This window comes from Gluconacetobacter tumulicola (assembly GCF_014174215.1).
Taxonomy (GTDB): domain Bacteria; phylum Pseudomonadota; class Alphaproteobacteria; order Acetobacterales; family Acetobacteraceae; genus Gluconacetobacter; species Gluconacetobacter tumulicola.
Map to the genome: position 1 here is coordinate 1 of NZ_JABEQL010000007.1, position 57,238 is coordinate 57,238.

Genomic DNA, 57,238 nt, shown 5'->3' on the forward strand with positions numbered 1-57,238 from the left:
CGTCCCTTGATCTTCTTGCCCGCGTCATAACCGCGAGGGCCGCCGTTTTCAGCGGTTTTAACCGATTGGCTATCGATAATGCCCACCGAAGGCGTGGCGTCTCGCCCGTCCAGCTCACGCGACAGGATCACGAGAATATGGTTCATGGCTTCCCATCGTCCCTCGCGGATCCAGCGGTCGAAATAGCCCTGCACGGTCGTGAAGGCGGGAAAGTGGCTCGGCAATTGCCGCCACTGGCAGCCCGTGGTGACAATATAGAGGATCGCCTCCATGACGCGCCGTAAATCCGTACGTCGTGGTCTTCCCAGTCGTTTCCTCTCGGGCATCAGTGGCGCAATCAGCGCCCATTCCGCATCGCGCAGGTCGCTTGCATACTCCAGCTCGTCCCGGCGATACTGCGCTCGGGTGATTTCAGTCCAGGCCATTGTGATCTCATCAGGTTCTCGCAAACCCATGAATCATAACCCGCTGAAATCACTCAACTCATTTCCGGTCAGACAGTCACAGACAGTCGGCGCCGTTTGCTTTGTGGCATCGGTCTGCCAGCAGGCGCGTAGCGCCATCAGCTTCGCCCGAGGCGCTACGCCGGCGATACCAATGGCGTTGCCGGCCTTCGCCGCGATTACGCCTGCGACGCCAGTGCCATGCGCCTCGGCTGGTCCGTCGTCGGTGTCGACGAAATTCTCGCTAGAGACGAACTGGCCCGCAAGGTCAGGATGGTCAAGCTCAACGCGGCTGTCGACCACCGCGACGACCACGCCGCGTCCGGTTGCGACCCGCTGGAGGGCTGTCAAATTCCAAGCGGTGGTCACCGGCTGAAGGTCTGCCAGGGGGTCGTTAACAATGGGTGAGGGCGATGCTTCGGCCCTGTAGAGATGCATCGCCTGGGACCACAGAACGTTACTGTCGTCAGAAATGCGTTTTATCGCGGTTTCAACCGTATCGCCTGGCCCGACCTGCATGACGTAGCAGTCCACGCCCAGCAGGGGCATTTGCCATCCGTCGCCGACAAATGCCAGCCCGTAGCGATGGGCGATATCCTCCGCGCGCCGTCTTTGCGCAGCGATGGTGAACGCGTCGGCGTAATCCCCGCCGTAGGACGCGCTGGGCCGGTGATGGTCCGGTGGAATGCGAAGCATCACGAGGATCTGCCGGGCATTCGTGGCCACTTCGCGCGAGGCGGCCGGCATATTGGGCAACATTAAACCCAGAAGCAGGACAAAAATGGTCTGGACCGCGCGGCGCCAGGCCAGGGCAGCCACTTTACGCGTCACTCATTGCATATCACCGTCGATCGGTTCCGCGACGGTGACGTTGCTGTTGCTTCGGAGCCGGGACAGGGCCGCTGCACGCTGGTCATCGGCCACGTGCAGCACATAGGCGTCAGACGTGGTGGGGCCATCCACAATCCTGGCCTGGTTCTGCGTCAGCACCGTGCGCAGGATGGCTTCGGACGTGTCTGGCTTGAATTTCACAATGACATTGCCAATGCCGGGGCGAGGTGACGCACCAAGAGTTCGGTAGAGTGGTGGCGGTTTCACCAGCAAGAAAATCGCGACCGAAGCCGCCGCTGCAAAAGCCACCGCTCCGGAGACCAATCTTCGGCTGCTGCGAGCATGCTGTCTCGGCTGCGGCCGCTTCATATCTGCGTGACCGGCTTCGATACGCGCCTTCATCGCGGCCCACCCCTGATCGACGTCGCCCGGAAGCGCCCTGATCTTCCGCGCCTGGGCCTGCTCCATCCGTAAATCCTCACGGCATTCCGCACATTCAGCGAGATGCCGCTGAACGAGCGCCCTGTCGGTATCGCCGAGCGTGCCGGTCACAAACCAAGGCAACAATAACCTGGTTTGGCTGTGCGGAGAGTCGTCGAAACGGCTGATGCCCATCTTAATGGACTCGATAATGTCCACCATAATGGACTCCTAGATCCAATCCGGCAGAGTGCCGTCCAACAGGCGACGCAGCTGACGCCGCGCATGGAACATGCGGGTCTTCACGGTACCGACTGGGCATGACATGATGTCAGCGATCTCCTGATAGCCAAATTCCTGAAAATAAGTAAGTTCGAGAACCTCGCGGTGCTCGAGAGAGAGTCCTTCCATCGCTTCCAGGAGAAGCTCCCGATTGCGCCGGCGGCCGAGATTGTCTTCCGGGCTGAGTTCGGGGCTTACATGCGACTCCGCGTTCTCGTCTTCCATCGGGTCCTGGTGATTTCGGAGCGCCTTCATGGACTTGCGATAGGCGATGCCGAATATCCAGGTCGATAGCCTGCTGTCGCCCTTGAACGAATCCGTGTGGTCCCAAACCACCATCAGCGTGTCATTTACAACCTCTTCAACAAGATGGGGACGATGAACGCGTTTAAGCACAAAGCGTGCGAGACGATCATAATAGCTGCGATAGAGTTCTTCAAAGGCAACCATGTCTCGCGCCCGGATGCGCTCCACCAACAGCGCATCGTTGTTGTTTCGGGCAACTGGCTGGCGCCGCGCAGCTTCCAGGCTGCGGTCGCTCAAATCTGGCTCCCCCATGTTTATCCCTTTTGGTGCCCTGGAACGCGCCCAAGGTTCAAGATTCAATTTATTCGCGAAAATTTTCATGGGCACCACCACTAATAACGACCTCTCTCCGCGATCGAACGTTTCAGCGGCCGGATGGAACTAAGCTGTGGGGAAAGCACACAATGATGTGTGCAACGACAAGGTATCGTGAATGGACTGCGAATGGGATGTCGAGGCCGGACTCTCCGCCGAGGAGGTACGTCAGCGTTTCGCCTGGGCCCGCAGGCAGGGGCGACCGGCTTGGCTGTGGCCTGACGTGTCGGTCGAATCATGGGGTACCGCGCTCGGAACCATTCAGAAGGCGGCTGTTGCGTGTCTTGGCGGAGAGGCGGCCACGGATCTTGACGGTGGCGCGGAATCTCTGGGTCTGGCCGGCTACACGTCCGGCATGGGGCCGCTTCTCGGCTTCTGGATCGAACAGGGGCGGCTGCGGGCTGGCCCGTCCGTCGTCGTGGAGCTGGAGCGCCAACTGAGGCATAACAGGCGGCGGGCGAAGCGGATGGCGGCGGTAGCCGCCGCGCTTGTCGGCAGGCTGGTCGAGCTTGGAATCGAGGTTCTGATACTCAAGGGCGCGCACACGAGCACGGTCTATTTTCCCGAGCCCGGCGTGCGGCCGGCATCGGATATCGACCTGCTGGTGGCGCATGGGGATGGGCATCGCGCCGAGGCTGTGCTGGCGCATCTTGGGTTTTCGCTACAGAAGCGAGGCCGGTGGGAGAGTAGCTGGTCCCTGCCGGCGGCGAGCGGCGAACCGCGAACGCTTACTTATGTTCATGCCGACGATCCCTGGTCGATCGACCTTCATATTTCGCTCAATATATCGGCGGGGCGCGGCACGCCGCTGGGCTGTTTCGACCTGGCGGCTCCGTTCGCGGGCAGGGAGCGTTGGGCTGTCGATGCGCGGGCCTGCGTACTGGAGCCAGCGCCGTTGCTGCTGCATCTGGCGGCTCATGCGGGGGTCGGCTGGCAGAACCTGACCTTGCTGCGTCAGGTCGAACTGGTTCTGGTCGTACGGCGGGAGGTCGCCTCGCGCCGCCTGTGCTGGGATGAATTCCTCGCGACGGGTCGGCTCACGACGGCGCTCGGCTATGCCTATCCAGCCCTCCGGTTGGCCGAGCGGCTTCTGCCGGGCACGGTGCCGGCGAACGTTCTCGAAGAGTGTGCCGGATGGGTTCCGCGCACCGTGCGGCGCAGGCTCGCGCGCTTGAACCCGGCATCGGCCCAGCGTATCGGGCGCAACTCGCTCGCCGAGCATTTCATGTGGGCCCAGGGATGGCGCGGACGGTTGCGGATGCTCGCAGCGGACCTGCTTCCCGACGACCGCCATTGGTCGGATCGCCGCCGAATCTACGAAGCCCGCGCTTGGCGCCTCATCCGTGGCACGATCAGCCGGTAAGGACGATCCCGGGCGATCTCCGCGGCTTCGGCGCGCTTGCGGGGCGCAAATGGCCATAGGCCTGGGAATCGTCCGGTGTAATGCGGGCGAACCTGCGGATCTGCCGCAGGAGCCGCGGATCGTCGTAGATCTCCTGCCTCCAGCGCCACCACGCGGCAGCCTTGCCGAGCAACTTTCCCCATCCCCGCGTCTTCCGGTCATGAACGGAGGGGAAACGGCTTTTCAGCACCAGATCAAAATCCTGTGCGCGCGTACGCAGTTTTTGCGCGAACCAGGGCAGGCGCGGGTCTTCGTGCGTCATCCACGCCACCCATTCCGGCTCGATCCATTCCTCAAGAGTGTCGGGCGTGCCGGCATGGGCGTCTACGCCGCCATAGGTCTGGCGGCGCTGGGGCGTGGGCGTGAAGAAGTAGCTGATCAGCTCCATATCCGGATTGATCGCCTTCAGCCTGCGAATGAAGGAGAACGTGTTCTCCATCTCTTGCTCCGGCCTTTCCGGATCGCCGAAGATGAAGGAAAACTCGGGGATGATGCCGTGTTCCCGCGTCTTCGCCGCCGTCATGAGTATCTGCTCGGTCGTGATGCCCTTGTTCATCCGCTCCAGCACTTCGTCCGAACCGGATTCGGCTCCGCAGAACACCATGAAAAGGCCGGCCTCCCGCAGTGTCCGCCAGGTCGCATCGGAAAAGCGGCAGAGCGCGTCGACCCTCGCTTCACACCACCACCGCAGGCCCAGTGGCTTCATCGTGCGAGCGACCTCCTGGGCGTGCGCTTCGTTGAGGAAGAAATTATTGTCGTAGAAATGCACCGAATCCATGCCGTGATGCTGCACGAGATAGCGGAGGTGCTCGGCAGTGCGCTCGGGCTGCTGTACTTTTTCGCGGCGGCCGAAGACGCTGATCACGCCGCAGAAATTACAGCCGTACGGGCATCCGATCGAGGCCTGATAGACGCCGGACCGATGGCCCAGTATGGTCGGCCGAAGATACTGGCCGACATCGATCCTGTGATATGGCGGCGCGGGCAGCTCGCCCGGTCCCTTCCAGACGCGCTCCGGCCCGATCCAGTGCGATCCGTCGTCCTGCCGGAAGGCGATGCCGGCGACGGTTTTCGGATCGCGCCGGCCAGCGATGGCTTCGAGCAGCTCCAGAAACGTCTCCTCGCCCTGTCCCTGCACGACCCAGTCGACATAAGGCGCGTTCAGCACCGGCTGCGGATACAGGCTGCCGAAATTGCCGCCCCAGATCATCGGAATGTCCGGATAGCGCTGCTTTATCGCCTTGGCGAGGGGCACGGCGCTTACGAGTTGCGGGCCCGGCATGACGGTCATGGCGATGCTGCGCACCGGGGCGCCTTCCGCCGCTGCCTGTTCGATATGCCCGGCTATGACGGAGAACGCGTCGATGCCGGGCAGGTTCCCGTCGACGATCTTCCAGTTGACGTCGGAGGGAAGGGCGGCGCCGATGGCCATGATCGAGAGCGGGAAGCGGCGGTTTTCCGGGCGCGTGGCGCGCGGGTTCACGAGGATAATCACGGGCGCGTGGCACTCCAGAGATCGAAACGGGAGGGCGCGCGCGCACGCCGCAGTCTGGCGACGACGGGGCGGATTTCATACCAGAGCGGATAGCGCACGCGCGACCGGCGCCACGCGCAGCCTATCGGCGCCGATGCCGCCGACAGGCGTTCGCGTGTCAGGAATTCGATGAAGGGGAGGGACATCAGCGTTTCGGCATGCGCGCCGAAGCGGCATGGCGCGTCGGCCAGTTTCTCCGCCACCATGGCAAGCCCGTCGGCCTCGTGGCGGTAGAAGGGCGAATCCAGGATCACGAGCCTGCCGCCGGGTCGCACGGTGCGGGCCGCCTCTGCCAGGACGGCGCCGAGATTCGTCGCGTAATGCAGCGAGGCATTGAAGACCGCGATATCGAAGCTGGCATCCGGCATGGGGACGGCGTCGAAGGACGCATCCAGCGTCTGCATCCTGCCGCCGCTCCGCTCCAGGAACGGGGCTGCGGCGCCTAGTCCGTCGACCTTGTCGCTGCGTATGTCGAGTGCCGTCGTGTCATGCCCTTCCAGCGCGACGCGGTAGCTCAGCCAGCCATTGCCCGCGCCCAGGTCAAGCAACCGCAACCCGCGGCCGAGCGATGCGGCGAGAGGCCGGATGATCCGATCAAGCAGCGCCTCGAAGCTGCGTGCCCGCACACCCCATTGGCGCGCGAGGGGGCCATGGCGCAGATAGGGCAGGCCGAGCAGCGCGTCCTCGGCATAGAGGCGGCCTTCCGCCGCGCGGTGGGCCGCGTAATCCCGGGCGAAATCCCGCAGCGCGTCGCGGTTCATCGGGCTTCGGCCCCGTTGCGCACGAAACGGTAGAGAATATGGTCCCCCAATGACGCGAGCGGCCCGGCGAACACGCGGTCGAGCCTCTCGAACGCATCCAGGAGTCTCGGATGGCCCGATATCCAAGGCTCGGCCGCGCTGGGCGGCACGAAGACACCCACGCCCAAGCGGCCATCGGGGCGAAACCACGGCGCCATGGCGCGTTCGATGTCGCGCCGCCCGTGATAGCGGACGCTGAACGTGCGCCCGCCCAGCCGCGCGGGCCGGTCGCCCGTACCAAGTCGCCGGAAGGCTTCGGCGGGGCGGCCGCGCGCCATCTCGGTTACCCATTCGCCGGGGCAGGTACGGCCGAACACCACGAGTATCGCCGGCGCCCCCTCGCGCAGGAGCGTCGCCAGCCCGGCCGCAAAGGGACGGAGATCGCCGACGCAGTTCAATGCGGCGAAATTTGAGAAAGCGCCGTCCAGCGGGAGGCTGATCCGGGTGGCCAGTCTGGCAAGGTCCTCGGCGGCGCAAAGCGCCGTTCGCGCACAGGCGCGGCCCGCGAATTTCCTGCCGGACAGGCGCACCATCGCGGGAGAGGCGTCGGTCAGAAGCACCTCCCGCCCGCGCTCGAGAAGCCACAATGCGTCTTCGCCGGTGCCGCCGCCGATCTCGATCAGCCGGGCGCCCGGTGGAAAAGCGCGCGCCAGGACCCTCCGGACCGCGCGCCGTTGTGCGGCCACGCTGAGCCATGGCGTGAAGCGCGCGTCGAAACCTTCCGCGATCGCGTCGAAAGCCGCTGCGGCCGGCGGCAGGCCTTGCATCCCGCTCAACGTCAGGCCTCGAGCGGATGCTGGAACGGGTGAGGCGACCGATGGTGGAAGGCTTCGGCCTCCAGCCCGTTCCACGCTTCGTCGTTCCAGATACCGGTCTCGTTTTCCGCATGCAGCAGGTCGCGCACCTTGCGGTAGAATTCGGTGGAATAGGTTCCCTGGAACAGCATCGCCAGTTCGCCCGTGGTTGTCCAGTTGCGCTGCCGCCCGAGCTGGGCCTGCACGCGCGCATGAAATGCCGTGCCCGGCAGCGGATACGCGACCGACACGCCGATTTCGTCCGGGTTTTCCTCCCGGATCAGGTCGCGGGTGGCAAGGATGTCCGGCCAGCTTTCGGGCGGATAGCCGAGCTGGATGAACCAGCAGGCGCGCACGCCGTGTGCCTTGAGCACGCGTGTCGCCGTTCGCGCGGCTGCCACGCTCGCGCCCTTGTCCATGGCGTCGACGACCCTTTGTGAGCCGCTCTCGACGCCAAGCCAGACTTCTCTCGCACCCGCCCGTGCCAGCGCGTCGACCATGCTTTCGGTCATGAGGTTGACGCGCGACTGCATGGTGAACGGAATCCGGCAATTGCCGTTCGTGACCTCACGCGCGAAGCCGGTCGTCCAGTCGGTGTCGAGGCCGAAGATGTCGTCGGCAAACCAGACATGGTCCGGCGCCACTTCCGCCTTCAGGCGAATCATTTCGTTCGCGACGTGGGTTGGCGACCGAACTTCATAGCGCCGGCCGAATGTCGGTTTCGCGCACCAGTTGCACGTATAGGGACAGCCGCGCGAAGTCGCCATATTCCATGAAAATACGCCATGCGCGCCCGCCCAGGCGCGGCGGTAGGCATCGATGTCGAGCAGGTCCCACGCCGGGGACGGCAGGCGGTCGATATCACGCAGCGGGGGACGGGCGGGCGTGGAAGCCGGCTTGCCGGCCCCTGGCAGGAGCAACCCGGCGACGGAGGACGCGTTGTTATCTCCCCCGTTCCAGAGGCCGACGAGTTCGGCCAGCGCCATCTCTCCCTCGCCGAGTGCCACGGCTGCCGCGCCGGCGGCCAGATAGGCGGCGGGCATGTCGGCGGCATCGGGCCCATTCACGGCCACCCGGCAGCCGCGCGCACGCGCCGCTCCGATGATCGCCAGCGCGCTCTCGCGGCGATTGGTGGTGCACATCTTGGTCAGGAAATTGAAATTGTCTTCCATGAGAACGACAATGCGCGGTTCGTACTCATCCAGTGCCTTCTCGAAATCCTCAATCCCGTGGGCGAACGTGGCGTCAAACAGTGCCACGTCATGCCCGCCTTCGCGCAGCAGCGCGGCGAGTATCAGGGTGGACAACGGGGAATAGGGCTTCATCCTTGAAAATTGTTTTGGGTCGTGCTGCAAAAAATACGAATGGGCGAGCAGGATCAATGTCCGAGACTCCCACGATGCCGCATATTGTTCATCGGGTGCGATTCAGTATAAAATTGCCGCATGCCAAAAGAAATTTTTATCCTGCATCTGTCGGTCATGGAACGGCCAGTGAGGATATTGACGTCGGATCCGGATCTTCTGGCGACGATGGAAGAGGCATATGCAGCCTGGCGTCCGGCAACCCGCACGGACGGGGCGCCCATCACGATCGACCTGCACATCATTGATACGGACGCCGGCCTTTCCCATCGCATCGATGTCGACGGGCCCTTTCTGAGCATGAGCGGAGATGGGATCGACGGATGGGCCGATGCCGGAATTCTTTTCGCGACCTGCAAGGTTCCGAAATATCTGATCGGGCGGCCCGGGCAGCTCGCGGAGGAACTGACCGACACATTGCTGCTATTCCTGCTGACCCGCTCGGGACGGACACCGCTCCATGCGGCCGGAATCGCCCTGGGAAACAGGGCGATTCTGCTGACGGGCGCGAGCGGGAGTGGGAAGAGCACGCTCACCCTCGCTGCAATGAGGCGGGATCTTCGCATTCTTTCCGACGACACCGTGTACATCCAACTGCAGCCTCGCTTGCGGATTTGGGGCTTTCCGCGCCCGGTTCATGTGTTCCCCGACGATGCGCCAGGGTTCATCGCGGCAACCCGGTTGAGGGGAGGGAAATTGAAGGCGGCGATCCCCGCGCCGTTTCCGGCCGAGCCGCCCGTAGCGGACCACCCGGTTGTCGTGGTGCTGGAACGGGGCGAGACAATCCGGATGGACCCTATCGAACCCGCGATCGCGGCGGCCGCGCTGTCGCGGCTGGAACCCGGTTTCGATCTGCTGGCCCGTGCGTCCGCGAGCGCGGCAAGCGCGATCGTGGCCAGGGGCGCATGGCGATTGACGCTAGCCCGGGATCCGGACGCGGCGATGGACGCGCTGATCGGGCGGCTGGAACATGATGCAATGAAATAGGCCGGTCACGTCATGTGCCGGCGAGCGTAGTCCGCGGCCATGTCGTGCAATCGCTGCAGGGTCTCGGCGATGGGCGGCATCGTGTCCAAAAGCGCCCGCTCCCTCCGGCCGGATAAAGCCGCGATCTGCGGTAGCAACCCGTCCACATCCGCCAGAACCGCCTGCCGCCGTTCGATCAGGCCAGGGAAGGCGCCGGCCGCCGCCGGGTCGAGAAACAGGGCGGGAATGCCGAAGGCCGCCGCCTCCACGGCGGCGCCGGAGGCGAGCGAGACCAGCACGTTCACGCGTTCGAGCAGCGCGGTGAGGGGCAGCAGGCAGGCTTCCTCGACGATAACATTGGGTCTTCGGAGAGCCAGGAGATCGCTATATTCGGCATCCTGCGACGCGGAGGCGGACGGATGGCGGCGTATCCACCAGCGCCAGCCTGCGGGGGATGCCTCGATATGGCGCGCCAGCTTCTGCCACACCGCGCGGTATCCGCCGATCGGCTGCAATGCCACCAGGATTTCCCGATCGAAGGCCGGATGCGGACCCGGAGCGGGCACCTTCGCATGGGCGGCGTGCTGCGTATGGCCGCCATGGATCGCCCCGTGCCACGGTGCCCGCGCCCAATCCGCGATCCGCGCCACATCCTCGGCGCTCCAGCACCAGAACATCGCGGGGAGCGTAGAATAGCCCGATGCCGGAAGGCCGTGCCAGCAATAGGCGCGGTGTCCTTCCTGCGGGCAGTGCTGGAGATCGACGCACAGGATACCCTCTCGCCGGCAGGCGAGGGCGAAAGCGTGGCCGAGGCCTGCATAATACGTGACCACGAAGGCGATCCGGGGCCTGACCCTGCGAAGAATGCGCTGAAAGAGCGTGGCCGCGGCAGAGACGGTACGAAATCGCCTGTTCAGCCGCTCGGCATGGAGCGAAGGCGCACGCACGCCTTGCTGGTGCAGGAATTCGAGAACCAGAGCATGATCCGGCAGATCGAGAGACCGTGCCGGCCGGAGAGCGCTCGTGAGAGCCGCCGTGAGGGCCGCGCGGACCGCGACCGTATTGGCGGCATAGGTCGGGCGCAGCCAGGGCAGGCGGTTCAGCCCGCCCGGCTGCATGAGGAAGGTTCCAAGCCCCTGCCTATCGAGGGTTGCCATCACCGGTTCGCCGTAGCGGTCGCGCCAGGAGCCCGCGACCCTGTCCAGCGAAACACCGTCGCCGAGCAGGATCGCATCGGCCGGCACCGGTCGCGGCTGCCAGTGGCGCAGGTCCTTCCGGCTCTTCCAGACATTGGTGAGCGGGGTGGCGAGGCTCGCGGCGGCGCGGTGGAGGAAAGGCCGGGGCGGCGGCGCGGTGTTGCCGCCCGAGGCGCCGAACATGTCGAGGAACAGGTCCGTCGCGGCAAGCGGCCAGAGATCGACGTCTCCGCCCCGCCACCGGGCCACGTCGAAACGCGCCTCGATCGCCCCGACGAGGCGGCGATGGTTTTGCTGGACGGCATTCATCTGGCGTGTCACGTGCCGGTGCCCCGTTTCCGGAACCCGACAGGATAATAGCGCCCGTTTGGAACGAGCAGACCGTTCCGGTCGTAGAGCAGGTCCGTCGCCATCTGATCCGGCCGAGCTTCGAGCACGGCGTCGAACGCCGCGGCGGCCGCCGTGTCGGAAAAGCGGAAATTCGTGGTGTGGAGGAAAAGCAGGCCGCCGGGCGCGAGGCAGCGCGAGAAGCCGTCCACGGTGCGCTCGAAATCGGCGAAACGCATGAGTCTCCCGCTCCGGCGGGCGCGCCTTACGGTCAGGTCGCCATGGCACAGGACGGCGAGGCAGAAAATCGCGTCGTAATGGCCGGAAGGCTCGGTGCCGGTGTCCGGCGCGGCCTGAAAGCTCAGCCGGTCGTCGTTCAGGCCCCGCGATCGGGCGATGCAGGCGTCGATATTCGCCGGGTTGATGTCGATTCCTCTGATCGGCGCGTCCGGAAAGCGCTGGCGGAGGCTGAACACCTCATCGCCGCGCGAGCATCCGAAAGACAGCAGGCGCGGGGCCGGCTTGCCCGCGAGGGCTTCCGCCGCGAAGTCGAACAGCCAGGGATAGCGGTCTGGAAGCGTGAAGGAATAGGGCTGGAAGCGCCCGGCGACCGGCTTGCGCAGGCGGCGGCGCATGGTGGCGGCGAGAGGCTGCAGCGCGGCCGGGATGAAGGGCCTCATGTCATCGTCCGCAGACGGGTCGGGGTGACCAGTCGGACGGGCGCCCCGCCCAGATGCCGCTCCATCTTGTGCAGCACCTCGGCAAGCGCCCCGGCCCGCAGTTCCTCCGCGCTTCCCGCTATGTGCGAGGTGAGAAACACGTTCGGCAGGCGCCGGAGGGGATCGCGCGCGGGCGGAGGCTCGCGATCGAACACGTCGATGCAGGCGAAGATGTCACCGGCTTTCAGGCGGGCGAGCAGCGCGCCGGGCTCGATCAGCTCCGCGCGGGCCACGTTGATCAGGACCGCACCGGGCCTGAGCCGCGCCAGTTCCGCGCTGCCGAGGAAATGCCTGGTCGCGGGCGTGAGGCCGCGATGCAGGGAGACGATGTCCGCCGCCAGGGCTTCGCCCAGCGCGACGGGGGTGGCACCCACCGCCCGGATATCCCCGACCGGAGCGTGTTCGGAAAACACGAGGACCTTCGCGCCCGCAGCGACGAGGCGCACGGCAAGTGCCCGTGCGTTCTCGCCCCAGCCGATCAGTCCCGTGGTCGCACCATGCAACGCCCGCGTGGGCGTGGACGCGGCCGGCGCGATGCCGTGGAGTGGCCGGGCCTGCCGCCAGCCCCTGCGCAGCAGCGGCTCCAGCCCCATGCGGGCCGCGATGGGGCGAACCGCCCGTGCCGCCTTCAGGGCGCTTCCCCGCCAGCTATCTGGCTGTACCACGCTTCCCCAGCCTCCGTTGCGCATGAGTTGATGCGAGACGAAGCCGCGACGGCGGCCGAGGATCGCGAGGCCCAGGACGAATTCGGCGACGTTCTCGGCATAGGTGCGGCTGGCGTTCACGAGCGCCACGTCCCGCGCGATAAGCGCTTCGGGATTGTGCCGCGCGAAGGAGAGCCCGACGAGGCCGGCAACCCGCAGGTTGGGCATCAGATCGAGGAGCGCGTCCGTCATCACCCGCGGTCCGGTTCCGATGAGTGCCGCCACGATATCCGGACGCGGTCGGGCCGACTGCAGCACGTCCTCGATCGCCACGATCGGCCGGTCGATGGATGTCGTGACGCGGCCCAGCGAGAGACCGCGCGCATTGACGACCAGCATGGACCCAGTACCGGAAAGCCCGTCGCCGACAGGTCCGTCTTCGGGAGACCCGTCATCGGACGGGTCTTCGTCGAACCATCGGGGGACGGCAACAGGCCGGACCGGGGATGTCTCCGGCCAGTCCACCTCACCGCTGAAACCGGCCTCGATCAGTTCGGCGAGCCTGAGCGACGGGGCGAGCGCCGCGATGCCGTGCGGCGGCTCCGTGCGCTGCGCGATTGCGTCCAGAAACGCGGCATGCTCGGCCGCGAACCCGTCATCAAGGCCCGGCATGGGCGTGGTGTGCGTCTGGCCCGCCCTGGCGATGTGCAACGCCTCCTCGTCGATGCGGCAGGTCAGGCCGGCCGCATGGAAGGCATATGCCTCCCGCCGCTCGCCTGCGTTGTTGTTGCAGAGGAAGCTGCCCCGCGCGCCGTCGGGCCAGCGCAGGAGCGCAGCGTAGGAGTTGGGCCTGACGCTGGTGGCGATATGATCGGGGAGGCTGCCGTTTATGAACAGCAGGGCGTCGAGGGCATGAATGCCATTGGCGGTCAGCCAGCTGCTTGCGCCGAAGGGTGGGGCAACGCCGTGAGATGGCTTGTGGAATACGGCTTCGAGGGAGTGCCAGCCTGCCTTGCCGCCCAGGCGCCGCACTTCGCCCATGGAGCGGTAGAAGCGACGGTTGTGCCCGCCACAGGCGACCAGCCCCCGCGCTTGCGCCATTTCGGCCAACCGGCAGGCCGCGGCGTAGTTCGGGGCGATCGGCTTCTCGGCGAAGACATGTTTGCCCTGCTCCAGCGCCGCCATGCCCAGCGTGTAGTGCATCCGCGCGTCACCGAAAAGGTAGACGGCATCGACATCCGCGCGTTCAAAGCCGGACAGGGCATCGCCGCTGCATCGGGAAAAGCCGAATTTCTGCCGCGCCGCGACGGCGCGCTCTTCCATCACGTCGCAGATCTCGACGAGGGTAAGCCGCCCGGCGTCGCGCAACTGCGCGAGCCTGGGCAGGTGAAGCAGGCATGACGTTACCCCGGCGCCCACGACGAGTGCGCGGATCGGTGCCGCGTGCGTCATGCGTCGGAGGCCGGGGCCGGGAGGAGTCCGGGATTGCTTGGTGCGTCCATGATGACGTGAGTGGCTTCAGCGCGGGGGAAAGTTCAATTCGGACGACCGGCAGAGGGCTGTGCGTGCCGCGTGCAGGAATCGGACGGTTGCGATGAACGCGGGGGCGCCGGGAAGGAACTCATCCCAAGATTGAGGGAAGGCAGGCATTGAATGGACTGGATGCGTACGCCGATCGCCACTGAAACGAACCTTGGCGACGTGGACCTTCAGTGCGTTCCGGGCGGCGCGCAGCTTCACGCCGAGCTCCCGGAACCGAGGAACTTCTCGGGCGCTACGATCATGATCACCGGCGGCACAGGCTCATTCGGTTCGACGATTCTGAAGCATTTCCTTGCGTTGTCGGTGGCGGAAGTGCGGGTGGTGAGCCGGGATGAAAAGAAGCAGGATGAGCAGCGCCGGCGCTTCGCCGACGGCAGGATCAGACATTATGTCGGGGATGTTCGCGACTTCCGCGTGATGGAAGGCATCTGTCGGGATGTGGATTTCATCTACCATGCCGCGGCGCTGAAGCAGGTGCCGTCCTGCGAGTTCCACCCGATCGAGGCCGTAAACACCAACGTGACCGGGACGCAGAACGTGCTGGACGCCGCCATTCGCGCGGGCGTGCAGCGCGTCGTCTGCCTCTCGACCGACAAGGCGGTCTACCCGATCAACGCGATGGGAATGTCGAAGGCCCTTATGGAAAAGGTAATGGTCGCGAAGTCGCGCGAGGCATCGGGCAAGCGGACGGTGATAACCGGCACCCGTTACGGCAATGTGCTTGCCTCGCGTGGCTCCGTGGTGCCGCTTTTCATGGATCAGGTGCGGCGCGGCCAGCCGATCACCATCACCGATCCGAATATGACGCGCTTTGTCATGACGCTCGATGAAGCGGTGGAACTCTGCCTGGATGCCTTTCAGTTTGGCGGAAACGGCGAAATTCTGGTCCGCAAAGTTCCTGCCGTGACGATCGAGAAACTAGCCCAGGCGGTTCTGGAGGTCATGGGGCGGCCAGATCACCCGATCCGCATCATCGGTCCGCGTCATGGCGAGAAGCATTTCGAAACGCTGCTAAGCCGCGAGGAGATGGCGGTCGCGGAGGACCGGGAGACATATTTCTGTGTCCCGCCGGATAACCGCAACCTGAATTACGACGTGCATTTCAGAAGCGGCAAACCATCGGCTGCGCGCCTGGATGATTTCAACTCGCTCAATGCCCGCCTTATGGATGTTTCGGAAATGGCCGCGATGCTGAGGAACCTGCCTTACGTGCAGGCCTTTCTTGCCGGTGGTGAGCCCGATGCATTCTGAAGCGCGGGTCGTTGCGGTAACCGGCGCCGGCGGTTTCATAGGCCGCAATCTCGTCTGGCGCCTGCGGGAGGCGGGCTATGATGTGCGGATTCTCATGCGGGGCTGCACACAGGCGGAGATCGCGGCCGCGCTGGCGCACGCGGACACGGTCTTCCATCTGGCTGCCGCCATCAGGCCGCGCGAGCCCGATGAGTTCGACCGGTCCGTGCGCTTCACCCATGCCCTGGCAGCGGAAATAGCGAAGGCGGGACGGTGCCCGCTCGTGGTCTACAGTTCGTCGCGCAAGATCACCGCGCAGGGGGCTTTCGGCAGCGCGACGAAGGCTTCCGAAGAAGCCCTGTTCCAGCTCGACAGGCGCGGCGAGGCCGTGGTGGCCGCCTATCGCCTGCCGAACGTCTTCGGGAAATGGGCCAGGCCAAACTATAATTCGTGTGTGGCCACCTTCTGCCACAACCTCGCGCGCGATCTTCCGATCAGGATAGACGATCCGAACGCGCCGTTGTCGCTGCTCTATATCGACGATCTGACCGAGCACTGGTGCGGATTGCTGCGGCGGCCAATGGTCGAAAGCGGCTTTCATGAGGCGGGACCTGTCCATGAGACGACCGTGGGTGAGGTGGCTTCGATTCTGTCGGCCTTCGCCGAAGATCGACGCCTCGGCCGGATCGGCGATATGGAATCGCATCTCGAACGGTCGCTTTACGCCACGTTCGTCGCCGCATTGCCGGAATCGGCCTTTACCTATGGGCTGACCGCGCATGCCGATCCGCGCGGGAACTTCATGGAGGTCTTCCGGACACAGGCGGCCGGCCAATTCTCGGTGTTCACCTCCGGCCCCGGCGTGATCCGGGGAGGTCATTACCACCATTCGAAAGTCGAAAAATTTCTCGTCGTCCATGGGCAGGCCAGGTTCAGATTCCGCAATATTTCGAGCGACGAGCGGTTCGAGGTGAAGGTGAGCGCTGGAGAGCCCACGATCGTCGAGACGATCCCAGGATGGACGCACGACGTCACCAATGGAGGCGAGGATATGCTGGTCTGCCTGCTATGGGCCAACGAGGCCTTCGACCCGCTCCGACCCGATACGTATCCGTGTCCGGTATGAGGAAGGGCGCGTTGAAGGTCGCGACGGTGGTTGGGACGCGGCCGGAAATCATCCGTCTCTCCCGCGTGATTCCGGCCCTGGACGAGGCGACCGACCATCTGCTGATCCATACGGGCCAGAATTACGACGATGAACTCAGCGGAATATTCTTTCGCGATCTCGGCCTGCGCCCTCCCGACCATTTTCTCGGTGTCGGCGGCGGCTCTGCGGCGGAGACGATCGGCAAGGCCATCATCGCCGCCGACGCGGTGTTCGAAGCGGTAAGGCCGGACGCGATGCTGGTGCTCGGCGACACCAATTCCTGCCTGACGGTCATTCCAGCCAAGCGTCGTCACATTCCGATCTTTCATATGGAAGCGGGCAATCGCTGCTTCGACCAGCGCGTGCCTGAAGAATTGAACCGGCGCATCGTCGATCACACCGCGGATATCAATCTCCCCTATTCGGGAATCGCGCGCGACTATCTGCTGGCGGAGGGCCTGCCGCCGGACCGCGTTGTGAAGACCGGCAGCCCGATGTGGGAAGTGCTGAATCACTATCGCACGAGAATCGAGGCATCGGATGCGGTCGACCGGCTGGGGCTGCAACCGCACCGGTATTTTCTCGTCAGCGTCCATCGGGAGGAAAACGTCGCGTCCGACCTTCAGATCGCCCGATTGGTCGAAACGCTGTGCGGCGTCGCGGCCGCTTATGACGAACCGGTTCTCGTCAGCACGCATCCGCGCACCCGCAAGCGGCTGGAAGCGTCGCAGCTTGAACTCGACAGGCGCGTCAGGCTGATGAAACCCTTTGGATTCTTCGACTACAATGCCTTGCAGCTCAAGGCTCATGCGGTGCTTTCTGATAGTGGTACCATCAGCGAGGAATCGTCCATCCTCGGCTTTCCGGCGTTGAACTTGCGGGAGGCGCATGAGCGGCCGGAGGCGATGGAGGAGGCTGCGGTGATGATGACCGGCCTGCGGCTGGAAAACGTGCTGCGGGGCATCGTCGTTCTCGACCGGCAGGCGGGATGGCGGCCCTCTCTCCCTGCCGATTACGCCGTAACCGACGTTTCCAGGAAGATGGTACGAATCATTCTGAGCTACACCGATTACGTCCGCCGGAATGTCTGGAAAGAATCATGACGGTGGCCTCATGCGCTTCCTGATGGCCTGCATGAAATTTCCGACCAGGCCCGGATCTTCCTATCTGACGAACGAACTTGCTCTGGCGCTCAAGGCCGAAGGCCACGAGGTCGAGGTGTTGCTCGTCGATTGGGACGCGGCCTCGGAGGACGCGGACGGCGTGGACGAGGAATGGAAGGGGATACGGGTGGTGCGCTGCGCGCCACGCCTTCTGGAGGGGTTCGGACGGCTGCTGCGTCATGCGAGTAAGTTCGTAATGACCGGCCGGCGTGCGGGAAAGCTGGTCCGCACGCGCTTCGACCTCACCCGGTTCGATGTCTTCATTGCCTGGGCGCCGGCCTTGGCTTTTGCTCCCTTCATTGACACGATTCGCCGCGCGGGCATCGAGCGCCGGCTTCTTTTCATATGGGATTTCTTTCCCGACCATCATCGTGAAATCGGGCTCGTTCCGGGCGGGCCGCCATACTGGATCGCCCGAGCATGGGAGCAGCGCCTGATGGGAGCGTTCACCGCTCTCATTTGCACCTTGCCCCAGAACGCCCAGTACCTGCGCCGGAGATTCCGCATGCGCCCGGAGCAATCGGTCCGTGTTGCTCCGATCTGGTCGGACGCGACGCCGGTTCCCCCCGTGGACCGCGCGGCCATACGCCGCCTGCACAATCTTCCCGAGGACCGTCCGATCGCCGTCTTTGGTGGACAGCTCGTCGAAGGGCGAGGCTTTGAGCAGATGTTGGCAGCGGCGGCGCTCGGGCAGACGAGCGGCTCGCCGCTTCTGTTCCTGTTCGTGGGCGAGGGGCGCCTTGCGCCGATGCTTCGGGCCCGGGCCCACGGAAACGTGCTGTGGCGACCGCCTCTCGAGCGCGATTCCTATCTTGAGCTGCTGGGGGCTTGCGAAGTGGGGATGGTCGCGACCGTACCCGGCGTGACCTCATTCACCATTCCCAGCAAGACGACCGATTATCTGCGCGCCGGACTGCCCGTCGTCGCTGCCGTCGAGGCGGGAAGCGAATTTGCACTTCTGCTGGAACGCTACGGCGTCGGCCGTGCCGTGCCGTTCGGGGACGCGCACGGTTTTCTCCGGGCGGCCGAGGCGCTTGCGGGAGGACCGGGGGTTCGCCATGCCGCCAAGATATGTCTGGATGAAGTTTTCCATGTTCGAAGGGCGGTTGAAGCCGTAACGGCGTGAAGGAAATCGTTCATTCGTGAATCGCGGAGGGTCGTTTCTGGAATCGCTGCCGCCGCCCCGTATCGCAGTCCGATCCCGAGAAGGAGAAAAGCCACGCCACCGAGGGGCATGTTGAGAAACGCACTGCTCGACGAGAATGGCCATTCCTGGACGAAGAACGCGGCGAACAGCCCCGCCTGCCACGCACGTTCCGTAAGGTCGCTTCTCAGCATGGCGGACCGCTTCAGGGGAATGGCGAGCGCCCATAGCCATCCGGCGATCATCAGGGCGAACAGGAGCAGCCCCGGCAGGCCGCCATTGGTCGCCGCCTCAAGCCAGTGATTATGTACATGTTGCACGCAAATTTCGCTGCCGCCGCCATCGGCCGCCGATGCGAACGCGCCCGCGCGCAGGAACGCCTCGTCGCGGCAGTGATGCCGGAACGCATCGTAGCCAAGGCCCCGCCATGGATGTGCGTCGATCATCAGCAGCGCGCGATTGTAGATCAGTCCGTAATGCGAGGCAGCGAACTCGCGGAGTTGCGAAGCGGTCTTCCTGACCAAATGTTCGAACGCCTGGGGCGCGATCACGGCGGTGGCGGCTGCGATCGCAGGGGACAGAGCGAGCACCGCCAATGCCTGAAGACGCAGTTGCGGCAATATGACGGTCGCGACAGCGATGCCGAGCAGAAAGGCCGCAAACGGCATGCGCTGTCCCGCCAGGATGAGCAGCACGACGACCGGTAGCAATATCGCCGTGAACGCCACACGGCGTAGAAAGGCATTTCGCGCATGGATGAGAAGCCATGCCCCCAGCCAAAGCGCGACCGGGAGGGCCAGCCGGGAGAATGGTGCCGCAGCGCGCGGTTTGTCATAGGGGCCGGTCAAACTACCGTCTACGAAGCGCGGATTGCCGAAGAGATTATGCCCGCTGACGGCCTGTAGCAGAAGTTGCGCGCCGATATAGGCAACGGAGATGACGATGATCCGGCGCAGCCAGGATCGCGTCGACGGATTGCGCAAGGTCCAGAAGGCGAGCGCGAAGGCTGCCAGCGGAAAGCGAATTGCCACGATAGCCTGGATGAACGCGCCGATGGCCTCTGGCATCAATGCATGGATATGAGGGATCGAGCATATCACAATCCAGCCCCACCATGCGAAGGCCGGCAGGACGAAGGCGCACCGGGTCCAGGCCCATTGGCCGGTCTGGATGCTTCGAAGCAGAAAAGCCCCACCGAGGACATCCAGCAACGCTTCCGCCACGCCACGAAAATGAACCAGGAAAACCGGCAGCATAAGCGTTGCCATCCGGCCGGTCGTCTCGAGTCCTCTCGCGAACCGTGTCCGCCAGACAGCCGCTTCATCCAGAGTGTTGCTCATATCCTGCCACGGTCTCTTTCGAAATCCACGCCTGCCATGGCGGGACGCTGGATCGCTGGCTTTTGCCCATCATGCGGCGGGGGTATGCAATTCCGGCTTCGCGAAGACGTCACGCTTGCTTTCACAGCTTGAGGACGCTGTCTTGCCGGATTCTCGGGGCATACATCGTGAATATGCCGCCTGATATCCTGGTATCGCCCAGGCGGCGAAGCGCCATGCGGATGGTGGCTACTGGCGCAACCCCGGCTGCGACCACGTAGACGAGTGCGGCGGTCGCCGCACCGATCAGGGGCGCCTCGGCATGGCCGTCGAGCGCCGGGCAATCGACGATGACGTGATCGAAGCGGGTCCGCAGCTCCGCCAGAAGCTGCTCCAGCCCGTTGGCGACCAGGAAATCCGGCGCATCGCCCGCCGGGATGATGGACAGTCCTTCAATCGCGGTCATACGGAGCACGTCGTCGAGCTTCGCATCGCCCGACAGGAGGTTGGCGAGACCGGGGCCATTCTCCAGCGCGAATGGCAGGTGAAGCGAAGGGGCACGGAGATTGGCATCGACCAGGACGACTTTCCGCCTGCCGCGCGCCAGCGTCCGGGCCAGGGCGATCGCGGTCGCCGTACTGCCTTCGCGTGTCCAGGTGGAGATGACGCCGATCGAAGCCGGAACGTCCGGCGGCACGGAAGACAGGGCCAGATTCGCGACAATTTCGAGATAAGCCTCCGCCAGGGCGAACGGCATCTCCGTGGTCCCGCCGCTCGCCGCCTCCGGAACTGCCGGCTTCGGCACGACACCGAGAAGCGGCAGGACGAGCTTCTCCTCGAAATCGATCGGCTCGTTGATCCCCCTGTCGATGCGGTTCAGCAACAGTGCCGCGATCACGCTGATGAGCGTACCTGCCAAGGTGAACAGCACCAGATTCACAGCGATATTCGGCGAGGAGGGCCGGTCGGGCAGGCGGGGGGCGCCGACGAGGGTCACGTTGTTGCTTTCCAGCACGGCGGCGACGCCGATTTCCTTGGAGCGTTGCAGCAGCGCCTCGTAGAGCATTCGGTCGCTGTCGGCTTCGCGCCGGTAGATCGCATACTGGATCGAACGCTTGCGTTGCTCGGCGAGCGATTCCTTGATGGCGTTCACCTGCAGGCTCAAGGCTTGCTCACGCCCGAGCGCCCCCTGATAGGCCTGCTGGAGGGCCGTGCGCACGCGGCCGCCTTCGGTCCGTATCGACGTATCCAGGGAAACGAGCCGCGCGCGAAGCTGTTTTGCCGATGCGTCGTCGGTGCCTTGCCGTGCCGCCGCCGCCTCGTACTGGGCCGCGACATCAGCGCGTTCCTTGCGCAGGAGGCCGAGCGCCCGATAGGCAAGCGCGTCGCTGCTGGCACCTGGCTGGTCGCCCACGGCGGCGAGGCGGCTGGCGGCGTTTATGCGCTCGGTGGTGGCCGCAACGCGGGCGGAGCTCATGGTCACGAGGGCATCGCTCGCCAAGAGTCTGGCCTGGGCAGGGTCATAGCCATCCGGTCGCTGGCCGTTATTGGGCAAGGTGAGGTCCACCATGTCCTGACTCGTCGCGTATTGGAGAGCGCGTAGTTCGGCTTCATCCAGTTTCCCGCGGAGATCGGCAATCTGCTCGCCGAGGAACCGGCGTGCATAGACGGCCGCCGCTTGGCGGCGATCGAGATTGGCGGCGATAAAATCCTGGCCCCAGAGCCGCGCAATATCTTTCGAGAGCGCCGGTGAGGGTGTCGTGGCGTCGATGTCCACCAGGCTGGTGCCGTGCATCGGCACCACTGTCACATGGCTCAGCAGGATCTTGCCGGCGATCTCGCGGCGCCTGTCTCTGCCGGAAGCGCCGGCGTTTTCGTAAAATTCCCTACGCTTTCCAAAGATCACGAAAAAGTCCGGACTGTCGGGCGCGCCGATATCGCTTGCGACGCGCTCGGCCAGGGCCTGCGACCGCAGGAGGCTGTATTGGGTCTGGTAGAATTCCTGGTCGCCGATGGAGACATCGTGCGTCGTGGCACCGAGATTCACGATCTGCGCGGTCTCGCGCGCGATTTGCAGCTCGGTGGTCGCCGTGTATCGGGGGGTGGTGAGCAGAGAGACCAGCCCTCCAAGCAGAGCGCCGCCAATGACGCCCCCGGCGAGCAGCCAGCGCCAGAATATCATCAGGCGCAGAATCCGCCTCCACCGGGCCTTGTGGGGCTCCCCTGTGCTGTCGCCCTTGGGGACGGTGACGAGGCGGTCCGAGGGACTCAGAAAATGCGGGGGAATACTGTTCACCGCCGGCGCTCCGTTGACATGGGATGGCTCAAATTTTTGCCCGCAGGGAAATCTGGAACACGGCCTGGCTTTCGAAGGGCGAGGCGAGCCCGTCCAGGGCAACGCGCGTCCCGCGGCGGCTGTTGACGTTCATCGCCTCAACGAAGGCGGTGAAGTAGTGATCGATGGGCACGCGGGCAGCTACCGTGGCGGCCCAGCCATCCTCGTTATTGGACGGCGGCATTTCGCTGCCATGCTCACGGGTCTGGAATCCCTCGATCCGCCCCGTGAGGGCCAATGGCCCGAAATCATGCACGATCAGCACATAGGCCGAGCGGAAATCGGTGTGGACCCAGTTTCGCCCGTTCTCGGGAAAGCCCATGATCGTCGATCCGGTCATGCCCTGCGCCAGGAGCTTGGTCCGCCGCCCCAGGCGCACGTTGACGCTCAGGTTCCAGAACCGCGTGCGCCAGCCCCATTGATCCGCGGCTGTGAATGCCTGCGGATTTCCGCGATTGTCGTAATAAAACAGTGCCACGTCGACGGGCTGCGGCGGATGCCAGTCGAACCGCGCATACCATCCGGGCTGATGGTCGATCTCGATGGTGTTGTCCGTCTTGTGCTGCTGCAGGAGCGTGATGAAATTGTTGAGCGGCGGGAGGCGGAAGGAACCGAGAGCGGTGGATTTGATGTCATTCAGGGCCCAGCCCCTGAAGGACAGCAGGGTGCCGGACGTGTCGTCCCAGCCGAACACGCCGCCGGTGAGGCCGAAATCATGATCCCCCAGATTCGTATGCACCGATATTTCGGTACCGAGAACCTTGACTTCCTCCCCGACCCAGGAGTTGATCACCGACGGCGTAATGGTGTTGACGACGCTCCAGGCGCCGCCGGTGGAATGCTCCAGCGAGATCTCGGGCCACATCAGCCCCATTCTCCCCGAGAAGCGGAACCTGTGGGACTGGTCGGGCAGGAAATTGAGAAACGCTTCCATCAGGTCGAAACCGTCATGATGACCGCGCTGCCAGGCGCCGGAGATGTTGGCGCTGAACATTTTGCCGAACCGGGGGTTCCAGACCACATCCGCCTCGAACGGGGCAAAGATCGTGCTGAAGCCGCCATTCCCGTCACCCTGCAGACGGGTCTTGCCAAAGCCGCCATTCACGAAAGAGGTTGCGCCGTTGGCCACCGCCAGGCGCCAGTCCACCAGCACCGACACGGTGTTCTTGGAGAACAGATCGAAATCTGTGCTGGCGGTTGAAGGGGACGTCGCGGTGACGTTCGCCGGTGCCGGCTCGTCGGCAAGGGCGGGCATTCCGATCATCGTGCCGAGCAACACGGTCCAGACGCGAATATGATTCATCGTAACGGCGTCCACGCTGCCACGGGGAGGGCCGTCCAGCGGACAACTCCGCCTGCGGTTCTCTCCTCGGCGTGTTGAAAAAACGGCGCGAGAGAAGCGCCGAGCGACGGATGGGCGACGCGGGGAACGCCATCCACGAGGACCAAAAGAACATCTTCGGCGCAGGCTTCGAGAATGGGTTTGCGCAGGATGACGAGGTCCGCCATCGAACCGGTTTCCAGTGACGGTACCGGCAGCCCCAGGCGATACGCCGCCGTGGCGCCGACCGCCGCAAGCAGCCTGCCGTCGTCGAGTATTCCGAGGCGGCGCGCGCAGGCAAGTTCGTCCAGCAGGTCTCCACAACCCGTCAGACGGGAATCACTCCCCAGGAGCACGTCCACCCCCTCCGCCAGGAGAGCTTCGGACGCGGTTCGCCCGAACAGGAAGAGGTTTGAACTCGGGCACCAGACCAGAGCAGCCCCTGATGCGCGGAAGCGGCGGCGGCTCGCGGCGTCCATACCTACGCCGTGAACGGCCAGGAGTTCCGGCCCCAGGACCCCGCGTTCGGCAAGTGCGTCGATTTCGGCCACCGCACGGAAATCCACGCCCTCCGCTACATGGAGGCAGAAGGGACCTTCCCCGACCGAGCCTGCCAGTTCCGGCGTCATGCCGAGCGAGTCGGCATTTCGCAAGCGGACCAGCTTGAGCGGAAATCCTGCATCGAAATCGGCTTCCCACGGATCATGGTGGACCGCGGTGGTCACGCCGGAAAACAGATTTTTCCATGCGCCTTCCAGCAATGCTTCACGGCGGGGACGTGCGCGCCCCAAGACGATGCGGTCTGCCTCCCGTGCCTGGATGTCGACCGCCCACTCATAGGCATTCCGATAGGGCGGATGGCCCAGGCGCCCATAATGGTTGCGGTGCAGATGGTCGTGGGCGTTGATCAGGCCGGGGCGTATCTCGGCATCAGGAAAGTTCAAGACCAGGTCGAAATCATCCCGAACATCGATGATTTTACCAGCGTCAACGGCGATTTCACGGTTCCTGGCACGGATGAGCAGCCGCATGCCTACGCCTCTCGCATAAAGGCGAGGCCCAACACGACGTTCAGACCTTGATGCGTCGGATAAAGCGCGGCACAGCCGGCCTGTTCGTAGAACGGCCGGGCCGCGGGGCCTATGGCCGCGCTTCTGCGTGCCGAAAGCCGCCAACCGGCCGCCTCCGCCGCGTTCAGATGTGCGGCGACATCATGGACATAATGCTCAAGTTCGTGGACGGCGCCGGCTCTCCTGAACGTACGGCGGTGCCCCGCGGCGTGTGCATCGGGATGGAAATCCGTCACGACAAGACGGGCACCCGCTGCGGCGACGCGCGCCAGTTCGTGATAGACGGGCGCGCAATCCGGCAGATGTCCGAGCACGAGACGGCACCAGATCACGTCAAAGCCGCCGTCCGGCAGCGGAAGCTGCCGGATATCCGCCGCCATCGTGTCGATGGACGGGTATCGCGCGGCCCCCTCCGCCAGCATTTCGGGGCTGAGATCAACGCCAAGCGCCGACGCGGCACCCGCCTCGTGCAGCCGGCGTCCGACCCCACACCCGGCATCAAGCAGCCGCAAGCCGCCGAGGGACGGCGTCATTGCCGCTGCCAGCCCGTTTTCGAGCGAGGAGATGGCGTTTTCGTTGGCATAAGTCGCGGCCCAGAGGCGGTAGCCTTCCCGCACGTTCAGCACCGTCATTCCGCTGCGTCCAAACCGGGGCTCTCGACCATGACCATTCTCCACGGCGCCTCTCGCACCTTGTGCGATCTGTGTTCCGGGAGGGCCCTGCAGCGTTCAAAGATTCAAAGAGTGGCGACAATATCGGCCGGCATCCCCGGGGTATAAATTCCGATATCGGATTAATCATGGACCATCCGACAGCACTCCGTGACCTCGCGTTTCATGGAAGCGGAGGGGAGCAGAGATCGAATCAGGTGGCCAGGAACGCCTTCATGGCGCGACATTCAACACACCGCGCATGGACGGGTGGAACAGACAGAAAAAAGCGATGCGCCCGGAAGAGGAGAGAGGCATCTTCGCGCTCTGGCCGGGGCCGAGCCGGATATCGAAGCTGTGGTCGCGCGCCGTCACCGAATGCATCACGCTGTCGCGGTTAACCCATACGATAGTGTCGCCAACTTTCGCATTGTCCGGCGTCTGGCCGAAATCCATATCGTCGATGACCACGGTATATTCGTGGCCGCCGACATGAGCGGGAACGGCGGGAGCGGCTGCGGTGGCGGGGATAGCGGCGGGTGTGGCCGCGAGCAGCGTCGCGACAGCCATTACGGTCAGCCGCGTCTTCAGGCGCGCATCGATCCGATTGGTTTTGGTCACCTTGTCCTCCTTCCATCGGCAGATCTTCCCTTTGTGTCCGAACGGGGAGAAAAGGTTCAGAACAAGCAGGCCAGCCATATCGTACCCCAAATTTCCTGTTCTCAGGCCTCTTCGCGCGGTTGGGCTTTCCACCCGATCCTCGTTTTCTGTGATGCAGGACTCCGGAAGGATGAACCGTACGACGTCCGCAGGGCCACTAAGGAACCGGGGAAGGGGCGCGCCCGCCTGCTTGGCGCAGTGCGCTCCTTTGGTGGAGAAACGGGACAGGCGGGCTTTCTTTCGATGACATACGCGGCTTTCCCCGGCACCATACCGGATAGCAGGCCAAGGCAACCCCTCGTTGGGTCCCTCTGCCGTGCCGACGGGTTCAAGGCCGACGGCGGAGGTTCCGAATGCGCATTGTCTATCTGACGCAATGGTTCGACCCCGAAACGCACGTCATCAAGGGAACGAAATTCGTGCGCGCCTTGCAGTCGGCCGGGCATGAGGTGACGGTGGTGACGGGCTTCCCGAACTATCCCACCGGTCGGCTCTATCCGGGCTACAGGCTACGGCTGATCCACAAGGAGGTGATAGGCGGCGTGAATGTCGTCAGGCTGCCGCTTTATCCGAGCCACGACTCCTCGTCGCTACGGCGGTCCTTCAACTATCTCTCGTTCTTTCTCTCCGCGTTCGTCTATCTTCTGCTTCGGCGTACCCCCTTCGATATCGCCTACGTGTATCATCCGCCCATCACCGTAGGGCTTGCCGCGGCGGTTGCCGGCCTCTGGCGGCGGCTGCCCTTCATCCTCGACGTGCAGGATCTCTGGCCCGACACGCTCGCAGCCACGGGCATGGCGGGCGGACGGCGCTCCATGCAGCTGGTCGGCTTGCTTTGCCGCTTCGTCTATCGGCGAAGCGATGCCATCGTGGCGCAGTCGGAAGGTATGAAAACCGCGCTGAACGCCCATGGCGTTCCGGCCGACAAGCTCGTCACCATCCGGAACTGGGCGGAGGCCGAGCCTCCGATCAATGAGGGGGAGGCTCGGCTCGCACCGCATCATTTCGTGGTGGTCTACGGGGGCAATCTCGGCCGCGCCCAGGATCTTGGGACGGTGCTGGATGCTGCGGCGCGGTTGCGCGAGCGGAAGCCGGATATCCTGATCCGGCTTTACGGTGGCGGCGTGGAGGCTGAGCCGCTACGCGCCCGCGCCGAAGCCCTGAGCTTGACGAATGTGGAGTTCCACGGCCCGGTCGGCAAGGATGCGATAGGCGCGATTTTCGCCCAGGCCGACGCTTTGCTGGTGCATCTCGCCGACCATCCGCTCTTCGCCATCACGGTCCCGTCGAAGGTGCAGGCCTACCTGGCCATGGGCAGGCCCATCGTCGCGGGCCTGGCGGGAGAGGCGGCGCGATTGCTCGTCGAATCCAAAGCCGCGGTCGTTGCACCGCCCGGCGACCCGCGCGCCCTCGCGGAAGCCATCGCGTCCCTGGCCGATATGCCCCTGGAAGCGCGCAAGGCCATGGGGCACGCCGGCCACGACTATTATCAGCGCCATTTGTCGTTTCAGTCGGGCGTACGTCGAACCTTGGGTCTTTTCGACCGCGCTCGCCCGACATGATGATTGCGCCTCAATCCCGAATTGCCCGGCGGCTCGCGAGCCCGGCTTTCCTGCCGGTGGTTACGCCCACCGGCATTCCCCGCCTGCCCCTGTTCCTGGTGCTCGGCTGGATCGCGGCCACGTTTCTGCTGTTCCTGATCTGGCCTATCAATTGGCCGATCTATCATATCGAGGAATGGGAGCGGCTTGTCGCCTATGTCTCGACCTGCCTTCTCCTGATCGGCGCCGCCGCATGGACGGGCTCGAAAGGCCCGACAAGGCTGACCGCGCCTCTGTCCAGAGTACGGTTGCTGCTCGTCGCCGGCGCCTTGGCGGCGGCTCTGTTACTGACGCCCTCCTGCATAACCTATACGGGCCGGGGCCCCTGGGAGCTGCTCGACGCCATGAGCGACCAGGGTGCGGCGTACCGGCGGCTACAAGCCAATCTGGTGTCCGCCGCCGGCCATCACACCGCCATGGCCCTGGCGCGCGCGTTTTTTGCGCCGCTTGTATACGCCGTGCTGCCGCTTGGCATATTGCGCTGGCGCGATATTGGTTGGAGTGGTCGGCTTTCAGTGGCCGTAACCGCCGCCTGCTCGATCGTGTTTTCCCTCATGCGTGGGACGGACAAGGAAATCGCCGATCTGTTCGTGATCGGCGTTTCGGCCATGTTCGTCTTATACGGCCGCGCTTGGGCGGCTGGCCATCGCGGCACGGTCCTCCTGCGCCGCTTCTGGCGCTGGGCCCTGGCGGGGGCGTTGTTCGTGTATGCCGCCCAGGCTCTCTATACCGAGCGCAAGGATCTTCGTCTCAATGCGCGGCATCTGCCGCGCAGCAGCGTCTGCGCGAATGCCACGAATATCTGCGCCGACCTCGCCAATCCCTGGATCACCTGGATGCCGCCTCAGCAGCGCTTCGGAGTCACGCTGTTCATTCTCTCCACCTGCTCCGGCTATTATGGGCTCGACCTCGCGCTGCGGAACCCCTTCGAATCCTCGTTCGGCGTCGGTCATTCTCCGGTGGCGCTCACCATGTATGAAACGTTGACCGGCGACCACACGCCGCATCTGCGCACCTACACGTACCGCAATGGCGAACACGAGTGGCTGGAGGAATATTACTGGTCGACGCTGGTGACGTGGATTGCCAACGATGTCGGCTTCCCCGGCGCGGCGCTGGTGCTGGGGCTCATAGGCTATATGTGGGGCATCTGGTGGCGCGAGGCAGCCGCGGGCATGAGCGATCCGGCCGCGATACTGTTCGCGCTTACGACGACCATGATGTTCTATTTCCCGGCCAATAACCAGGTGTTCCTCACCCCCGACGGCTATACGATCTTCGCTGTCTGGATCGCAGTGTGGCTCTGGCATCGCGCGCGCCGGACCGTATCGGTCGCGCTGCCCTGCGAGGCGGAATGAACCAGGCAATCCGGGATAGTCCGGGTCGCGGGATATGCAGCCATGGGCCGATGTCGAGATCATGCACGCCGATCCGCTCCAGCGTCTGCGCTATTAGAAACGACGTAGAAGGCGCAGCAGGCGCAGGACGGCGGACGGAGGGGTGACCGACCAAGTCAGTGCTCTATTGCTTCTTTCGAGAACGCCAAGGCGGCGTCTGTCGCAACGCGGACATCGTTTTCCTTCTTGACGCCGGCAACGCCGATGGCACCCACGACCGTATCCCCGACTTTCAGCGGCATGCCGCCCCGCAATGCCATGAATCCGGCGGTGACGAAGGCGGTGCGGCCCTTGTTGGTATTGTCCTCCGTTTCCTCGGATGGACGCTCCAGCAGCGCGGAGGTTCGTGCTTTCCCGAGTGCCAGATCCGGGCTGCCGGCACGGACGTTGTCGAAGCGATCGAAGGCCATCAGGCCACCAGAACGGTCGACGATGGCTATGGCGCAAGGGGCGTTGAGTTGCGTCGCGCTACGTATCGCGGCCTGCAGGGCAAACTGCGCGCCAGCGCGGCTGAGCGTGCTGACAGACCGGGCCAGCGGGGCGCCTGCAGCAGGTGCCATGTTCACCCATGTGGTGATGACCGCAATCGTGAGCGCAGGAAGGAATTTCTTCATCATGACTCTTATTCTCCTGCAAGATGAAGGTCAGGAATCTTATTTCCGATACGGCGTAACTGATATTGAACGGCTGTCATATTTGAGAAAAAATAGAGATAAGGGGCAGCAGCACGGGACAGAGATATCATCTGGATGACAGGCGTGGGGTGAACATAAGCGCGTTATGGCACGTGGTCACGAACCGGTCGTGGATCTGCGGTCTTTCTGTTCCACCAGCCACCCCCGAGAGCCTGAAACAGGCCGACCGTATCGGACAGCCGGCCGGATTGCGCCTGGGCCAGGGTCAGGCGCGTCTGCATTTCGGCCTGCTGAGCCATAAGGAGCAGGAGCGTGCTCTCGTCTCCGTAATGATTGCCGATACGCGCGAAGTCCAGGTTCTTCCTGGCTTCATCTTCGGCTTTTGCGGCCGCGACCAGAGTGTCCGCGTCATTGCCGATCGCGTGCAGCGCGTCCGAGACATTCTGTAAGGCGAGAACGATTGTATTCCGATAGTCCTCGATCGCCATCTTGTAGGTATTTCGGGCGGCCCGCTCCCGGTGCAGTAATGTGAATCCATCAAAAAGTGGCTGCGTGATCATTGCCGCCAGGGTCCAGGTTCCATATCCCGGTGTCGCAAACTGGCTGAACCGGTTGGCAGCCAGTCCCGGCGTCGCGACAAGGTCGAGGTCGGGCAGGCGGTTGGCGATGGCGACCCCGATCTGGGCGCTTGCGGCATGCAGGGTTTCTTCCGCCGCGCGGATGTCCGGACGCTGGTCGATCAACTGCAGTGGAAGGGACACCGGCAGTTCCGTCGGCAGATGGAAATCGGCAAGACGGAAATCCGGCGTTGGCACATCCGACCCGTCGCCCGTCAGCGCGTCGATCAGGTCATGCTGGGCGGCCAGCTGCTGGCGCAGAGGCGGAAGGGTCTGTTCGGCCTGGGCCAGCAAGACCCGCTGCGGCGTCACGTCCCGCTCGCCCATGTCACCGAAGCGTTTCTGCTTCTCGTTGATGTCGAGGATGGCGCGCGCCGACGCGATCACCCCTTCGGTCGCCTCGATCTGCCCCTGGATGGCGGCATATTGGATCGCGGCGTTCACCAGATTGCTGGTCAGTGACAGATAGGCCGCATCAAGCTGATAGCGCGCCAGGGCACGCTGTGCGTCACTGGCCTCGATCTGCCGGCGGATGGAGCCCCAGACGTCCGGCATGTAGGAAATATTCAGCTGCAGGGTATGCAGGTTGTAGAGATAACTGTTGAAACCCTGCACGCTCATACCCTGGGAGATCTTGTTGCGTGTCGGGTTGAAGAAGCCGCTGACATTCGGCCACAGCGCTCCTTTCTGCGCGGCGACACCCTCCTGCGCCGCCAGCAGGGCCTGATGCGCCGACTCCAGGCTCGGACTATGATCGATCGCGTGGGATACCAGCGTGTTCAGGGCCGGGCAGTGAAACAACGCCCACCATTGGGCCGGGATATCCTGCCCCGGCCGGAAGGATTGCGCGGCGCCCGCCGCACCGCCGGTCTCGGCGGTGCGGGGCGGCAGGGGCGCGGGCGTATAACGATTGTCCACCGGCAGGGCCGGGCGATGGTAATCGGGACCGACGGCGCAGCCAGCCAGCGCGATCACCGCGAAACCGCCCGCCAGCCGGGACATGGTGCGGTGTGGCGTCATGATGACGCCTCCCCGGGCGTACGGCGCATTGGCCGCCCTTCCAGCCGTTTTTCCAGTTCGTAATAATAGGTCGGGAGAATGAACAGGGTCAGCACGGTGGCGATGCCCAGTCCGCCGACCACCACCGTCGCCAGCCCACGCTGGACATCGGTGCCGATGCCGGTCGCGAGCGCCGCCGGCAGCATGCCCACGCTGGCCACGGTGGCCGTCATCAGGACCGGGCGGAAACGCTGGCCCGCGCCGTCCAGCACCGCCGTCCGCAGGGATTCGCCCTCGGCGCGCAGGCGATTGAAGTTCGAGACCATGATGATGCCGTTCTGGATCGCAACGCCGAACAGGGCGATGAACCCGACGGCGGTCGCGATATTGAGCGTCTCGCCACGCGCATGCAGTGCGACCAGGCCGCCGAGTGTCGCCATCGGCACCACGGCCAGCACCAGCACCGCCTGACGCATCGCGCCGAACTGGCAGAACAGCAGCACCAGCATGACGGCGAACATGATGCCAAGCGCCACGGTCAGGCGCGCCTGGGCGCGTTGTGCCTGCTCGAACGTGCCGGCCCATTCCAGGCTGTAGACGGAGGGATCGAAATGGACCTGAGTCGCGATACGGGCCTGCGCATCGGCGAGATATTGGGAGAGCGGCCGCTGTCCGTTATCGAGGCGGATCGTGATCTGGCGCTGGTTGCGCTCATGGGCGATCGTTCCCTCGCCGGTCTGGAGCGAGACATGGGCAACCACACCCAGCGGTATCCGCGCACCCGACGGTGTGGTCAGCGGCAACTGGCGGATGATGTCGAGATTGCTGTTGATCGCGCGGGGGATATGGACGGTCATGTTGTAGACGCGGTCTCCGGCATAGACCGACGAGACGGGGGTATCGCCGATCATGTTCTGGACCACGGCCAGGATGTCCGTGCCGGCCAGTCCGTAGCGCGCGGCTTCCTTTCGGTCCACGGCTACATCCAGTTCGGGTGTCGGCGGCTCCTGGAAGATCGAGGCCGCTGCCGTGCCGGGAACCTGCCGCATGACATCGACGATCTGCGTGCCGATCCGGCGCAGTTCATGGAAATCGTCCCCATAGACGCGCAGAACCAGCGGCGAATGCGCGCCGCCGACCAGATCGTTCATGTTGTCGGCGATCGGCTGGCTGATACCGAAGCTGATACCCGGGATCGTCGCCAGGCGTGTGCGGAGGCGGGCAACGAACTGGGCCTTGGTCTCGCCATGCGGCCATTCGTCATAGGGACGCAGCCCGACCGGCGCTTCGATATGCGACGGTGTCCATGGGTCGGTGCCGGAATCGCTGCGGCCGAGCTGCGTGACGGCGAAGCTGGTTTCCGGGAAGGAACGGATCGCCGTGCGGATCTCATCAGCCATGGCGCCGGCCCGCTCCAGCGACAGGCCGGAGGGAAGCTGGACCTGGATCCACAGCGCGCCCTCATCGAGGTCGGGCAGAAACTCGCGCCCGGCGCTGGCGCCAAGCCATGCCGTCAGAACGAAGGCGGCGATGCCCCCGGCATAGGCCAGGAATGGACGATCCAGACTGTGGGCCAGCAGCCGGTGATAGACCCTGTGCAACCATTCCAGCGGGGCATTATGGAACAGCCGGTGTGGTTTACGCAGGACCAGGAACGCCAGCGAGGGGATCAGCGTGATGGCGCAGAGCAGCGCGCCGAGCAGGGCGAAGCTGACGGTGAAGGCCATGGGCCGGAACAGCTTGCCCGATGCCCCCTCGAAGGCGAACAGGGGGCCGTAGGCGATGATGATGATCAGGGTCGCGAAGAAGATCGCGCGTGCCATCGTGTCGGTGATCTCAAGGATGTCCCCAGGGATCAGCGTTCTATCCGGATGGTCCTCACGCAAGCGCAGGATGGCTTCGGTCACCACGATCGCGCCATCGACGATCACACCGAAATCGATCGCGCCGAGGGAGAACAGGTTGGCCGGCATGTGCAGGCCCATCATCAGCACGAACAGGGTGGCCAGCGACAGCGGAATGGTGACGGCGGCGATGACGGCGCTGCGGGGACTGCCCAGGAACAGCACGAGTACGACGAAGACCAGTCCCATGCCTTCCAGCACCGTGTGAGCCACCTTGTCGGTGGTCGCGCGGACCAGATTGTCGCGGTCGATATAGGGCGCGATCCGCGCGCCTTGCCGCACCAGGCGCCTGTTCAGCAGATCCACCCGCGCGTGGACGGCGGCCAGGACCTGCGAGGGATTCTGGCCGGTCAGGGTTGCGACGATGCCTTCGATCGTGTCCGGATTGCCGTCCTTCCCCAAGATGCCCTGCCGGACCTGATGTCCGAACTGCATCTGGCCCAGGTCGCGGATCAGCACCGGCTTGCCGTCATGCGCGACCACGCCGATATCGCCCATGTCGGCCAGGGTATGAACCATGTCGATCCCGCGCACGATATAGGATTGGTCGCCGCGCGTGACGCGATCGCCGCCGACATTGACATTATTGTTCTTCAGCGCGGCCAGGACGTCGTTGATCCCGATATGGTACCGGTTCAGGGCGTCCGGATCGAGCAGGAGCTGATATTCCTTGGTAAACCCGCCGAAATTGCTCACCGACGCTACCCCTGGGATTTGCATCAGCGCCGGGATGACGACCCAGTTCTGGATGTCCGACAACTGCATCAGGTTCAGGCTGTCGGAGCGCAGCGTGTAGCGGTAGATCTCGCCGGCGGGCCCCGTGACTGGGCCAAGGGCCGGGGTGACGTTGGCCGGCAGGTTGGCCTGGGCGATCTGTTCGGTCACGCGCTGGCGCGCGAAATAGACGTCTGTCCCGTCGCGGAAGATCAACGTGATCAGCGACAGGCCGAACGTGCTGCTGGACCGGCTGTCGATCAGGCCCGGGACGCTGGCCAACTGTCGCTCCAGCGGCGTGGTGATCTGCTGCTCGACCTCCGCGGCAGCCAGGCCGCCCGCCTGCGTCGTGATCATGACATTGACGGAGCCGAGGTCCGGATAGGCCTCGACCGCGATATCCCGCCACGCCAGGGTACCGAAACAGGCCAGCAGCGCCATGATCATGAAGACGATGCGGCGCTGACGCAGGCACAGCCCGATGAATTTGTTAATCATCGTTCAGCAGCACCGCGCCCTGGGTCACGACCCGATCGCCCGCGGCCAGTCCGCTCAGGACCCGGCTGTTCGTTCCGTCGTCATAGACGATATCGACCGTCCGGCGGCGGAAGACGTGGGGCCGCGCCTCCACGAACACCGTGGTCGCGTCGTTGTTCATCAGGATCGCCGTCTGCGGGATCGTGATTTCCGGTGGCTGCGGCACGGCGATGGCAACATGGGCATAGAGATGGGGCAGCAGGGTGCCGGTCGGGTTCGTGACTTCGAAATGTACGGTGCGCCGGCGCGTGTCCGCCTGCAGGGACGGGCGCAGCCCGTCGAGCGCGCCGCTCAATTGGAGGCCGGGCAGAACCGGAAACGTGGCATGCGCGGTCATGCCGGCCTGAACGAGCGGCGCCTGATCTTCCGCCAGGTCGGCAGTGACCCAGAGCATGCGCGTGTCGAGCAACGTCATCATGACTGCCGTCGGATCGGTGACGTTCATGCCCGCCGCGACCGAGACCGTATCGATCACGCCGTCGATCGGCGCGGTCAAGGGGACCAGGGAGCCGGCGTGGGCGTCGGTCCCGGCCTGTCCGTCGCGGCCGAGTGCTGCGAGACGGTCGCGCGCACGATCCAGTTCGGATCGGGCCTGCGCATAGGCGGCCCGTGCGCTTTCCAGATCCTTGACCGCACCGCCTCCGGCGCCGACGACATGGCGGGCGCGTTCATATTGATCTCCCGCCAGGGTGAAGGCGGCGCGGGCTTTTTCCTCGTCCGAACTGGCCTGGGCCATATCGCCTGACGCGATCAGGGCCAGGAGCTGGCCGCGTTTGACGCGGGTGCCGGGTGCGACATCCATACGGACGATATGGCCCGCTACGGGCGGCAGCAGAGAGATGGTGCGCGCGGGTTCGGCGGCGATTTCGCCTGGTGCGTCGATCGTCTTCGGCCGCTCCTCGACCTTGACGGTTTCCACTGCGAGACGCGGCAGGAGCGGGGAGTCCGCGTCAACAATCACATCACCGGTCTGGTCGCGGTGCATCGTCTGTGCTGTGGACGGATCGATCCTGCCTGTAGCGAGAAAGCCAATGGTCAGAAGGGCGGGGAGAGAAGGCCGTGCGGCCTGCCTATGGCGTTTGCAGCGCATCATACGTATTGGGCTCGAGAACATCCAGGATGGGTAGAAACAGGCGCTGCAGATGCGATTGCGGGGCGCGCTATGGCTTCGCACGCGGCAGAAGCGTTCCAGCAGGCAGCATGCGTGCCAGCACGTTGTCCCTGAGGACGCATTGGTGAAAGAGGGCGGCGGCGGCGTGGCCGGTCGCCAGACCGACGATCAGCCATGCGTTCCAGAAATGCAGAGTCTCGATCCACCAAATTGTTCCAGATGAAAAAGGGGTAAAGGGGGAAGGGATCAGGAGCCCGAAGAAACTCATCGCCTGTCCCGCGCCCCAGCGCCAGGCATAGCCAAGGCCGATTTCCGCCAGCAGCAGGGCGTAGAGCGTGCTTTCCATGGCCAGGGCGCAGAACCGGTCGACCGGGGAGAGAAGGGAGGCGAGGTGACGCCCCCAGGTGATCCGCCAGACGATGCGAAACAGGATGATGGCAGTCAGAAACATGCCCCCGGTCAGGTGCGTGACGACCATGAGATGGTGAACCGGCTTTCCGGGCCAACCCCATGTTTCCCCGAGGGCAAACTGGATCAATACCAGGACGGCCGTCGCCCAATGCAGGAGGACAGTGCCACGATCATAGCGCAGCTTGTCCGTGGCATTCGAAAAGGCTTCGGTCATGCTCGGTCCCCAGGAAGATGGACCGTGGCCTAGCACATATTCCTGACGAGAACCTGAACGGAATACGCGGTCGCCCAATAATAAAAAATACCCAATGTTTCTCGGAAAATTACGGATTGTGAGAAGAGAGATGAGCACGAAGGTCACAGGAAGGCCTTGAATTCCACCTCCATACTCGTGTCACGCCTTCGTTCACACGTTGAACACTACGCTGTCGAATGGAGCAGGTCGGCTTCGCGCCAGTAACGATATGCGGCACGCCTGTCCCGTGCCTGAAAACGGATGCGCAAGCGGTCTAGGTGCTGTTAGATCTTGATCCAACCTGCGGTTGCGGCGAGGTGAAGGATGGCGAGGAACGAGGCGGCGGTCTTTTCGTATCGGGTTGCGACGGCGCGCCATTCCTTCAGACGAGCCCGGAGGTTTTCCACCAGATGCCGGTTGCGATATGCCCATTGAGGGCAGGCGACGGCAGCGTCCCGGCGCTTGGGCGGGATCGCTGGCCGCGCTCCCATGGTCCAGACATGTTCCCGGAACGCATTGGAGGCATATCCCTTGTCGCCGACGACCCATAATGGTTCGCGTGGCAGCCGGTCGAGCATGGCGGGCGCGAGCGGCAGTTCGTGCGCCTGACCGGGCGCCAGGCTGAAGGTGACAGCCCGGCCGCGCCCGTCAGCGACTACGCAGACCTTGGTCCCATAGCCACCGCGAGAGGGCGGGCGCACCGCTTCGATCAGCGGCTCCCGAACCGCCCGGGTTTCGTCGGTGAAAATCTGCGTCGCATTGCTTTCCGTTATTCCCCATATGTAGGAACAATCTTCAAGATCTAACAGGGCTCTGGTAGAGCAGAAGGATTCAACCGCCGCCTCGCCCTCAGCCAAAGCCTCCACTACCCGACGCTCATAGTCTGACGTCGACTGCTGCTTGGTGAACCGGCTGGTGGAGGAGATGGCGACCAGCCGATTCATGCCCAGCGCGTGCAGTCTCGGCAGTGCAGCCGGTAGAAGCCAGATTGAGGATACGCTGAAGACTCTTTCAACTCTACCGACCTTATCCAATGTATTGGGATCGGTGAGGTCGCCTTCTGAAGGTCAATCAAATCTCTGGCTCGGTTAGCGCGAGCGCTCGAAGGTTCAACGGAGCCTGTGATCGGGCGAGACACGCCGACCCAGAAAGAACGCGTAAAACAACGCCGCCACTCGACCCGCTTCTGCCCACCCGGCGCGAACGCGGCGGATTTCGGGGGTATGAACTGTTGGCCGGCCTCCGGGAACCTACGTTCACAGTACGTTGGACGAGGGCGGCGGAGCATGGGCGCAAATCTCGAAGTCACGCCTGCGACCCGGCGTGATCGGTGCGGCAAATGTCTGTCTGTTATAGCCCCATCCTATAATGAAGCGGCCGTGCTCGACCTGTTCTTCGAGCAGCTAGAGCCGGTGCTCGACGCCTGCGTCACCGCCTATGAAATCATCTGCATCAACGACGGCAGCCGTGATGCGACCCTGCCGATCCTGCTGGCTCACCGTCGACGCAATCCAAGGATCAAGGTGATCGACTTCAGCCGCAACTTCGGCAAGGAGGCTGCCCTCACCGCAGGGCTGGACGCCGCTGAGGGCGACATGATCGTGCCCATGGACGTCGACCTGCAGGATCCGCCGAGCGTGATCTCCGAGTTCGTCGACCGGTGGGAGGACGGCTATGATGTGGTGTACGGCCTTCGCGCCGACCGTAGCCGCGACACCCTGTTCAAGCGATTGACCTCCCGCCTGTTCTATTCGCTTTTCAACAGCTTGAGTACGGTCGATATGCCGAGCGACGTTGGCGATTTCCGTCTGATGGATCGCGAAGTGGTATTGGCCTTGCGGCGGCTGCCGGAGCGGAGCCGCTTCATGAAAGGCCTGTTCGCATGGGTGGGCTTCCGCCAGGTGGCCGTCCCCTATGCGCGGCCCGAACGTGCCGCCGGCAAAACCAGTTGGCGCTACTTGAAGCTGTGGAATTTTGCGTTGGACGGGGTCACCGCCTTTTCCGGCGCCCCGATCCGCGTGTGGAGCTATGTCGGCGGCGGCGCCGCCGCCGCGGCCTTCCTCTGGGCGCTGGTGATCGTGTTGCGGACCTTGATGTTCGGCCGCGACCAGGCCGGCTATCCGTCGCTCGCGGTATTCATCCTCGGCGGGTTCGGCCTGCAAATGCTGGCCATAGGCACGCTCGGCGAATACGTCTCGCGCATCTACCAGGAAGTAAAGCAGCGTCCCCTATACCTGATCCGCAGCCGGTTCGGTTGGGAGCAAGATGCCGATACGGGCCAGAACTGTTCCTCTATGAAAAGAGCATCATGACATCGCGCAGCGCCTCCGGCTGGATTCGCCCGACGGTCATCTTCACGCTGCTTCTGGTGACCACCCTGGCGCTCACCTGGATCTATTATTGGGCTTTCGCCGAATACCCGGGCAATTCCGATACCGCTGGCGGCTATCTCGCCGCTGCGGATATGGCGGCTGGCAACTGGCGGCTCAAAGGCTGGTGGTGGGGCAGCGACACGTTCTGGACCTCGGACCTCGCCTTCGAGGCGGCGCTGATCGCCTTATTCGGCAACCACCCAATCATCATGATGCTGAGCTCGGCTTTCGACTGGGCCGGAGTGGTCGTGCTGGCGGCCGTGGCGACTGGAGCGGGCGTCTCCCGGTTCCGGTTCGCGCTGCTGCCCGTCGCAGCGATCGTCGCCCTGCCGATCCTGCGCAACAACCCGCCGATGAACCTGATCGTCCTATCCCCCATCCACATCGGAACGATCATCTACATACTGGCCATGTTCCTCCTCGTTCCCATCGCTTCGACGGTGGGCCGCAAGAGCAAAATCGCCACAATCGCGCTCGGCCTTACCACCTTCCTCGCCGTCGCCGGCGATCCGCTGGCGCTCGTCATCGGGGTCGGCGCCATAAGCCTGGTCATGGCCATCGGCGCTCTGAAGCGCAGGAACGGGGGGAAAGCCGTGGTGCTCGCCACCGTCGTGGCGGCCGCCCTCCTCGCCAAATACTTCGTGGCGTGGAACCAGGCTCACGGAGGCATCCGCGTCGCGTCCACCCCTCTGACCTTCGTTTCGGTCGAAGACCTGCCCCGAAACCTCTATCTGACCTTCAACAGCTTTCTCGTGCTGACCGGTACGAATTTCTTCGGCAGGGGCTTGAGCGGCGCGATCCTCTTTTTGGTGCGGCTCCCCCTGATACTGGCGATGATTTGGGTGCTCTGGACCGCATTCCGCCGTATTGTTCGATACGTCCGCGGAGCGGACGAGGCCCCTGAGCCAACCCTGATCGATCAACTCCTGCTGGCGGGCGCCGTCATCGACATCGTGTCGGCTACCTTCAGTAGCCTACTCGTGAATGTCGATACGGCGAGATACTTCATACCGGCCATCATTTTCCTCGCCATACTGATGGGAAGAACCCTGCCGCCCGTCCGGTCGGTCGTGGCCTATGGTTGCCTCACCGTTGGCGCGACCATCGCCTTGCTCGGCTATGGCTATGCCGTGGCGAGACCGGCGCCGACCCTGCTGTATCCGAGACAGCAGGCGTTGGCGGATCTCCTCATTCGACAACATCTCACCGACGGCTACGCCTCATACTGGTCGGCTTCGATCATCACCGTCGGAACTCGCGGCGCAGCGCGCGTGCGCACGGTCGCCGCCTGCACGGACCCCGTTGGCTGCGGGAAGTCGGTGGGCAAGATCGTCCCCGTCTTCCTGATCGGCAACGAGAACTGGTACTCAGGCTTCGGCCGTCGGGATCGCCCCTTCTTCGTGGTGGTCGACAAATTCCCTGTAGCGCAGGCCCTACTGGTGGCCCCCGTCACGGCTACCTTCGGCGCACCCACGCACCGGTTCGAATTGCCCAGCTATGTAGTCGAGATTTTTGATCCGGTCGCGCGGTGACATGGTGAAAGGTGCTCGAACCACTTGGGCCTGTTAGATCTTGATCCAATCTGCGGCTGCGGCGAGGTGACGGATGGCGAGGAATGAGGCGGCGGTCTTTTCGTATCGGGTTGCGACGGCGCGCCATTCCTTCAAGGGCAGGCGACGGCAGCGTCCCGGCGCTTGGGCGGGATCGCTGGCCGCGCTCCCATGGTCCAGACATGTTCCCGGAACGCATTGGAGGCATATCCCTTGTCGCCGACGACCCATAATGGTTCGCGTGGCAGCCGGTCGAGCATGGCGGGCGCGAGCGGCAGTTCGTGCGCCTGACCGGGCGCCAGGCTGAAGGTGACAGCCCGGCCGCGCCCGTCACGAAAGGAGACGACACCGTAACGCCGAAGAGAGGGTATCAGGTCATAGTCCTGGAGACCCTCTGCAGGGCGACTGATTATTGCGCGAGATACCCGCCATCGACCGGGAGAACCGCACCGGTGATGAACGAAGCTTCGTCGGATGCCAGGAAAAGGATCGCATTCGCGATTTCTTCCGGCTGACCGATGCGGCCGAGCGGATGCATGGAGACGACCTTTCTGATTCCCTCCTTGTCCATGGCGGCCACGGCGGGCGTATTGATCGTGCCCGGTGCCACGGCGTTGACGCGAACGCCCTTTGGCGCGAGGTCGATGGCGAGATGCTTGGTGATGCCCGACGCCACGAATTTCGCCGGACCATAGACCGCCTGTCCCGGCTGGCCGGCAAAGGCAGAGATCGAGGACAGGCAGACGATCGCGCCCTTTCCCGCTTTCACCATTTCGGCGGCGGCATGCTTGCACGACAGAAACATGCCGCGTCCGTCAACGGCCATCGTATGGTCCCACAGCTCGGCTGTGGCCTGTTCCAGCGTGGCCTCCGGAATGATGCCAGCGTTGGCTACAAGAATGGAGATCTCTCCGAACCGCGCGACGGCTTCGGTTACCATGGCGCGGACTTCGGCGTCCTGCGAAACATCGGCCACGACCGGGTAAGCGGTCGCGCCTTCCGCGGTCAGTGTGTCGCAGAGGGCGCGCAAAGCGATCTCGTCGATGTCGCTCAGGATCAGCCGCGCGCCTTCCGCCGCGAACAGACGTGCCGTGGCGGCGCCGATCCCTTTGGCGGCGCCGGTAATGATCGCGCTCTTGCCATTCAGGCGGCCAAGTCCTGTTCCGGTCATTTCGTTTCCGCTCCTGTGATGTTCGAAGCAGGACATATACGCTTTCATCCGACGGCAGAAGGGCACTAGGATGAAAACAAACCAACGTTGCATTGAGAAGAAATCATCTTTTGAGCCGCTTCGAACGTTCCGACCTCGCGGATCTGAACGTGTTCCTTACAATCGTGCGCTGCGGTGGATTTCGTCAGGCGGCCGTGGATCTCGGCGTGACGACTTCAGCGGTGAGTCACACCATACGCCGTCTGGAAAGTCGGGTCGGCGTCCGCCTGTTGCATCGCACCAGCCGCTCGGTCGCGCTGACGGCGGCCGGCGATGACCTGGCGCAGGCCCTGCGCGCCGGTTTCGATATTATCTGTGACGGGCTTTCCGCTCTGCCTTGCACGGTCTCACTGGTCCTGTTCGCGCTACGGACGTAAATCGAGGGGACTATGCTGCCGCGCGGTGCTCATCGCGCGCTGCCTGCCAGACTTCGCGGGTGGCGTCGGCGTTCATCACGGCGATACCGAGCCCAACGAGCAGGTCCGGCCATGCGGAATGCCACAGCAAGGCCGTGACCAGGCCCGCGAGGATGATGGCAATATTGGCCAGCACGTCATTACGCGCCGACAGGAAGGCGGCACGCGTCAGACTGCCGCCGTGATAGCGATAGCGGGTCAGCATCAGCGCACAGAAGAAATTCACGAGCAGCGCCCCCAATCCCGTCACCGTGAGGGCCAGTGGATGGGGCGGCGTCGGAAGATTGAATTTTTGCCATGCGGTCCAAAGTGTCGCGAGCGCCGGAATCAACAGGATAGCGGCCAGAGTCATCCCGACCCGCGCCCGGCTGCGCGCCGTCCAGCCAAGTGCCATCACAATCAGGAAATTGACGGAGGCATCCTCCAGAAAATCGACGCTGTCCGCGAACAGGGAGACCGAGCCGATGGCAAGCGCCACCGTGAATTCGACGCCGAAATAGGCCAGATTCAGAAGCCCCACGAGAGAGACGACCCGCCGTAGGATGCCGGCCATGTCGTTCGGTGATGTGGAATTCATCGTTGTCGTCTCTTTCGTTCGATCAGGCTTCTCCCAGCCGGAGATGGATTATAGCGAAGGTCAGACCACAATTTCGCAACATGCGCGGTTTCTTGCCGGTCCGCTGGTAGAAAGCTCATCAAGAATCACGCACTCGGCGTCTTGAGTATCGTCACGATCATGGGGTGTCTTGCTTGGCTCTGGCCGTTGATCGAGCCGGTGGCGATCGGGTTCTTGCGAGGGTAGCCCGTCGCGGCTTGGACGCCGTTATCGTGCAGTGCTCCACTCTGTGTTGTTGTTCACGCGTGCTGTACGACGATAGCAGCGATCTTATGTGCATCGCGGCTGCAGCGCATGCGATAATGCGGCGGTCGGCGGCGGTGCCGTGACGGTATTGCTCGATCAAGGTGGCCAGTTCCCGGCGCAGAGCCGGCAGGTCGTGAAGCTTGCGGGCGATCTCCGACAGATGCGCGCATGCGATCGCGTTCCTGGAGATCATTCCGGTTGCGCGCGGAAATACGAATACAGGTTCTCGAAAATCGCGCCCCCCAGCGCAGTCCGTTGCTCATCACCCTGATTGGCCATGGCAACGCCGGAGATGAGATGCGCGATGCCTGTCGCCTCCTCGCGGCCGAACTTGCCGTCCTTGAGGTCGATGTCATGGATGATCTCGCCGATCGTCCGGAGCGCCGGATCGGTGAGTCCGGCACGAGCCAGCAACACCTCGAAACTGCATTGATCGCCTTCGTGGGTGAATTCGCCCGCGAACATGTCGAAACGCAGTTCGCCTTTCTTCGGCTCGTAGCCTTTGCTCGGCACAAAGCGGATGGTGGCGGCAGGATCGATGAAGCGTCGGATCAACCATGCGCAGGCGATGCGGTCGACATGCACATCCTGGCGCGTCACCCAGACACGTCCCTGAAGCGCCCGACGCACACTCGCTCGTGCCGTATCTGAGGCGCCTGCCTCCCCATCGTTCTCCGTTGCCCGTGCCTCCAACCGGTCCAGAACCGCCTCCAGCACGTCGCGACCGCCGGCCCCGAAGAAATCGATGCGCGCGACCGCCGCGACGCGTTTGCGCAGCCGGCGAAGCTGGGTGTGGATTTCCGCCCGCTTGTCCTCGGAGCGGTCGGCATCAAGCGCGCGGCCAAGTTCCCGCGCTTCGTCAGCAATCGCGTCATAATCGGCGTTGCGCGCGGCATCGAACAGGGCGCGCACCTGCGCGTCGGACAGGCCATCGATCAGCCGTGCTTCGCACATCATCGCCTCCCCGCCGCCTTCGACGATCTCCTTCAGGAGCCATTCCAGGTCTTCCTGCGTTTCGGCTCCCGCCGGCAGCGCATAAACCGTGCTCTTCACCGCGACCGCGCCGATGCCCTGCAGCCGTCGCCAGATCTTCACCCGGAAATAGGCCGGCTTCGGCGGCAACTGGTGGATCAGGAGCAGCCAGGGCTGCCCGGTTCGGGAGGACTCCACGCTCATGAGGTTTATTTTAGGAATACCCCTTTCTGGGTGCAACCGTTGTATCATTTGTTGGTTCTGGTGTTGCAGAAGCGTGATGCAGCCCCCTACCAGGGGAGGACCCCATGAAATGGGTTACGCGTGAACGGCCGGTGATCGACCGGGGGGCGGCATTCCTGTTCATCCTGCCGGAACAGGTTCGGCAAGTCGTCGAGGCGACCGGTGCGATCCTCGTCGACGTTCCGGGGGGCAAATTCGGGCATGTCGGAGAGCGCCGCAGCTTCGACGCCTTCGTCGCCCATTACGGTCTCGATCGTGATCCGGCCATTTCAATGGTCGCGGCGATAGTACGGGGCGCGGACACCGATCGACTGAATCTGACACCCCAATCGGCGGGACTGCTGGCGATTTCCGAGGGCTGCGGACGATCACGCCCGACGATCACGAGATCCGGCGGCGTGGCTTCGTCCTTTACGACGCCCTTCGGGCCTGGGCCGAGGGCGAGCAGGCAATGCCGGTCAGCACCGCCACCGATCAAGGAGAAGAAAAATGTTGAGACGATGCATGACGGGCGCGGCGCTCATGGCAATGCTGTGGGCCGCCCCAGCTTCTGCCGCGCCCGGTCCCTGGGCAGCCGTGGGTGAGACCCTCGGCAAACCCGGCACGGAATTGCCCGGCAGCGTCTATCGCGTGGCCCTGCCGCGCTCCGACCTCAAGGTCACGCTCGATGGCGTGGCGATCAAGCCGGCGCTGGCGCTTGGGTCCTGGCTGGCCTTTCTGCCGATGGGCAAGGATGCCATGGTGATGGGCGATCTGGTGCTGACCCAGGAGGAGGTCGAGCCGGTGATGAAGCGCCTGATCGAGGGCGGCTTCGAGATCACCGCCTTGCACAACCATCTGCTGCGGGCCGAACCGATGACGATGTACATGCACATTGACGGGCATGGCGATCCGGTGAAACTGGCCCAGACCCTGCACGCGGCGCTGCTGCTGACAAAGACGCCGCTGGGTGCTCCCGCGAATGCGGCCCCCCCGAAACCGCTCGATCTCGACACCGCGATGCTGGATCGGATTCTCGGGCAGACCGGAAAAGCCAATGGCGGGGTCTATCAGTTCATCATCCCGCGGGCCGAGGCGCTGACGAGTGACACGATCGCGCTGCCGGTTGCCATGGGAACCGGCAGCGCGATCAATTTCCAGCCAACAGGTGGCGGCAAGGCTGCGATCGCAGGGGACTTCGTGCTGATTGCGTCCGAGGTCAATCCGGTAATTCGTACGCTGCGAGACCACGGTATTGCGGTGACGGCGCTGCATAATCACATGCTGAATGATCAACCCCGGCTGTTCTTCATGCATTTCTGGGCGAATGACGACGCGGGCCGGCTGGCGCAGGGCCTGAAGGCAGCACTCGACCAGATGAACCTGAAGAAAGGGTAAAGGAACGCGCGTCCTCCGGCTGCTCCGGCTGCCGGTATCGCGCCGTTCCCCCGTGAGGCACGTCCATGAAACTCGATGCCGTCATCCAGGACCGCCAGTCGCTGCTCTATATGGAGCGCTATGTCGGTCTGGGCACGAAGACGTATAGTCCACTGGCGGCGCGAACAGAGGCAGCGCCTGCCTACCAGCCGGAAAGCTGGCTGGCATCGTTCGATCTCGTCACCGTCACGGTGCCTCGGGAGCGAGTCTCCGTGTTCCAGGCGGCTCCTGCCGGACAACTGGCCGAGCAGTATCTGCGGCCGGAAGGCATCCGGTTTGCGATCCATCCCGCGACGTGGGCCATGGAGGGGATTGCGCATATCGAGGAACTTCGTGCCCTGCCGCGCGGCGCGCCGATCCGGGTCGCGCCCACGGCATCGACCCGCACCGTGCTGACAGTCGGTCCGGAGGTGGCGCCGCATTGTCTCAAGCTCCATTATCCGGTGCGGATCTCCCGCTTCAACCGCGGGCTGCGGCGGCGCAACATCCAGAACAGCGTCGCCATCACGGCGGAGATGGCGCAGGTGCAGTCGGAGCGGTTTGCCTATCTGCCCGATACGCTGGGTTTCGCTTTCGGCACCGACGAGAAGGCCTGGGGTTTCCTGGTGCGAGAGGTCATTCCCCGGCCGCTCATCGCCGACCGCTCTCTGATTCCGTGCTTTGCGCTCTATGGGCGGGACATCCACGCCCTGGATGATCCGCCGCTGCTGGTGCAGATGATCGCGCGGCTGCGCGTCGATCCGGCCGCGTTCGTGGTCAACGAGATCATCGTTCCCGTCATCGCATTCTGGTGCTGGGGCGCGCGTCGCGGCCTGCTGCTGGAATCGCATGCCCAGAATACGCTGCTTGAGATCGACCGGGACTTCAGGCCAAGACGGATCGTGCATCGCGACTTCGACATCTGGATCGATACGGAAACCCGGCGCCGCGCCGATCTCGGCCTGCCGTTCCCCGGGGTGGGTCTTGTTCCGGACGCCGGCCAGTCGATGGAACAATATTACAGCATCGTCTACGACCGCTTCATCGGTCATAACTTCTTCGACTATCTGCTCGACCTGTTGCGACGCTTTTATGATGTGGAGGAAGAGGCCATTCGGCAGCGGGCGCGGGCAGCCTTCCACCAATTTTTTCCCGAAGCGCAGCATTTCTTTCCGAAGGACACGGTATTCTATTTCTCGAAAGACGTGCCGTCCGGCCGTGAGTTCATGATCGAGGATCTGCGGCAGGCGCCGGACTGGCGGTAGCGTATAAAAGGGAGTAGGGCATCACGCCAAAGGGGCACCCAGCATATCGAGCACTGGGCAAATCGGGACCTCCGAGCCACGACATTGTTCGATGCTTGTTGTCAGGAGCGATGCGAGCCGTTGCAGGTCGGAGATCTTGCTCTGGATGTCGCCCAGATGAGCTATGGCGAGTTTTCTGACCTCGTCGCAGGAGGATTGGCCGGGCTCTGCCAGGGCGAGCAGCGTCCTGATTTCCTCGATATCGAAACCAAGATCCCGCGCGCGCCGGACGAATGACAGGCGCCTGACATCCTCAATGCGATAGTGGCGATAGCCATTACGCGCCCTTCGCGGCGCGGGAATGAGGCCAATGCGCTCATAGTAGCGCACCGTCTCCAGATGAACGCCGGTTTCCGATGCCAGCTTGCCGATCGTGATGGCCGCCATGCGTCATCCCTGCTCTTGAGTCCGTAGCCACTACGGGGTGTAGCATGAACCTCGATGCAATGGGAAAGTGACGATCATGGCCGAGACGGCGGACCTGCCTCAACGAACATCACGTAGCCGCATGGGCATGGAAAGAGGTGGAGTCCTGTGTGTCGCGGGCGGTATGGCAGCCAGTGTGGGTGCACTGATCGCGTCATCCTGCTGCCTCATTCCGCTCGCCTTCGCTTCTTTGGGCGCCGGCGCGGGGGTCTTCAGTGCTTTGTCGAGACTTGCGCCGTGGCGCGTGCCATTGATTGCGGTGGCGGTCGCGGCGCTGGTCAGCGCCTGGGCGCTCAATCGGCGGAAGGCCAGGGTCTGTTGTGCGGGTGCGGAAAGTGGGGCTGCCAGGCGACGCATCGGGACTATCCAGATGCTATCCTTTGCCACCGCGCTCATCGTGCTGGCGGCGCTGGCATGGCCGCGCCTGGAACCCGTCCTGCTCAGGAGCCTGTCTGTAAGATGATTCGGGCCGCCTCGCTCCTGACCTGTCCCGCATGTGGCCAGCAATCGCTGGAAACCATGCCGACCGATGCCTGCCAGTTCTTTTACGATTGCCCGCATTGCGGCGTATTGTTGAAACCGAAGCGGGGGGATTGCTGCGTCTTCTGCTCCTATGGTGACGTTCCGTGCCCGCCGGTTCAGGAACATGGGCGACTGGCATGTTGCGGAGATGGTTCGCCATAGACCTGGGGCGGCAGTGGCGACGGAGTGATGGCGTCGTCGCCCTTCGCCTTTTCCTCCGGTTCGATGTGAATATTGACCACTGTCCTGCCGAAATGTTCACGCAGACGGCATCTCGATGCGATCACAGATCCGGTGAGCGTCGGATACGGGCATCTGGCCAGGCACCACGAGATGCATCTCGACGAAAATGGTGTTCCGTCTGTGCGCGGACGGATGGCATGGATCTCGATGGCGCCCGTCGCGCTGTCCGCAACGAGGCGGCTGATTGCTGATGTCAGTTCGGGATCGATGACTTCATCCATCAGGCCGGCGACAGCTTCCCGGACAACATCGTAACCTGTCCGGAGGATGTTGATTGCGACCATTCCGGCGATGCCGGAATCCTGTCGTAACCAGCCGGTCAGGGGAATCATCTGATCCGCCCGAGCGATCTCGGAAACAGTCTCATCCCAACAGAGTCGCGCATAGTGCCAATCCGGTCAGGTACGTCCCAAGCGCGCCGATGAGCCGGGCCGGATTGGGCTTTGCCATCGTCGGCCATGCAATCAGTCCGACGATGAGTAAACAGCGGCACAGCGTTCCGGAGGCTGATATTGTTCGGGACGATCGGCCGGCAGAAATGCCGACTGACGGTCCATACCCGCATTATGAAGGCTGATTTCGGAAAATACCGTCGGGAGTGAGCGCCCTTTGACGGCTTTTTTTTCCGATCTTGACCAGGCGGCGGTCAGGCTTGCGGCGCAGGCCGGGCTGGAACACCGGCCGGCGAAGCTGGCCTACATTCCTGACCGGCCTTTTCCCGACTATATTCGGGAAAGCGCATGCACGGTGCGGTCGTTGGTCACATTGCCCGTATTGAGGGTCGTGTTCGGCTCCAGCAGGACGACATGGCATTCATCGCCCAGGGCTTCGGGACAATGTTCCACGCCATGCGGCACGATGATGAATTCGCCGGCTTCGATGTCGATGTCACGCTCCCGGAAATGCATGCGCAATGTTCCGGAGACGACCAGGAACAGTTCGTCCTCATGCTCGTGATGGTGCCAGTCGAACGACCCCTTGAATTTCGCCAGCTTGATCTGGGACGTGTTGATGTCACCGGCCACACGGGGCTCCAATAGTCGGAAAATGTCGTGAAGGCCTGCGCCAGGTTTATTTTTTCCATTGCTTGTCTCCGTCAGGGTTGCCGAACGGTGGTCTGGACATAGGCGATCTGCCACGCCAGATCGGGCGGTGCTGGAAACGCCCCGTCGAGAACTGCCGTGCCGACCGTGAAACCGGCGGCACCGGCCGCGGCAGCCGCCCGGATACGCTCCGCCCGATCGAGCGAGCCGGCGACAATGACGGGTTTGTCCGCCCCGGCTTCGCAGACCCGTCGCATCAAACTCGGCACGTCTCCCGTGAACCGATAGGCCAGCAGATCCAGCCCATGCACCCCCGGCCGGGATACGAGATCGACGGCGCTACGCACGATCTCGGCTTCGGTCCCTTCGAGAATGCTGGGATGCCCGCTGATCCGGCCGGGGAAGGGGTAATAGCGGATCGTCGTGCCTTCCAGCAGCCGCAGAGAATCATCGACATGCGTACCGCCCAGCAGGTAATCGACGCCCAGAGCGATCCCGGCCCGCACCGAGCGAAGCTCGCTCTCGCGATCGAGCGAGACGACTTCCAGATAGATCTTCGCTCCGGCCTGCCGGATGGTACTGGCAAGCGCCTGGAGGGCTGCAAACGGCAGGCCGATATCCTTGAACCCCATATGGAGGACCCCCGCGGCTCGGGCGGTTTCGACCAGATCGGCCGCATTCTCTACCGTCCGGTCGTTGTGGGTCAGCATGAAAATGAAGTCGGGTCGGGTCATGTCGCGGCTCCGGTGAGGCGAAGGGCGTAATCGAAAGCCGTCTCCAGGCTGGACGGATCGGCAACGCCGCGTCCCGCGATATCGAAGGCGGTGCCGTGGTCGGGACTGGTGCGCACGAAGGGCAGGCCGAGCGTGATGTTCACGCCCTGCGCCAGGCCCATATATTTCACCGGAATCAGCCCCTGATCATGGTATTGCGCCACCACGACGTCGAAGCGTTTCCGCCGCGCCTGCATGAACACCGTGTCGCCGGGCCAGGGGCCGGATGCATCGATGCCCTCCCGCCGGGCCAGTGCGATGGCGGGCGCGATGACAAGGGCTTCCTCGTCGCCGAACAGGCCGCCTTCCCCGGCATGGGGGTTGAGACCCGCCACGGCGACGCGTGGACGTTCGATGCCCAGTGCCCGCGCGCCCGCGTGGGCCAGCCGGATCGCCGCCATCTGCGCGGGATGATCGGCGCGTCGGATCGCATCCCGCAGCGAGCAATGGATGGTCACCAGTACGACGCGGATGTCCTCATTCGCCAGCATCATGGCGACACCTGCGCCATCGGCCTGTTCGGCAAGGATTTCGGTGTGGCCGGGGTAATGCAGGCCGGCGGCGGCGAGTGCTTCCTTATGGATCGGCGCGGTGACGATGCCCCGGACGGCACCGGTCTTTGCCAGCCGGACGGCGGCAATGATTGCCGCATAGGCGGCGCGGCCGCTTTCGGCGCTGATCCGGCCTATGGGCGGCAGGGAAACGCCTTCCGATGATGCCAGGACGTTCAGCACGTCGTCGTCGAACCGGGCTTCGGCCGATGTTGTGATCCGGCGCACGCGCGCCGCCGGATCGAGCGCGGCCAGCGCATGGCGCATCACCAGCGGATCGCCGACCACGATCCAGTTCCGTTGCACCGGTCGCCGCAGGAACATCCGGGCCACGATTTCCGGCCCGATTCCGGCGGGATCGCCCATCGTGACGGCCAGCGGCCGGGTGTTGCAGGAGGATGGTGCGGTCATGATGGTGAGAATAGCGGAACGGTGCCGGGAGAAAATCGATATCAACTGACCTGTTCCGGTGATAAAAACTGACCAATGAAGCGATCCGATATTCCGTCGCTGGACGATCTGCGCGCCTTCGCGGCGGTGGTGCGGCTGGGCTCGGTGCGGGCGGCCGCCGTGGAACTGGCCCTGACGCATGGGGCGGTCAGCCGCCGGGTGTCCAAGCTGGCCGCCGAATTGAGCCTGACATTGCTGGAACCGGACGGGCGCGGCGTGCGGCCGACCCGGGACGGCGAGCGGCTTGCCCGCGCGGCGAGCGACGCGCTGGGCGGGATCGCGGCGGCGCTGGCCGAGATCAGGTCGTCCGCCGCCGCGCCGCCGATCGTGCTGTCCTGCGAGCGGTCGCTGGCTATGCGCTGGCTGATCCCGCGCCTGTCGGACTTCCAGGATCGGCATCCCGGCATCGACGTGCATCTTTCGACCGGTGGCGGGGCGCTGGATTTCGCGCGGGAGCGCATCACGCTGGCGATCCGGCGCCTCGATTTCCCGCTCGATCCCGACTGGTCCGTCACCACGCTCGTGCCGGAATCGGTCGGGCCGGTGGTGCGGCCCGACATGGCGGAGCAATTTGCGAGCGGAGATTATCTGGCGCTGGGATCCCGGACGCGGCCCGAAGCGTGGCGGAACTGGTTGGCGTCCCGGCCCGACATTCCCGCACCGCGCGACGTCCGTCTATACGACCATCATTTCATGATGCTGGAAGCTGCCGCCAGTGGCCTGGGCATCGCCCTGTCGCCCCGGATCATCGCGGCGGACGATGTCGCGAACGGGCGGCTGCTGGCGCCGGCCGGGTTCGATGCCGACGGGACGTCCTACGGGCTGATCCGGCCCAGGGGCGCGCAGATGACGGAAAGCGTGGAGGTTCTCGAAAGATGGCTCACGCACCAGGCCGGGTCATCCGTTTGGACGAGACCGTGAGATGAGAACTCCCTGAAGACTGGAATGGCAGTTTTCCCCGTGCCTGTTCTTTACCGGAGTTTGACGGCCTATGATAATGCCTCAACGCGATGAAGCTGAGTAAGAAGGCCAGGCAGGATGCGCGCCGTAATCCGAAGTTATGGAGGTCATAGTACCAGAACGCGGCATAGTTTTGCGCAGCTTGTCCTTCCGCTTGTCGGATCGCTGGAACTCGATATCGGCGGCCGGGGCGACAGGTTGAAAAGCGGACGTATTGCTTTCGTGGACCAGGATACTGACCATGCTGAATATGCCTTGGGGCAAAACCGGTTTCTGGTCGTCGATATCGAGGCAGGGCTTATCGATCCGCCGTTGCGCGAGACAATGGCACGGCAACATTTCCTGCATCTGCCATCGCCCGCGCGTTATCTGGTCGACTTCATGCGTGTCTCCTGTCAGCAGGGCAGCGTCTCCGCCGAACTCGTGACACAATGGGCGCCGCTGCTCTGCGCCAGCCTGATGGCGCACCACACGGGTCAGGATGACGGTCGGCTTGCTTCACTCATGCGCGCGATCGAGGTCAATCCGGGGGGCATCTGGACAACGGCGGTCATGGCGCGGCTGGCTGGCGTCAGCCCGTCACGGCTGCACGTCCTGTTTCGCGAACGGACGGGGCTGACGCCACGCGCATGGGTGAACGCCGAACGCATCCGCCAGCTTCGGCTCTGGATGAATGAGACGTCCGAGCCACTCGCCGCGCTGGCACTACGGGCAGGATTCTGTGACCAGCGTGCCATGACCCGCGCATTCCAGCGTGAGACCGGCATGACGCCGGGTGCGTTTCGCCGGGCCAGTTCCTGAACGCGACAGGCCTCTGGAGAGACGGACAAAAAGCGCGAGCCCAGGACAAGACCGGACCATGCAGGCCGGTCAGACAGGAGCGCATGTCGCGTGTCTCATTTCCCGTCCCCCTGGTCGCCGGGTTGGCTTACGGTGTTGCTGCCGGAGCATGCTGGGGTGTCATCTTCCTTGCCCCCTTGCTGGTGCCGGATTTCAGCCCCTTTCAGCTCTCGGAGGCACGCTATATCGCCTATGGCGTGATGTCCGGCGCGCTGCTGCTTCCACGCTGGAGATCCGTCGCCGGCCGGATCCCGGTCAAGGGCTGGGGTGGCCTGTTCTGTCTCGGCGTCATCGGTAACATCGCCTACTATGTGCTGGTTGGTGCCGCGGTGAGGCTGACAGGCATTGCAACGACCGCGATCACCACCGGCTTCCTGCCGGTCCTGATCGCGGTGTTCGGCATGCGGGAGCCCGGTGCGCTTCAGGCCCGGACATTGTGGCCGTCGCTGCTTCTCATGATCATAGGCATCACACTGACCGGCATGGCTGCGTTTGGGCATGCGGCCGGTGGAACAAGCGACTGGGTTCACCGCGCGGAAGGGATGGCGTGCGCGGCGGCGGGTCAGGGTTCCTGGACCGGTTTCGCCATTCTGAATGCACGCTGGATGCGGCGTCTGCCCGATGTCGGCGCGGGAGAATGGGGCCTGGCGACGGGTGTCGCCACCGGCCTGCTCGGCCTGGCGGGGCTTCCATTCGCCGGATTTGGATCGGGTATGCATGCAACATCGTGCTGGCTTGGCTTCATCGGGGTTTCGACCGGAGTGGCGGTGATAGCTTCCGTGCTGGGGGGCACATTCTGGAACGCGTGCAGCAGGCGGCTTCCGATGACGCTGAGCGGTCAGATGGCAGTCGGGGAAACGCTGTTCGCGCTGCTGTATGGATGTCTCTGGTCGGATCACGGACTTTCTGGGGTACAAATCGTCGCGGTGATTCTTTTGATCGGCAGCGTCGCGATCAGCGCTGTCGCACATAGACACCTTTGACGCGGCCCTGCGAACCGCGCTTTGGTGTGCCACCTGGTCGGTTCCTGTCATGAACCAGACCAAGATCCTCTGGGGTTATGACCGCCACGCGGATCAAACATGCCATCCGGTTACTCGCCGATCTCAGCATGCGGCCGGCCGACTACGCGGCCCGCGAGAAGGTGCCAGGCGCTGATCGTGGAGACGGCTGAGCCGGTGCTCCAGCGTTTTCCTCAGCCGCGCCTGCAAAACCAGCGATCGATTATAGGGCGGGTTTTAGATGCGCAGCATAGGCCTGGGTCGGTGGAAAAGCGGAAGGTCCGGTCAGAAGGATCCAATTGTGATGAGCGGACGTTCAAAAAGGTGATCTACTTGGCGTCTTTTTTCCGTAACCATCCCGGAAGGCCATAAACGCTTCAGGCATCGCCGCGAGCTGTTCGATGATAAAATCCGCGAAAGCCCTGACCTTGGGAGAGAGGCTGCGGGACGCTGGCCATATGATCCAGAGTGATCCGATGGAAAGACAATAATCGGCCAGAAGCGGCATCAGTTTCCCTGAAGCAATGGCGTCCCACGCAACGTAAACAGGCAGATGCACGAGCCCCAGACCATCGACCGCAGCCCGCAGCGCCGCATCGCTGTTGTTGAAGATCATGGTTTCAGGCAAGCGAGGCTGCTCGTGAGGTGGGGCATAAACCCATGGAGCCAGCAGTCCGGTGTTGGGATAGCGATAACGTAAACAGCGGTGGTTCTGAATGTCGGCTGGTGCGAGAGGACAGCCATTTTCCTTCAAATAGGAAGAGCTGGCGCATGTGATGAAATGCTGATCGCCAATGCGACGTGCTATCAGCCGAGAATCCGCCAGATTGCCGCTTCGGAGAACGACATCAATATCCTCATCAATCAAATCAACAATTCGATCCTCGAGCGCGATATCGAGGTCGATTTCAGGATAGCGTCTCACAAAGTCCGCGATAAGCGGCATGAGAAGATGTTGCCCGACGATATGCGGCACATTCACCCGCAGGCGACCACAGGGTGCCGTCCGCGAGTGATGGAGAATTGCCTCGGCATCCCGGATGTCGTCCAGCGCCTGACGACACCGTTCGTAGAAAAGGGCGCCAGCTTCCGTCAGTCCAATGGTGCGCGTGGTCCGGTTCAGAAGCTGTATACCCATGCGACCCTCCAGCCGTGAGACGCTCTTCGCAACCGCCGACGCTGTGATTCCAAGATGCTTGCCAGCTTTGACGTAACTCCGGAATTGAGCAGCAAAGACGAAAGGTTCCAGGCCGGATAGGGAATCCATCTTGTTGCTCCACGTTCAACTCAAGACATTATGTCCGCACAATAGAGACATTGGTTCTCTTTTATACGAATTGCGGAAATTATATCCTATATGAATGCAAGACACACTCTCTGCTTCGCTCTCCGTCTCCACCTCCGCCTACAACCTGAGACAGGCAATCCTTCAGCCGGTTCTCGCCGTTGGTACCGGAACAGGTTCCATGGGGCTGGCACTCTCGGCTCTTCCTCTGGTCTTGCACGATGCCTGGTCCCTTCCGCTCGCGACCATCGGCTGGATCATGGGAACCCAGTCCGTTGCCACGCTTCTGTCCCGCCTGTACGCAGGACGCCTGAGCGACAGGATGGGTGGTGGTCGGGCCCTGACACTTGGACTTGGCGCGGCCGCACTGTCCGGAGGGTGCTATCTAACCGCGCTTGCGCCATTATGGCCGCAGTCTATCGCACTTGCACTGGTGCTGCTTGGCCGACTTTTCATGGGGTTAAGCGAAGGTCTGATGGTGACAGGCGGCGGTGCCTGGATCATTGGTGCGGTTCCGGCAGACAGGGTGGGTGCTGGGATGTCGTGGTTCGGCCTTGCCATGTTTGCCGGACTTGCAGCGGGAACAACGGCAGGCACCATAATTGATCAGGCCGCCGGATTTGGAGCCGTAGCCATCCTTACCTCGACCCTTCCGATAGTAGGAATGATCCTGTCCGGCTGGCCTCGACGACCTGGTGAACATTCCGTCGCTCAGGGTGCTGTTCCATGGCGCCAGCTCTTTCGGACAGTCCTGCCAGCAGGCCTGCTGCTCGCTCTCTCCTCCATCGGGTTTGCGGTGATTTCCTCGTTCCTTGTTCTGGCATTTGATCAGAAGAACTGGGGGCATGGGGGATATGCCCTTGCGGCTTTCTGCGTCGGTCACGTCGTGGCCCGTTTTGCGGGAGGACACTGGATCGACCGACATGCCGTACGAGTGTCTGGCTCCATGATGTTGGCGATGGAAACCATGGGGTTTGTTATGCTCTGGCTGGCGCCAAACCCTATCGTAGCCATGGTTGGAGCATTGATTAGCGGTGCGGGATTTTCCCTGATCTATCCTGTTCTTGCCATCCCATTCGCGCGCGCGGTTGCGCCCGCCTTCATCGGATCGGCAATGGGACTTTATGACATATTTTTTGACGTTGCTCTGGGCGCGGGATCGATCGCTGGCGGCATGCTGACGCGGAACTTTCCGGTGCAGGCTGTCTTCCTGATGGCGGCCCTTTCCTCCGGGGCTGCTCTGATCATGCTGGCATCAACCAGCCGACATTCATGGATGAAGACGAAATGGGATGGAGAAAAATGATACGCCTATCATAATACAAATCACAATCGGAATCATGAATAATTGCGGCTATTTCGTGCCGGACGAATGCCATAAAAAAATCGGTAGGGTATAATATTTATTGAATAGGGAAGACTATTCCCATCGTTCTATCTTATGGGAGTGGCCGTGATGTCTGTATTTTGGAAATCTCTATCGTAACTTGAGTGTTTCACCAGAAGCGAAACCGGCAGCCCCCGGAAAAAATATCGTCGGCGGAAGATCCGGCGGTGCCGATGACCATGCCGTCGATCAATCCGCACGGGCCGATCCGCATCGGCGACGGCGGCATTGAAGATCGTCACGAACATTGCCAGCGCGACATCCGCCTGATCGTCTGCTCACGAAGCTGCTCCCGGACGTTGCAAGAATGCTCCGGCAGGCTTCAGGCCGAGGCAAGCCCCGCCCCGACGAACGCCTTGACGATAGAGGGCTCCGCGTGACCTCGCATTGTGCCAGGGGACGATCCGTTTTCCGCCATTCCTGAAAAATACCGGCACCGACAAAAATCGACGGCAATTTACGGCTGTCCCTCCGTTCCACATCGCGGGGCGGTGACGCGAAGCCCGTCGTGACGGACTGGATCCGATCCGGTCTCATGAGGACCCGCTCGAATCCAGCATCGCATGTTGGTCGATCTGGTCATGTTACTGGTTAACGGCGGCTATCGCGGGCTGCCGCCGTGTCGGCATGTCCCGGGCCAGAAAACACATTTCCGTCAGCTTTCCGGAATCGCCGTCACCGATCAGTCACCGATCACCCGACGATCTGCGGGCGGATTTTGCGCAAAAAGCGATACTTGGAACAATCGGTGGGCCCGGTCATCTGCATGACAAACACTGTTCGCCGACGGGCGATCAGGGACTGACTCTTCCGCCTCGTGGGCCGACGTCACGATAAAGTCACTCTCCATGCGCATCCCAAGGGTGATGATATCGTTCACATCGCCGGTTGCGGGTCGCCATGGTGACGATTCTGCGGACACGCGGACAATGCGCGGGAGGGAACGGCATCATGGCGGAACCGGCCGGGACGGGGATTGCCGGGGGAAACCATCCGTCGCCGGCGCGCGATCTGGAGCGGATCGCCCGGCAGGAGCGCGCGCTGATCCTGCCCGGCCTGACAGAGGATGATGCCTGGCGTATGGGGTGCTGGCTGCGCCAGGCGGCCAGCACGCATGGTTATCCGATCGCGATCGACATTCGCCGGGGCGAGCAGAGGCTGTTCAGTGCCTGCCTGGAAGGGGCGACGCCCGACAATCTGGGCTGGATCGCGCGCAAGACCCGCCTGACGGCGCGCTTTCACCGGGCCTCGTACGCGATCGGCCTGCAGCTTGGCCAGGAAGGCAAGACGCTTGCCGAGCGGTTCGGCCTGTCCGAAGCCGAGTACGCCCCCTTCGGCGGGGCGTTTC

Annotated in this window: 52 protein-coding genes and 3 pseudogenes (1 of these 55 cut by a window edge); 22 read left to right on the plus strand and 33 right to left on the minus strand. The window is 63.6% G+C overall.

Features of this window, described 5'->3' with window-relative positions; all coding sequences use genetic code 11:
• From HLH29_RS06925 to HLH29_RS06940, 4 genes are all read right to left on the minus strand, one after another.
• Positions 1-425 (minus strand): IS5 family transposase (locus HLH29_RS06925; RefSeq protein ID WP_182965224.1); only part of this gene is annotated, 425 nt, incomplete at its 3' end.
• 33 nt (positions 426-458) lie between these two features.
• The gene (locus tag HLH29_RS06930) at positions 459-1,262 is read right to left on the minus strand and encodes a S8 family serine peptidase (RefSeq protein WP_182965225.1); all 804 of its coding nucleotides are present in this window, start codon (positions 1,260-1,262) and stop codon (positions 459-461) included.
• Between the two features lie 12 nt (positions 1,263-1,274).
• Entirely contained in the window at positions 1,275-1,916 is a 642-nt protein-coding gene (locus HLH29_RS06935) for an anti-sigma factor family protein (RefSeq protein ID WP_182965226.1), read from the minus strand.
• Between the two features lie 9 nt (positions 1,917-1,925).
• Positions 1,926-2,603: an RNA polymerase sigma factor gene (locus HLH29_RS06940; RefSeq protein ID WP_220791412.1), complete on the minus strand. Its 678-nt coding sequence runs from the start codon at positions 2,601-2,603 to the stop codon at positions 1,926-1,928.
• Positions 2,604-2,715: 112 nt separating this feature from the next.
• Here HLH29_RS06940 and HLH29_RS06945 point away from each other — a divergent pair, with 112 nt between their 5' ends.
• On the plus strand, positions 2,716-3,960 hold the full coding sequence (locus HLH29_RS06945) for a nucleotidyltransferase family protein (RefSeq protein ID WP_182965227.1): 1,245 nt from the start codon (positions 2,716-2,718) through the stop codon (positions 3,958-3,960).
• Here the strand turns inward: HLH29_RS06945 and HLH29_RS06950 are convergent.
• From HLH29_RS06950 to HLH29_RS06965, 4 genes are read right to left on the minus strand one after another with little or no spacing between them, the layout of a single operon-like run.
• Positions 3,950-5,482, minus strand: coding sequence for a B12-binding domain-containing radical SAM protein (locus HLH29_RS06950; protein ID WP_182965228.1), 1,533 nt, complete (start codon positions 5,480-5,482; stop codon positions 3,950-3,952). The two genes, HLH29_RS06945 and HLH29_RS06950, sit on opposite strands and share 11 nt — an antisense overlap.
• An 8-nt stretch (positions 5,483-5,490) precedes the next feature.
• Complete coding sequence (locus HLH29_RS06955) at positions 5,491-6,294, minus strand: class I SAM-dependent methyltransferase (RefSeq protein ID WP_182965229.1); 804 nt, start codon at positions 6,292-6,294, stop codon at positions 5,491-5,493.
• Positions 6,291-7,109, minus strand: coding sequence for a class I SAM-dependent methyltransferase (locus HLH29_RS06960; RefSeq protein WP_182965230.1), 819 nt, complete (start codon positions 7,107-7,109; stop codon positions 6,291-6,293). Before HLH29_RS06960 ends, HLH29_RS06955 begins: the two co-directional genes overlap by 4 nt.
• A gap of 2 nt (positions 7,110-7,111) precedes the next feature.
• Complete coding sequence (locus HLH29_RS06965) at positions 7,112-8,452, minus strand: B12-binding domain-containing radical SAM protein (RefSeq protein ID WP_182965231.1); 1,341 nt, start codon at positions 8,450-8,452, stop codon at positions 7,112-7,114.
• Between the two features lie 120 nt (positions 8,453-8,572).
• Between HLH29_RS06965 and HLH29_RS06970 the strand changes: the two genes are divergently transcribed.
• On the plus strand, positions 8,573-9,478 hold the full coding sequence (locus HLH29_RS06970; protein WP_182965232.1) for a phosphoenolpyruvate carboxykinase (ATP): 906 nt from the start codon (positions 8,573-8,575) through the stop codon (positions 9,476-9,478).
• A 5-nt stretch (positions 9,479-9,483) separates the two neighbouring features.
• Here HLH29_RS06970 and HLH29_RS06975 read toward each other — a convergent pair whose 3' ends face one another.
• From HLH29_RS06975 to HLH29_RS06985, 3 genes are read right to left on the minus strand one after another with little or no spacing between them, the layout of a single operon-like run.
• The gene (locus HLH29_RS06975) at positions 9,484-10,974 is read right to left on the minus strand and encodes a hypothetical protein (RefSeq protein WP_182965233.1); all 1,491 of its coding nucleotides are present in this window, start codon (positions 10,972-10,974) and stop codon (positions 9,484-9,486) included.
• Entirely contained in the window at positions 10,971-11,660 is a 690-nt protein-coding gene (locus HLH29_RS06980) for an SAM-dependent methyltransferase (RefSeq protein WP_182965234.1), read from the minus strand. Before HLH29_RS06980 ends, HLH29_RS06975 begins: the two co-directional genes overlap by 4 nt.
• Complete coding sequence (locus HLH29_RS06985; RefSeq protein ID WP_182965235.1) at positions 11,657-13,795, minus strand: NAD(P)-dependent oxidoreductase; 2,139 nt, start codon at positions 13,793-13,795, stop codon at positions 11,657-11,659. The genes HLH29_RS06980 and HLH29_RS06985 overlap by 4 nt, the downstream gene beginning before the upstream one ends.
• Positions 13,796-13,996: 201 nt before the next feature.
• Here HLH29_RS06985 and HLH29_RS06990 point away from each other — a divergent pair, with 201 nt between their 5' ends.
• The 4 genes from HLH29_RS06990 to HLH29_RS19540 are packed head-to-tail and all read left to right on the plus strand — an operon-like array spanning position 13,997 to position 18,551.
• Positions 13,997-15,136 carry a polysaccharide biosynthesis protein gene (locus HLH29_RS06990; protein ID WP_246373897.1) on the plus strand — a complete coding sequence of 380 codons (1,140 nt, stop codon included), beginning with the start codon at positions 13,997-13,999 and terminating at the stop codon, positions 15,134-15,136.
• On the plus strand, positions 15,126-16,241 hold the full coding sequence (locus HLH29_RS06995) for a polysaccharide biosynthesis C-terminal domain-containing protein (RefSeq protein WP_182965236.1): 1,116 nt from the start codon (positions 15,126-15,128) through the stop codon (positions 16,239-16,241). Before HLH29_RS06990 ends, HLH29_RS06995 begins: the two co-directional genes overlap by 11 nt.
• An 11-nt stretch (positions 16,242-16,252) precedes the next feature.
• Positions 16,253-17,365 (plus strand): non-hydrolyzing UDP-N-acetylglucosamine 2-epimerase, encoded by a 1,113-nt coding sequence (gene wecB / locus HLH29_RS07000; protein WP_246373899.1) that lies wholly within the window; start codon positions 16,253-16,255, stop codon positions 17,363-17,365.
• A 10-nt stretch (positions 17,366-17,375) separates the two neighbouring features.
• The gene (locus HLH29_RS19540) at positions 17,376-18,551 is read left to right on the plus strand and encodes a glycosyltransferase family 4 protein (RefSeq protein WP_246373901.1); all 1,176 of its coding nucleotides are present in this window, start codon (positions 17,376-17,378) and stop codon (positions 18,549-18,551) included.
• A 278-nt stretch (positions 18,552-18,829) separates the two neighbouring features.
• Here HLH29_RS19540 and HLH29_RS19845 read toward each other — a convergent pair.
• The 6 genes and pseudogenes from HLH29_RS19845 to HLH29_RS07030 all read right to left on the minus strand — a co-directional run.
• A pseudogene (locus HLH29_RS19845) lies at positions 18,830-19,909 on the minus strand (O-antigen ligase family protein); the annotation flags it as partial.
• 121 nt (positions 19,910-20,030) lie between these two features.
• Positions 20,031-22,184 (minus strand): GNVR domain-containing protein, encoded by a 2,154-nt coding sequence (locus HLH29_RS07010; protein WP_182965238.1) that lies wholly within the window; start codon positions 22,182-22,184, stop codon positions 20,031-20,033.
• A 28-nt stretch (positions 22,185-22,212) separates the two neighbouring features.
• Positions 22,213-23,526: a hypothetical protein gene (locus HLH29_RS07015; RefSeq protein ID WP_182965239.1), complete on the minus strand. Its 1,314-nt coding sequence runs from the start codon at positions 23,524-23,526 to the stop codon at positions 22,213-22,215.
• A complete protein-coding gene (locus HLH29_RS07020) occupies positions 23,523-24,575 on the minus strand; it encodes an amidohydrolase family protein (protein ID WP_182965240.1) in 1,053 nt (350 codons plus the stop codon). Before HLH29_RS07020 ends, HLH29_RS07015 begins: the two co-directional genes overlap by 4 nt.
• A 2-nt stretch (positions 24,576-24,577) precedes the next feature.
• Positions 24,578-25,246, minus strand: a complete 669-nt coding sequence (locus tag HLH29_RS07025; protein WP_182965241.1) for a class I SAM-dependent methyltransferase — start codon at positions 25,244-25,246, stop codon at positions 24,578-24,580.
• A gap of 252 nt (positions 25,247-25,498) precedes the next feature.
• On the minus strand, positions 25,499-25,963 hold the full coding sequence (locus HLH29_RS07030) for a cupredoxin domain-containing protein (RefSeq protein ID WP_220791413.1): 465 nt from the start codon (positions 25,961-25,963) through the stop codon (positions 25,499-25,501).
• A 314-nt stretch (positions 25,964-26,277) separates the two neighbouring features.
• Between HLH29_RS07030 and HLH29_RS07035 the strand changes: the two genes are divergently transcribed.
• Together HLH29_RS07035 and HLH29_RS07040 are read left to right on the plus strand one after the other, a co-directional pair.
• The gene (locus HLH29_RS07035; RefSeq protein ID WP_182965242.1) at positions 26,278-27,486 is read left to right on the plus strand and encodes a glycosyltransferase family 4 protein; all 1,209 of its coding nucleotides are present in this window, start codon (positions 26,278-26,280) and stop codon (positions 27,484-27,486) included.
• A 56-nt stretch (positions 27,487-27,542) separates the two neighbouring features.
• Positions 27,543-28,883: a hypothetical protein gene (locus HLH29_RS07040; RefSeq protein ID WP_182965243.1), complete on the plus strand. Its 1,341-nt coding sequence runs from the start codon at positions 27,543-27,545 to the stop codon at positions 28,881-28,883.
• A 155-nt stretch (positions 28,884-29,038) separates the two neighbouring features.
• Here the strand turns inward: HLH29_RS07040 and HLH29_RS07045 are convergent, their stop codons facing one another.
• From HLH29_RS07045 to HLH29_RS19445, 6 genes and pseudogenes are all read right to left on the minus strand, one after another.
• Positions 29,039-29,539, minus strand: a complete 501-nt coding sequence (locus HLH29_RS07045) for a GlcG/HbpS family heme-binding protein (RefSeq protein WP_182965244.1) — start codon at positions 29,537-29,539, stop codon at positions 29,039-29,041.
• Between the two features lie 161 nt (positions 29,540-29,700).
• Complete coding sequence (locus HLH29_RS07050) at positions 29,701-31,194, minus strand: efflux transporter outer membrane subunit (protein WP_220791414.1); 1,494 nt, start codon at positions 31,192-31,194, stop codon at positions 29,701-29,703.
• Positions 31,191-34,289 (minus strand): efflux RND transporter permease subunit, encoded by a 3,099-nt coding sequence (locus HLH29_RS07055; protein ID WP_182965245.1) that lies wholly within the window; start codon positions 34,287-34,289, stop codon positions 31,191-31,193. Before HLH29_RS07055 ends, HLH29_RS07050 begins: the two co-directional genes overlap by 4 nt.
• Positions 34,282-35,289: an efflux RND transporter periplasmic adaptor subunit gene (locus HLH29_RS07060; RefSeq protein ID WP_182965246.1), complete on the minus strand. Its 1,008-nt coding sequence runs from the start codon at positions 35,287-35,289 to the stop codon at positions 34,282-34,284. The genes HLH29_RS07055 and HLH29_RS07060 overlap by 8 nt, the downstream gene beginning before the upstream one ends.
• Positions 35,290-35,488: 199 nt before the next feature.
• Entirely contained in the window at positions 35,489-36,211 is a 723-nt protein-coding gene (locus HLH29_RS07065) for a cytochrome b (RefSeq protein WP_338030192.1), read from the minus strand.
• 158 nt (positions 36,212-36,369) lie between these two features.
• A pseudogene (locus HLH29_RS19445) lies at positions 36,370-36,774 on the minus strand (IS5 family transposase); the annotation flags it as partial.
• A 597-nt stretch (positions 36,775-37,371) separates the two neighbouring features.
• Between HLH29_RS19445 and HLH29_RS07075 the strand changes: the two are divergent.
• The gene (locus HLH29_RS07075) at positions 37,372-38,397 is read left to right on the plus strand and encodes a glycosyltransferase family 2 protein (protein ID WP_182965247.1); all 1,026 of its coding nucleotides are present in this window, start codon (positions 37,372-37,374) and stop codon (positions 38,395-38,397) included.
• Positions 38,394-39,989 carry a hypothetical protein gene (locus tag HLH29_RS07080; protein WP_182965248.1) on the plus strand — a complete coding sequence of 532 codons (1,596 nt, stop codon included), beginning with the start codon at positions 38,394-38,396 and terminating at the stop codon, positions 39,987-39,989. Before HLH29_RS07075 ends, HLH29_RS07080 begins: the two co-directional genes overlap by 4 nt.
• Positions 39,990-40,022: 33 nt before the next feature.
• Here HLH29_RS07080 and HLH29_RS07085 read toward each other — a convergent pair.
• Together HLH29_RS07085 and HLH29_RS07090 are read right to left on the minus strand one after the other, a co-directional pair.
• Positions 40,023-40,339, minus strand: a pseudogene (locus HLH29_RS07085) (transposase); the annotation flags it as partial.
• A gap of 77 nt (positions 40,340-40,416) precedes the next feature.
• The gene (locus HLH29_RS07090; RefSeq protein WP_182965249.1) at positions 40,417-41,178 is read right to left on the minus strand and encodes an SDR family NAD(P)-dependent oxidoreductase; all 762 of its coding nucleotides are present in this window, start codon (positions 41,176-41,178) and stop codon (positions 40,417-40,419) included.
• A 110-nt stretch (positions 41,179-41,288) separates the two neighbouring features.
• Between HLH29_RS07090 and HLH29_RS07095 the strand changes: the two genes are divergently transcribed.
• Entirely contained in the window at positions 41,289-41,594 is a 306-nt protein-coding gene (locus HLH29_RS07095) for a LysR family transcriptional regulator (protein ID WP_182965250.1), read from the plus strand.
• 10 nt (positions 41,595-41,604) lie between these two features.
• Here HLH29_RS07095 and HLH29_RS07100 read toward each other — a convergent pair whose 3' ends face one another.
• Positions 41,605-42,210 (minus strand): cation transporter, encoded by a 606-nt coding sequence (locus tag HLH29_RS07100; protein WP_220791417.1) that lies wholly within the window; start codon positions 42,208-42,210, stop codon positions 41,605-41,607.
• A 474-nt stretch (positions 42,211-42,684) separates the two neighbouring features.
• Positions 42,685-43,671 carry a chromate resistance protein ChrB domain-containing protein gene (locus HLH29_RS07105; RefSeq protein ID WP_182965251.1) on the minus strand — a complete coding sequence of 329 codons (987 nt, stop codon included), beginning with the start codon at positions 43,669-43,671 and terminating at the stop codon, positions 42,685-42,687.
• A 104-nt stretch (positions 43,672-43,775) separates the two neighbouring features.
• Here HLH29_RS07105 and HLH29_RS07110 point away from each other — a divergent pair, with 104 nt between their 5' ends.
• From HLH29_RS07110 to HLH29_RS07120, 3 genes are all read left to right on the plus strand, one after another.
• Positions 43,776-44,294: a chromate resistance protein ChrB domain-containing protein gene (locus HLH29_RS07110; RefSeq protein ID WP_246373905.1), complete on the plus strand. Its 519-nt coding sequence runs from the start codon at positions 43,776-43,778 to the stop codon at positions 44,292-44,294.
• Complete coding sequence (locus HLH29_RS07115) at positions 44,287-45,087, plus strand: DUF1259 domain-containing protein (protein WP_338030194.1); 801 nt, start codon at positions 44,287-44,289, stop codon at positions 45,085-45,087. The genes HLH29_RS07110 and HLH29_RS07115 overlap by 8 nt, the downstream gene beginning before the upstream one ends.
• A 65-nt stretch (positions 45,088-45,152) precedes the next feature.
• A complete protein-coding gene (locus HLH29_RS07120) occupies positions 45,153-46,370 on the plus strand; it encodes an IucA/IucC family protein (protein WP_182965253.1) in 1,218 nt (405 codons plus the stop codon).
• Between the two features lie 21 nt (positions 46,371-46,391).
• On the opposite strand, the gene HLH29_RS07125 is transcribed toward HLH29_RS07120, so the two are convergent.
• Positions 46,392-46,796, minus strand: a complete 405-nt coding sequence (locus HLH29_RS07125; RefSeq protein ID WP_182965254.1) for a MerR family transcriptional regulator — start codon at positions 46,794-46,796, stop codon at positions 46,392-46,394.
• A gap of 76 nt (positions 46,797-46,872) precedes the next feature.
• Here HLH29_RS07125 and HLH29_RS07130 point away from each other — a divergent pair, with 76 nt between their 5' ends.
• Positions 46,873-47,298, plus strand: coding sequence for a mercuric transporter MerT family protein (locus HLH29_RS07130; RefSeq protein ID WP_246373907.1), 426 nt, complete (start codon positions 46,873-46,875; stop codon positions 47,296-47,298).
• Positions 47,295-47,519, plus strand: a complete 225-nt coding sequence (locus HLH29_RS19850; RefSeq protein ID WP_275944163.1) for a GDCCVxC domain-containing (seleno)protein — start codon at positions 47,295-47,297, stop codon at positions 47,517-47,519. The genes HLH29_RS07130 and HLH29_RS19850 overlap by 4 nt, the downstream gene beginning before the upstream one ends.
• Here HLH29_RS19850 and HLH29_RS20090 read toward each other — a convergent pair.
• From HLH29_RS20090 to pdxA, 4 genes are all read right to left on the minus strand, one after another.
• Positions 47,474-47,932: a cation diffusion facilitator family transporter gene (locus HLH29_RS20090; protein WP_246373909.1), complete on the minus strand. Its 459-nt coding sequence runs from the start codon at positions 47,930-47,932 to the stop codon at positions 47,474-47,476. The two genes, HLH29_RS19850 and HLH29_RS20090, sit on opposite strands and share 46 nt — an antisense overlap.
• Before the next feature lie 390 nt (positions 47,933-48,322).
• A complete protein-coding gene (locus HLH29_RS07140; RefSeq protein ID WP_338030195.1) occupies positions 48,323-48,625 on the minus strand; it encodes a cupin domain-containing protein in 303 nt (100 codons plus the stop codon).
• Between the two features lie 71 nt (positions 48,626-48,696).
• Complete coding sequence (locus HLH29_RS07145) at positions 48,697-49,377, minus strand: type 1 periplasmic-binding domain-containing protein (protein ID WP_182965255.1); 681 nt, start codon at positions 49,375-49,377, stop codon at positions 48,697-48,699.
• Positions 49,374-50,378, minus strand: a complete 1,005-nt coding sequence (gene pdxA / locus HLH29_RS07150; RefSeq protein ID WP_182965256.1) for a 4-hydroxythreonine-4-phosphate dehydrogenase PdxA — start codon at positions 50,376-50,378, stop codon at positions 49,374-49,376. The genes HLH29_RS07145 and pdxA overlap by 4 nt, the downstream gene beginning before the upstream one ends.
• A gap of 75 nt (positions 50,379-50,453) precedes the next feature.
• On the opposite strand from pdxA, the gene HLH29_RS07155 reads away from it, so the two are divergent.
• The 3 genes from HLH29_RS07155 to HLH29_RS07165 all read left to right on the plus strand — a co-directional run bounded on the left by HLH29_RS07155 (position 50,454) and on the right by HLH29_RS07165 (position 53,200).
• Positions 50,454-51,338 carry a LysR family transcriptional regulator gene (locus HLH29_RS07155; RefSeq protein WP_182965257.1) on the plus strand — a complete coding sequence of 295 codons (885 nt, stop codon included), beginning with the start codon at positions 50,454-50,456 and terminating at the stop codon, positions 51,336-51,338.
• Between the two features lie 261 nt (positions 51,339-51,599).
• Positions 51,600-52,178 (plus strand): helix-turn-helix domain-containing protein, encoded by a 579-nt coding sequence (locus tag HLH29_RS19975; protein ID WP_182965258.1) that lies wholly within the window; start codon positions 51,600-51,602, stop codon positions 52,176-52,178.
• Positions 52,179-52,354: 176 nt separating this feature from the next.
• On the plus strand, positions 52,355-53,200 hold the full coding sequence (locus HLH29_RS07165) for a DMT family transporter (protein ID WP_246373911.1): 846 nt from the start codon (positions 52,355-52,357) through the stop codon (positions 53,198-53,200).
• A 334-nt stretch (positions 53,201-53,534) separates the two neighbouring features.
• On the opposite strand, the gene HLH29_RS07170 is transcribed toward HLH29_RS07165, so the two are convergent.
• Entirely contained in the window at positions 53,535-54,485 is a 951-nt protein-coding gene (locus HLH29_RS07170; RefSeq protein ID WP_182965260.1) for a LysR substrate-binding domain-containing protein, read from the minus strand.
• Positions 54,486-54,684: 199 nt separating this feature from the next.
• Between HLH29_RS07170 and HLH29_RS07175 the strand changes: the two genes are divergently transcribed.
• The 3 genes from HLH29_RS07175 to HLH29_RS07185 all read left to right on the plus strand — a co-directional run.
• The gene (locus tag HLH29_RS07175) at positions 54,685-55,809 is read left to right on the plus strand and encodes an MFS transporter (protein WP_246373913.1); all 1,125 of its coding nucleotides are present in this window, start codon (positions 54,685-54,687) and stop codon (positions 55,807-55,809) included.
• A gap of 185 nt (positions 55,810-55,994) precedes the next feature.
• Positions 55,995-56,270, plus strand: coding sequence for a hypothetical protein (locus tag HLH29_RS07180; RefSeq protein ID WP_220791418.1), 276 nt, complete (start codon positions 55,995-55,997; stop codon positions 56,268-56,270).
• A gap of 571 nt (positions 56,271-56,841) precedes the next feature.
• On the plus strand, positions 56,842-57,238 hold the 5' portion of the coding sequence (locus HLH29_RS07185) for a heme-degrading domain-containing protein (RefSeq protein ID WP_182965263.1). The gene runs 140 nt beyond the window's last position; the window shows 397 of its 537 coding nt (coding positions 1-397); its start codon is at positions 56,842-56,844; its stop codon lies off the right edge, out of view.

Excerpts from the sequence above, each read along its gene's own strand:
- HLH29_RS06935 (WP_182965226.1), bottom strand. The coding sequence starts at position 1,916 with ATGGTGGACATTATCGAGTCCATTAAGATGGGCATCAGCCGTTTCGAC.
- HLH29_RS06940 (WP_220791412.1), bottom strand. The coding sequence starts at position 2,603 with ATGAAAATTTTCGCGAATAAATTGAATCTTGAACCTTGGGCGCGTTCC.
- HLH29_RS06945 (WP_182965227.1), top strand. The coding sequence starts at position 2,716 with ATGGACTGCGAATGGGATGTCGAGGCCGGACTCTCCGCCGAGGAGGTA.
- HLH29_RS06955 (WP_182965229.1), bottom strand. The coding sequence starts at position 6,294 with ATGAACCGCGACGCGCTGCGGGATTTCGCCCGGGATTACGCGGCCCAC.
- HLH29_RS06965 (WP_182965231.1), bottom strand. The coding sequence starts at position 8,452 with ATGAAGCCCTATTCCCCGTTGTCCACCCTGATACTCGCCGCGCTGCTG.
- HLH29_RS06970 (WP_182965232.1), top strand. The coding sequence starts at position 8,573 with ATGCCAAAAGAAATTTTTATCCTGCATCTGTCGGTCATGGAACGGCCA.
- HLH29_RS06980 (WP_182965234.1), bottom strand. The coding sequence starts at position 11,660 with ATGAGGCCCTTCATCCCGGCCGCGCTGCAGCCTCTCGCCGCCACCATG.
- HLH29_RS06985 (WP_182965235.1), bottom strand. The coding sequence starts at position 13,795 with ATGACGCACGCGGCACCGATCCGCGCACTCGTCGTGGGCGCCGGGGTA.
- HLH29_RS06990 (WP_246373897.1), top strand. The coding sequence starts at position 13,997 with ATGGACTGGATGCGTACGCCGATCGCCACTGAAACGAACCTTGGCGAC.
- HLH29_RS06995 (WP_182965236.1), top strand. The coding sequence starts at position 15,126 with ATGCATTCTGAAGCGCGGGTCGTTGCGGTAACCGGCGCCGGCGGTTTC.
- HLH29_RS19540 (WP_246373901.1), top strand. The coding sequence starts at position 17,376 with ATGCGCTTCCTGATGGCCTGCATGAAATTTCCGACCAGGCCCGGATCT.
- HLH29_RS07015 (WP_182965239.1), bottom strand. The coding sequence starts at position 23,526 with ATGAATCATATTCGCGTCTGGACCGTGTTGCTCGGCACGATGATCGGA.
- HLH29_RS07020 (WP_182965240.1), bottom strand. The coding sequence starts at position 24,575 with ATGCGGCTGCTCATCCGTGCCAGGAACCGTGAAATCGCCGTTGACGCT.
- HLH29_RS07025 (WP_182965241.1), bottom strand. The coding sequence starts at position 25,246 with ATGACGGTGCTGAACGTGCGGGAAGGCTACCGCCTCTGGGCCGCGACT.
- HLH29_RS07030 (WP_220791413.1), bottom strand. The coding sequence starts at position 25,963 with ATGGCTGGCCTGCTTGTTCTGAACCTTTTCTCCCCGTTCGGACACAAA.
- HLH29_RS07035 (WP_182965242.1), top strand. The coding sequence starts at position 26,278 with ATGCGCATTGTCTATCTGACGCAATGGTTCGACCCCGAAACGCACGTC.
- HLH29_RS07045 (WP_182965244.1), bottom strand. The coding sequence starts at position 29,539 with ATGATGAAGAAATTCCTTCCTGCGCTCACGATTGCGGTCATCACCACA.
- HLH29_RS07050 (WP_220791414.1), bottom strand. The coding sequence starts at position 31,194 with ATGACGCCACACCGCACCATGTCCCGGCTGGCGGGCGGTTTCGCGGTG.
- HLH29_RS07055 (WP_182965245.1), bottom strand. The coding sequence starts at position 34,289 with ATGATTAACAAATTCATCGGGCTGTGCCTGCGTCAGCGCCGCATCGTC.
- HLH29_RS07075 (WP_182965247.1), top strand. The coding sequence starts at position 37,372 with ATGGGCGCAAATCTCGAAGTCACGCCTGCGACCCGGCGTGATCGGTGC.
- HLH29_RS07080 (WP_182965248.1), top strand. The coding sequence starts at position 38,394 with ATGACATCGCGCAGCGCCTCCGGCTGGATTCGCCCGACGGTCATCTTC.
- HLH29_RS07090 (WP_182965249.1), bottom strand. The coding sequence starts at position 41,178 with ATGACCGGAACAGGACTTGGCCGCCTGAATGGCAAGAGCGCGATCATT.
- HLH29_RS07100 (WP_220791417.1), bottom strand. The coding sequence starts at position 42,210 with ATGAATTCCACATCACCGAACGACATGGCCGGCATCCTACGGCGGGTC.
- HLH29_RS07105 (WP_182965251.1), bottom strand. The coding sequence starts at position 43,671 with ATGAGCGTGGAGTCCTCCCGAACCGGGCAGCCCTGGCTGCTCCTGATC.
- HLH29_RS07110 (WP_246373905.1), top strand. The coding sequence starts at position 43,776 with ATGAAATGGGTTACGCGTGAACGGCCGGTGATCGACCGGGGGGCGGCA.
- HLH29_RS07120 (WP_182965253.1), top strand. The coding sequence starts at position 45,153 with ATGAAACTCGATGCCGTCATCCAGGACCGCCAGTCGCTGCTCTATATG.
- HLH29_RS07125 (WP_182965254.1), bottom strand. The coding sequence starts at position 46,796 with ATGGCGGCCATCACGATCGGCAAGCTGGCATCGGAAACCGGCGTTCAT.
- HLH29_RS07130 (WP_246373907.1), top strand. The coding sequence starts at position 46,873 with ATGGCCGAGACGGCGGACCTGCCTCAACGAACATCACGTAGCCGCATG.
- HLH29_RS19850 (WP_275944163.1), top strand. The coding sequence starts at position 47,295 with ATGATTCGGGCCGCCTCGCTCCTGACCTGTCCCGCATGTGGCCAGCAA.
- HLH29_RS20090 (WP_246373909.1), bottom strand. The coding sequence starts at position 47,932 with ATGATTCCCCTGACCGGCTGGTTACGACAGGATTCCGGCATCGCCGGA.
- HLH29_RS07145 (WP_182965255.1), bottom strand. The coding sequence starts at position 49,377 with ATGACCCGACCCGACTTCATTTTCATGCTGACCCACAACGACCGGACG.
- pdxA (WP_182965256.1), bottom strand. The coding sequence starts at position 50,378 with ATGACCGCACCATCCTCCTGCAACACCCGGCCGCTGGCCGTCACGATG.
- HLH29_RS07155 (WP_182965257.1), top strand. The coding sequence starts at position 50,454 with ATGAAGCGATCCGATATTCCGTCGCTGGACGATCTGCGCGCCTTCGCG.
- HLH29_RS07170 (WP_182965260.1), bottom strand. The coding sequence starts at position 54,485 with ATGGATTCCCTATCCGGCCTGGAACCTTTCGTCTTTGCTGCTCAATTC.
- HLH29_RS07175 (WP_246373913.1), top strand. The coding sequence starts at position 54,685 with ATGGGGCTGGCACTCTCGGCTCTTCCTCTGGTCTTGCACGATGCCTGG.